The 46,422-nt window shown below is 40.2% G+C and carries 39 protein-coding genes, 1 tRNA gene and 2 pseudogenes; 24 read left to right on the forward strand and 18 right to left on the reverse strand.

The genetic code is table 11. The features are described 5' to 3' along the window. Nucleotides 1-21 precede the first annotated feature (21 nt). The 4 genes from QVP90_RS07550 to thiD all read right to left on the reverse strand — a co-directional run bounded on the left by QVP90_RS07550 (nt 22) and on the right by thiD (nt 4,557). Nucleotides 22-1,494 (reverse strand): hypothetical protein, encoded by a 1,473-nt coding sequence (locus QVP90_RS07550; protein WP_288204054.1) that lies wholly within the window; start codon nt 1,492-1,494, stop codon nt 22-24. 509 nt (nt 1,495-2,003) lie between these two features. Then, complete coding sequence (locus tag QVP90_RS07555) at nt 2,004-2,462, reverse strand: cold-shock protein (RefSeq protein WP_005931956.1); 459 nt, start codon at nt 2,460-2,462, stop codon at nt 2,004-2,006. A gap of 271 nt (nt 2,463-2,733) precedes the next feature. After that, on the reverse strand, nt 2,734-3,621 hold the full coding sequence (fabD, locus tag QVP90_RS07560) for an ACP S-malonyltransferase (protein ID WP_005931953.1): 888 nt from the start codon (nt 3,619-3,621) through the stop codon (nt 2,734-2,736). A gap of 102 nt (nt 3,622-3,723) precedes the next feature. Next, nucleotides 3,724-4,557 carry a bifunctional hydroxymethylpyrimidine kinase/phosphomethylpyrimidine kinase gene (gene thiD, locus QVP90_RS07565; protein WP_005931950.1) on the reverse strand — a complete coding sequence of 278 codons (834 nt, stop codon included), beginning with the start codon at nt 4,555-4,557 and terminating at the stop codon, nt 3,724-3,726. Nucleotides 4,558-5,130: 573 nt separating this feature from the next. On the opposite strand from thiD, the gene QVP90_RS07570 reads away from it, so the two are divergent. The 3 genes and pseudogenes from QVP90_RS07570 to QVP90_RS07575 all read left to right on the forward strand — a co-directional run bounded on the left by QVP90_RS07570 (nt 5,131) and on the right by QVP90_RS07575 (nt 7,101). Continuing rightward, entirely contained in the window at nt 5,131-5,970 is an 840-nt protein-coding gene (locus tag QVP90_RS07570) for an RteC domain-containing protein (RefSeq protein ID WP_005931947.1), read from the forward strand. 166 nt (nt 5,971-6,136) lie between these two features. After that, nucleotides 6,137-6,302: pseudogene (locus QVP90_RS19865) on the forward strand (GNAT family N-acetyltransferase); the annotation flags it as partial. A 199-nt stretch (nt 6,303-6,501) separates the two neighbouring features. Continuing rightward, nucleotides 6,502-7,101, forward strand: a complete 600-nt coding sequence (locus QVP90_RS07575; RefSeq protein ID WP_021936076.1) for a DUF1062 domain-containing protein — start codon at nt 6,502-6,504, stop codon at nt 7,099-7,101. A 100-nt stretch (nt 7,102-7,201) separates the two neighbouring features. Here the strand turns inward: QVP90_RS07575 and QVP90_RS07580 are convergent, their stop codons facing one another. After that, nucleotides 7,202-8,074 carry an arginase family protein gene (locus QVP90_RS07580; protein WP_264381146.1) on the reverse strand — a complete coding sequence of 291 codons (873 nt, stop codon included), beginning with the start codon at nt 8,072-8,074 and terminating at the stop codon, nt 7,202-7,204. A 259-nt stretch (nt 8,075-8,333) separates the two neighbouring features. Between QVP90_RS07580 and QVP90_RS07585 the strand changes: the two are divergent. Further along, a pseudogene (locus QVP90_RS07585) lies at nt 8,334-8,678 on the forward strand (winged helix-turn-helix transcriptional regulator); the annotation flags it as partial. A gap of 1,817 nt (nt 8,679-10,495) precedes the next feature. Here QVP90_RS07585 and QVP90_RS07590 read toward each other — a convergent pair. Together QVP90_RS07590 and QVP90_RS07595 are read right to left on the reverse strand one after the other, a co-directional pair. After that, entirely contained in the window at nt 10,496-11,536 is a 1,041-nt protein-coding gene (locus QVP90_RS07590) for an acyltransferase family protein (RefSeq protein WP_021936080.1), read from the reverse strand. A 78-nt stretch (nt 11,537-11,614) separates the two neighbouring features. Next, on the reverse strand, nt 11,615-12,178 hold the full coding sequence (locus tag QVP90_RS07595) for a Crp/Fnr family transcriptional regulator (RefSeq protein WP_005931934.1): 564 nt from the start codon (nt 12,176-12,178) through the stop codon (nt 11,615-11,617). 503 nt (nt 12,179-12,681) lie between these two features. On the opposite strand from QVP90_RS07595, the gene QVP90_RS07600 reads away from it, so the two are divergent. The 9 genes from QVP90_RS07600 (at nt 12,682) to QVP90_RS07640 (ending at nt 22,949) form a co-directional block, all read left to right on the forward strand. After that, nucleotides 12,682-12,927: a hypothetical protein gene (locus QVP90_RS07600; protein ID WP_005931932.1), complete on the forward strand. Its 246-nt coding sequence runs from the start codon at nt 12,682-12,684 to the stop codon at nt 12,925-12,927. A gap of 453 nt (nt 12,928-13,380) precedes the next feature. Further along, entirely contained in the window at nt 13,381-14,112 is a 732-nt protein-coding gene (locus QVP90_RS07605; protein ID WP_005931931.1) for an NUDIX hydrolase, read from the forward strand. Nucleotides 14,113-14,176: 64 nt separating this feature from the next. After that, nucleotides 14,177-15,667: a xylulokinase gene (locus tag QVP90_RS07610; protein ID WP_021936081.1), complete on the forward strand. Its 1,491-nt coding sequence runs from the start codon at nt 14,177-14,179 to the stop codon at nt 15,665-15,667. A gap of 79 nt (nt 15,668-15,746) precedes the next feature. Continuing rightward, the gene (gene xylA, locus QVP90_RS07615; RefSeq protein WP_005931926.1) at nt 15,747-17,063 is read left to right on the forward strand and encodes a xylose isomerase; all 1,317 of its coding nucleotides are present in this window, start codon (nt 15,747-15,749) and stop codon (nt 17,061-17,063) included. Between the two features lie 227 nt (nt 17,064-17,290). Then, complete coding sequence (gene xylE / locus QVP90_RS07620; protein WP_021936082.1) at nt 17,291-18,745, forward strand: D-xylose transporter XylE; 1,455 nt, start codon at nt 17,291-17,293, stop codon at nt 18,743-18,745. A 218-nt stretch (nt 18,746-18,963) separates the two neighbouring features. Then, nucleotides 18,964-20,496: a carbon-nitrogen hydrolase family protein gene (locus tag QVP90_RS07625; RefSeq protein ID WP_005931921.1), complete on the forward strand. Its 1,533-nt coding sequence runs from the start codon at nt 18,964-18,966 to the stop codon at nt 20,494-20,496. Between the two features lie 110 nt (nt 20,497-20,606). Beyond that, nucleotides 20,607-21,239: a peroxiredoxin gene (locus QVP90_RS07630; protein ID WP_005931918.1), complete on the forward strand. Its 633-nt coding sequence runs from the start codon at nt 20,607-20,609 to the stop codon at nt 21,237-21,239. A gap of 215 nt (nt 21,240-21,454) precedes the next feature. Then, on the forward strand, nt 21,455-21,700 hold the full coding sequence (locus QVP90_RS07635) for an RNA recognition motif domain-containing protein (RefSeq protein ID WP_005931915.1): 246 nt from the start codon (nt 21,455-21,457) through the stop codon (nt 21,698-21,700). 166 nt (nt 21,701-21,866) lie between these two features. Then, the gene (locus QVP90_RS07640; RefSeq protein ID WP_021936083.1) at nt 21,867-22,949 is read left to right on the forward strand and encodes a linear amide C-N hydrolase; all 1,083 of its coding nucleotides are present in this window, start codon (nt 21,867-21,869) and stop codon (nt 22,947-22,949) included. Nucleotides 22,950-23,038: 89 nt separating this feature from the next. Here the strand turns inward: QVP90_RS07640 and QVP90_RS07645 are convergent, their stop codons facing one another. After that, entirely contained in the window at nt 23,039-24,088 is a 1,050-nt protein-coding gene (locus QVP90_RS07645) for a DUF2776 domain-containing protein (RefSeq protein WP_021936084.1), read from the reverse strand. 224 nt (nt 24,089-24,312) lie between these two features. Here QVP90_RS07645 and ileS point away from each other — a divergent pair, with 224 nt between their 5' ends. From ileS to QVP90_RS07670, 5 genes are all read left to right on the forward strand, one after another. After that, the gene (gene ileS, locus QVP90_RS07650) at nt 24,313-27,738 is read left to right on the forward strand and encodes an isoleucine--tRNA ligase (protein WP_021936085.1); all 3,426 of its coding nucleotides are present in this window, start codon (nt 24,313-24,315) and stop codon (nt 27,736-27,738) included. 33 nt (nt 27,739-27,771) lie between these two features. Then, entirely contained in the window at nt 27,772-28,152 is a 381-nt protein-coding gene (locus QVP90_RS07655; RefSeq protein WP_005931903.1) for a TraR/DksA family transcriptional regulator, read from the forward strand. A 113-nt stretch (nt 28,153-28,265) separates the two neighbouring features. Next, on the forward strand, nt 28,266-28,910 hold the full coding sequence (locus QVP90_RS07660; protein WP_021936086.1) for a lipoprotein signal peptidase: 645 nt from the start codon (nt 28,266-28,268) through the stop codon (nt 28,908-28,910). After that, nucleotides 28,907-29,974 (forward strand): DUF4296 domain-containing protein, encoded by a 1,068-nt coding sequence (locus QVP90_RS07665; protein ID WP_021936087.1) that lies wholly within the window; start codon nt 28,907-28,909, stop codon nt 29,972-29,974. Before QVP90_RS07660 ends, QVP90_RS07665 begins: the two co-directional genes overlap by 4 nt. Continuing rightward, nucleotides 29,971-30,222, forward strand: a complete 252-nt coding sequence (locus QVP90_RS07670) for a hypothetical protein (RefSeq protein ID WP_021936088.1) — start codon at nt 29,971-29,973, stop codon at nt 30,220-30,222. Before QVP90_RS07665 ends, QVP90_RS07670 begins: the two co-directional genes overlap by 4 nt. On the opposite strand, the gene QVP90_RS07675 is transcribed toward QVP90_RS07670, so the two are convergent. Then, on the reverse strand, nt 30,167-30,937 hold the full coding sequence (locus QVP90_RS07675) for a TrmH family RNA methyltransferase (RefSeq protein WP_021936089.1): 771 nt from the start codon (nt 30,935-30,937) through the stop codon (nt 30,167-30,169). The two genes, QVP90_RS07670 and QVP90_RS07675, sit on opposite strands and share 56 nt — an antisense overlap. Before the next feature lie 186 nt (nt 30,938-31,123). On the opposite strand from QVP90_RS07675, the gene QVP90_RS07680 reads away from it, so the two are divergent. The 3 genes from QVP90_RS07680 to tamL all read left to right on the forward strand — a co-directional run bounded on the left by QVP90_RS07680 (nt 31,124) and on the right by tamL (nt 35,259). Beyond that, nucleotides 31,124-31,486, forward strand: a complete 363-nt coding sequence (locus QVP90_RS07680; RefSeq protein WP_005931886.1) for a BlaI/MecI/CopY family transcriptional regulator — start codon at nt 31,124-31,126, stop codon at nt 31,484-31,486. 14 nt (nt 31,487-31,500) lie between these two features. Further along, the gene (locus tag QVP90_RS07685) at nt 31,501-32,793 is read left to right on the forward strand and encodes a M56 family metallopeptidase (protein ID WP_021936090.1); all 1,293 of its coding nucleotides are present in this window, start codon (nt 31,501-31,503) and stop codon (nt 32,791-32,793) included. Between the two features lie 153 nt (nt 32,794-32,946). Continuing rightward, on the forward strand, nt 32,947-35,259 hold the full coding sequence (gene tamL, locus QVP90_RS07690) for a translocation and assembly module lipoprotein TamL (RefSeq protein WP_021936091.1): 2,313 nt from the start codon (nt 32,947-32,949) through the stop codon (nt 35,257-35,259). Here the strand turns inward: tamL and QVP90_RS07695 are convergent. The 7 genes from QVP90_RS07695 to QVP90_RS07725 all read right to left on the reverse strand — a co-directional run bounded on the left by QVP90_RS07695 (nt 35,213) and on the right by QVP90_RS07725 (nt 42,076). Beyond that, nucleotides 35,213-35,662: a hypothetical protein gene (locus QVP90_RS07695; protein WP_007480989.1), complete on the reverse strand. Its 450-nt coding sequence runs from the start codon at nt 35,660-35,662 to the stop codon at nt 35,213-35,215. The genes tamL and QVP90_RS07695 overlap by 47 nt on opposite strands. A gap of 79 nt (nt 35,663-35,741) precedes the next feature. Then, nucleotides 35,742-36,296 carry a DUF3332 domain-containing protein gene (locus tag QVP90_RS07700; protein WP_005931878.1) on the reverse strand — a complete coding sequence of 185 codons (555 nt, stop codon included), beginning with the start codon at nt 36,294-36,296 and terminating at the stop codon, nt 35,742-35,744. Between the two features lie 194 nt (nt 36,297-36,490). Beyond that, a complete protein-coding gene (locus QVP90_RS07705) occupies nt 36,491-36,928 on the reverse strand; it encodes a DoxX family protein (RefSeq protein WP_007480991.1) in 438 nt (145 codons plus the stop codon). A 108-nt stretch (nt 36,929-37,036) separates the two neighbouring features. Continuing rightward, on the reverse strand, nt 37,037-38,341 hold the full coding sequence (locus QVP90_RS07710) for an NAD(P)/FAD-dependent oxidoreductase (protein ID WP_021936092.1): 1,305 nt from the start codon (nt 38,339-38,341) through the stop codon (nt 37,037-37,039). A gap of 432 nt (nt 38,342-38,773) precedes the next feature. Then, entirely contained in the window at nt 38,774-39,898 is a 1,125-nt protein-coding gene (locus QVP90_RS07715) for an AAA family ATPase (protein ID WP_007480995.1), read from the reverse strand. A gap of 5 nt (nt 39,899-39,903) precedes the next feature. Beyond that, nucleotides 39,904-40,608: an RNA ligase family protein gene (locus QVP90_RS07720; protein ID WP_021936093.1), complete on the reverse strand. Its 705-nt coding sequence runs from the start codon at nt 40,606-40,608 to the stop codon at nt 39,904-39,906. 70 nt (nt 40,609-40,678) lie between these two features. After that, the gene (locus tag QVP90_RS07725) at nt 40,679-42,076 is read right to left on the reverse strand and encodes an RtcB family protein (protein ID WP_005931867.1); all 1,398 of its coding nucleotides are present in this window, start codon (nt 42,074-42,076) and stop codon (nt 40,679-40,681) included. A gap of 488 nt (nt 42,077-42,564) precedes the next feature. Between QVP90_RS07725 and QVP90_RS07730 the strand changes: the two genes are divergently transcribed. Continuing rightward, nucleotides 42,565-42,637: transfer RNA gene (locus QVP90_RS07730), tRNA-Lys, on the forward strand. 230 nt (nt 42,638-42,867) lie between these two features. Next, nucleotides 42,868-43,455 (forward strand): lipocalin family protein, encoded by a 588-nt coding sequence (locus tag QVP90_RS07735; RefSeq protein WP_005931861.1) that lies wholly within the window; start codon nt 42,868-42,870, stop codon nt 43,453-43,455. A 150-nt stretch (nt 43,456-43,605) separates the two neighbouring features. Here the strand turns inward: QVP90_RS07735 and QVP90_RS07740 are convergent, their stop codons facing one another. Both QVP90_RS07740 and QVP90_RS07745 read right to left on the reverse strand, forming a co-directional pair. Next, nucleotides 43,606-45,099 carry a glycoside hydrolase family 88 protein gene (locus tag QVP90_RS07740; protein ID WP_021936094.1) on the reverse strand — a complete coding sequence of 498 codons (1,494 nt, stop codon included), beginning with the start codon at nt 45,097-45,099 and terminating at the stop codon, nt 43,606-43,608. A 173-nt stretch (nt 45,100-45,272) separates the two neighbouring features. Beyond that, on the reverse strand, nt 45,273-45,851 hold the full coding sequence (locus tag QVP90_RS07745) for a Crp/Fnr family transcriptional regulator (protein ID WP_007481003.1): 579 nt from the start codon (nt 45,849-45,851) through the stop codon (nt 45,273-45,275). Between the two features lie 124 nt (nt 45,852-45,975). Between QVP90_RS07745 and QVP90_RS07750 the strand changes: the two genes are divergently transcribed. Next, nucleotides 45,976-46,296: a DMT family transporter gene (locus tag QVP90_RS07750; RefSeq protein ID WP_007481005.1), complete on the forward strand. Its 321-nt coding sequence runs from the start codon at nt 45,976-45,978 to the stop codon at nt 46,294-46,296. The last annotated feature ends 126 nt before the right edge of the window (nt 46,297-46,422 follow it).

Below are 46,422 nucleotides of genomic sequence, written 5' to 3' on the forward strand. Positions count from 1 at the left end.
TTAAATCAAAGTGTTGCGGAATTAAGGATCACCAAAAATGCGTGAGATATAATTAATAAAAGTAGATTTTCCTGTACCTGCTGCACCATAAACCAAAGCAACTCTCGAATTGGAGAATAATTCTTTCAGTGCTTTTCGTTTTTCATCTGAATCTACGGCGACTCCTGGCTTGGAAAGCCAAGAATTGACCGTATGAGTATAACTAAATATCCCTTTACTACTCAACTCTTTTAATCGTTGGAGTATCTTCATCACATTATCTTCGTATTTCTGGATGTAATAATAACCATTCCAACATTCCAATTGGAGATTGTTGTTCTCAAGTTTGTGTTTATAATAAAGATTGGCATTATAAGCATCAACCAATGGTTGCATATCCCCGTAAGCAATCAATTCTTCTTGTGAAGTGTAAAGTATTCCATTATGCTCAGTATTGACTGTGATGTGGCGTGCCAACAATTCATGTTTATGTCCTTCAATAGGAATGGATGCCAAGATATCATCTATCGACGGATTATGTCTAACTAACGAAAATTTATAAGGCATACGGTCAAATGGCACACATTTGATGTTTAAATATAATTCTGACAACAAATCACATGCATCACTGTGATATTGCTTTTTGATAATTTTATTATTCAGCCGATACAGCAGATAAAGTAAAACATTGCCACCAGCCTTTTCAATTCGGCTACGACATTCAGTCAACATAGCTGAGAGATTGTGAACAGCCGCACCGTCTTTGACATATTCTATAAATTGTGTAAACTCATCAAATGGGAGTGTTAAAAGTTTCGGAAGCGATGTGCCCGATTGTTTAATAAATGCCATAAGATTCGTGTACTCTTTATTTTTATTAGGAGGAAGAGAAATATTAAGAATTTTAGCAAAATTTTTCAGTTCGCATGCACGTATAGCTACCTCCCAGTCAATTATGATTGAAATAGGCATTTTAACCCCAAACACACTAATTCCTGTGGAAACAAGACGAAGATCAACTGCATAGGTAGACGTGATTTCATATTTAGTAAAAGCAATAAGACGCTCAAATTTACTGGCATGTTCGTTAGCCCGGCTGAATGAAACTTCATAATATATGGAATCATTTACAAATATAGGCTTGGTTTTGTAGATATAGAATTTACCGGTATGTGTTACTGCATTCTTTAAGTCTTGATTTTCGATCCGATATGCAATTGCTTCATGATATATTTTGAATGCAGGATCAAGATTAAGGGGAAATAAATAGAGATTATGCAACAACTCCATACCAAACCGGCCTTTCATATATTGCTTAATCCTTAACAAATACTCATAATATTTTAACATCAACCGTTCGGAACTCTCTGGGTCGAAAGTATAATGAGAGGCCGATATTTGTAACAAGTCATGAAATTTGGCTATAAAATTAAGATTACCACACTTCATTACATAACTATTAGCTTTACGCAATGTCTCGTATTCTGTTGCAGCCGGTACTCCTCCGGCTGCCAAATAAATCTTGGCGGAGACATGCTCTACAAAGTTTCTAAGATGTCCTAAAATACTTTGTGAAAGCAATCCGCGATGGTCTGCCTTAAGTTGGTCAATACATGAACATATATATATATCGCAATTGATGATATACTGGTCAAAATTCATAATTGTAAATATGGAATGAAGATATGATATTATGCAAATATAGTAAAAATCTCACATTCTATATCAATATCATCTCTATCTTTAGCTATATTATTTACCTAATTATGAAATTTCACAACAAACATACAAAGTAAACAGAATAAGTTGTTTTAATTTACACGATCTCATTTTCATACCATTAATCAATATGTGGCTTAAATAAAGCTCATACTGAGAAAAAACTATTAATATTAAGAATCTTCAATAGGATATTTAAGGTTTTATATAATAAGAATTAAAAAATGCACTACGCTACACGAGTAGAAAAGAATCCTTTTTCTGTACACATAATTATAATTCAAAGATATTCCATTTTCCTATAATTAAATTTCCGGTGTCTCTTCAAGGCGAACGTTTACTGCATTCATACCTTTCATGCCACGTTCCAGATCAAACGTTACAATATCATTTTCGGAAATATCTCCCGTTACATTATTTATATGGAAAAAATACTTTTCAGTACCCGAAAGGTCTTTAATAAAACCAAATCCTTTGGAAGTATTGAAGAACTCAATCCGGCCTCTCATTATAGTCGGAGCTTCCTTCTCTTTCTTAGGAGTCGCTATCATGATATCTTCCTGCTTGATTTCTTCTCTCTTTACGCTTTCTTCCGGTGGAGTGGAGGTAATCATACCATTCTCATCGACATAAGCAATCATGTCATCCAAACTGTTCACTTTCGGAGCTAATTTCTTTTCTTCTTTTCTTTTTTGTTTTTCAGCACGACGGGCGAGCTTCTTTTTTTCATTTTCACGTTTGTCTGTTGTTACGGATTTTGCCATATAAACTTTTATTTTTACTAATTATTTATTTCAGAGTGAAGGAGATAACTAAGGAAGAAACTTGTTCTTAATAATTGATCTATAAAGAAGGAGAAACTATGCGATAACAGTATCGTAACTCACACTCTAAAGCAAAGATACGAAAAAAAGTGAGAATCGGAACGGTATATGGAAAGAATGTTTTAGAACAATGGCAAAAAAGAACAGACCGTCCCAATTTATCCAATTGAGACGGCCTGTCTTATTTCCATTTATTTAATAAGAAAAATGCTTATGCTATTCCATGAGCAGAAACGGTAGAATCTATTTTCTTAATCAATCCTTGAAGTACAGCACCCGGTCCGCATTCTGTAAAATCCGTAGCACCATCGGCAACCATGTTCTTTACTGTTTGAGTCCAACGTACGGAAGCAGTCAACTGAGCCACCAGGTTCTTTTTGATTTCAGCAGGATCGGTATGAGGCAAAGCATCCACATTCTGATATACCGGACATTTGGGAGTATGAAATTCCGTGGCATTGATAGCAGCTTCCAGTTCTACCTTTGCAGGATCCATCAACGGAGAATGGAATGCACCACCTACCTTCAACGGAAGAGCACGCTTGGCACCGGCAGCTTTCATCAATTCGCAAGCCTTTTCGATACCGGGCACTGAACCGGAAATAACAATCTGTCCGGGACAGTTGTAATTGGCAGGAACACAAACTTCACCTCCGGCAGAAACAGACGCACAAATTTCTTCCACCTTTTCATCGGGCAATGCAATGATGGCAGCCATTGTAGAAGGAGTCACCTCACAAGCCTTCTGCATAGCCATAGCACGTGCATAAACCAACTTCAAACCATCTTCGAATGAAAGAGCACCGGCAGCTACCAATGCAGAGAATTCACCGAGCGAATGACCGGCGGTCATTTCCGGCTTGAAATCGTCACCCATACAAAGAGCGGAAATTACCGAGTGTAAAAACACGGCAGGCTGAGTTACCTTTGTCTGACGAAGATCTTCATCAGTACCGTTGAACATAATATCTGTAATGCGATATCCGAGAATATCGTTTGCTTTTTCAAACAATTCTTTTGCTAATGCAGAGTTGTCATACAGGTCTTTACCCATGCCCACAAACTGAGCACCTTGACCGGGAAATACAAATGCTTTCATATTTTCGTTCTAAAATTTAAATTTGCGGGGCAAAGTTACATATTTTTATAATACAGTAGCACAAAATCAGCAATTTTGTGCAATGGCAATCTCTTTTTCCCACTATCTATCTACCTTATCATCAATAATCTGTGCCTTCACCGGATTCCAAAAGTGGCATAATGCCCCATTTCCATGGCCGGCAACTACCTCTTTACCAGCACTGATAGCTCCACCAATATACGTTTTCGCTTTACCTACCGCTTTATCCATTATATATCCCAGAGCCAGATAAGTGGCGATAGAAGAGGAGAGGGTACACCCCGTACCATGTAGGTTATGGCTCTTTATTTTGCGTCCTTTATAAATAAAAATATTGCCATCCACGCATAAAATATCCTGCATTTCTTCTCCCTGCAAATGCCCTCCTTTTATCAATACGGCAGTTTGGTAAAGAGTGGAAAGCTCCTGTGCTGTCCGTTGCATTTCCTCCGGGGCAGTTATCGTCTTGCCGGTCAGCACCTCCACTTCGTCCAGATTGGGTGTGATAAGGCTGACTAACGGAAAAAGCTCCCTTTTTACAATTTCGATGGCATCGTCATTCATTAATTTTCGGCCACTGGTAGATACCATTACCGGATCGTATACAATGTATTTCGGGTGATACTTTTGCAAACAGCCGGCGATAGCTCTAACTGTTTCGGCATCACCGACCATACCTATTTTAACGACTTCCGGATGCAAATCTTCCATTACGGCTTCGATTTGTCCGCGAATAATTTCGATGGGAACAGCATGCACGGCATGTACACCCATCGTATTTTGTACGGTCACCGCCGTTATCACAGATGCCGCATACCCCCCCAAAGCAGATATGGTTTTAATATCTGCCTGTATGCCGGCTCCACCCGAACAATCGGAACCTGCAATGGAAAGAATAACCGGATAATGCTTCATATTCTTCTTTATTATAATTTCAGAAAACAAAATTAGCATAAAAATCCCGCTTGATTCTTAGAGTCCGTCTAAATTTTCCTCTTAAAAGTTTTTATCAGCTTATTTTGAGCGAAATTTAAACAGACTCTAAATACGAACTGTATTTATGCTATTTTCAGAAGAAATAAAAAGACGCCTGTATTGTAACACAAAACTTTAAATTAGGGGCTATTTTTGATAATTTACTAATAAGGGACAGGCCCTTGCGGCCAAACAGAATAAAAAGAATCTCCTTAAAAGAAAAAGCAGCAAATTATTTGGAAGGGCGGACTGGATATCCTATCTTCGCCAACGAATTCTAAAAGCAATAATTTTGGGTACTATTCTTAAATTTGTTATCGCTTAATATTAGCCTTATAAACCGCAGGCTAATTTCTTTCGTCTGAGTAGGCCTACTCAGGCAGGTTTTTCATTATACCACTTTATTATTCACAGCAATGTCTTTTTCAGAGACAATTGTAACTTGTTTTTCAGCTTTTTCAAGGCAGAATATCTATACTGTCTCTCTGAAAGTTATGAAAGCATCGGATACAGATGAAAAATTTCGTAAAGAACATTAAGCAAAAGATAGAAGCAGAAATTGACAGGATTGAGCAACAACGCACTGACCGTCTTGACAAGATAAAGCAGATAGTCAGCTGCATACAAGCCGCTCTCTCGTCACTGCATGCAGCTATTACCAAATATCGATTTGAAAACCTACAAGAAGAGATTCATTTCTTCAAAGTCTGGAAACCGGAAATTTCCAGTCTGCTGATTTATTATGTACGTTTGTACCGGATAGAAAACAACCGTACCGGAAAATCACCGTCAGCCCAATGCAAATATTTAAAAAACGAATACGATCATTTGAAGAAAGGCCATCCTGACGAAGTTTTTTACAACTATTATCAATCCGGAAAGACAGAATCGGATCACTTGTTTTTCACAAGAGAGTATTATGATATTCTTTCGGATGTTCATTGCCTATCGGCAGACAGGGATCTGTCCTTTTCTACCCTGCATGATTCGAGTGTTGCCGAGATTCTCGCAAACAACCAATTAATGCATTATCTGGCAGGCGAAATAGAATTGTTATCAGATGAACTGCATCTCAAACTTATTTCAATTGTCGAGAATAATTTACTACAATGGACCGATAGCAAGGTTGCGCTGGTTGAATTCATCTATGCACTATATGCCGGTAAATGTTTCAATAAAGGCGACATTAGCCTGAAAGATATCGCTTTTTGTTGCGAAACGCTTTTCAACATCGAAATAGGCGATTACTACCGGATATTTCTGGAAATCAGAAACAGAAAGAAGAACAGGACACAGTTTTTGGATAAACTAAAAGAAAAAATAACTCAAATGATGGATGAACTTGATGGATAAACTATATTCACACTGAACTACTAAAAAACCGATACTTTTCGGAGAAGATGCCCGGAAATTTGAAGAACGAATGAAGCAAGTCCGTAAAGAGACTCCGGAACAAAGGGAAAAACGATTGAAACGGTACAAAGCCGTTATGAACGTATTTAAAGAATAATAATTCAATATGATTCTAACGGAAGAAGCTTTTCAAAAGACCTAATGTACGTCGTTTGAAAATAAAAGAAATTATAAAATCGTTCGACTGTGGCAATGCAGATTTGAACGATTTTATTTTAAATGAGTCAATGTTCTATCGCAAAGCATTACTTGCAGTAAGTTATGTAGTCGAAAAATACCTTTTTTCGCCCCGCCAATACCTCTTATAATAAGAGAAAACGGCGGGACGATTTCTTATGATAAACTTGACAAGCTAAAGTAAAAATAGGAAAAAGTTGATAGCATCTTGTGACATCTTGTGAATTGTACAACCAGCTAATACACAACTTTGCGAAAAAATCAAGAATCCGCAAAGAAAAAATCAGCTTTGGTATGAATACAATGTTCACATGGGAAATAAAGGTAAAAAACAGTCCTTTATTAATAAAGAGATGCAGTCATTGCAACAATGAACGTTTTTATTGTAGCGACAAGTTTAGAATGAATGCTCAAAAAAGAAATATCGATGTATGGCTAATATATAGATGTACAAAGTGTGATAACACCTGTAACCTTACTATATTGTCGCGAAGTAAACCGGACTTGATCGACAAAGCGCTATTCCACGGTTTTTCAATGAATGACAGGAATACAGCCTGGAGATACGCTTTTTCTACGGAACTTGAAAGAAAAAACAATATAAAATTAGATTACAGTAGTGTCGGGTATGAAGTGATCAGCAATATCTCCGAAAAGGATATTGCCAACACGATGGAAGAAACACTAAAAATACAAATTAAGTGCGATTTCGAATTCAACTTGAGATTGTCTTCATTCCTTCGAGACTATTTTTCTCTGTCAGCCAATCAGTTAAAACGTATCTTTGAGCAAGAGATTATTTCCGTTTCAGACAATAAATTACCGCAAAGACAAAAGATAAAAAACGGAGTTATCATCCTGATACAAAAATCTTTTTTCTTAGAGAACAAGTAACGTCCCTCTAACTTTTTCGTATGCATGAAGATTGCTTGAAAACATATCTTCATGCATACGGTAAAAATCATCACAACCCGATTACATTTAAAATCACATACTACTTTAACAGAGGTAGTTGGTGAAGCATATTTTTGATTTTAATGGCAATACGCGGCATCGGTTCCGCCACTGTAAGACCAACTAAATCGTACTTGGAAGCAATATCATTTATTACACGAACCACTTCGTCTATCCTCATGCCATCGGGTTCGACGCCTACGCCGGCAATGATTTCAGCAGGATCCAATACATCCAGATCAAAATGGATAACCACTTTCGAAGCTCCGGTCTCTTTCAGCCATTCCAGAATGGCCGAACTGTCGCCGGCTACTTTTTCGGGAGACAATCCCTTAATACCTAACTTTTCCTGTCGCTCCTTCATGCCCGTATCCCACGAACGCAGCCCGACAATCAGCACTTTCGAAGCATCGAATTTACCGGGCAACAATCCCATTATCTCTTCATCGCCCATTCCCAGACAAGCAGTAAGCGCCATCGCATGATACCCCTCATACTCATCATAAGGCAGATTCACATCAGGATGTGCATCGATCCAGACAACAGCCACCTCACCAGGATATTTTTCGGCCAGATAAGTGAACGGAACTACACTCACAGAACAGTCACCTCCCAGCGTTACTATCCTGTCCGGTGCTTTTTCACGCAGCTTTTCGAGGGCCGCCTTCGTTTGTTTCAAGATGACCCGCCGCGAACTGATCCCTTTTTCCGTCTCCCTGTCATTGATATCCAATGATACCGGAACTTCAATTACCTCCTGGGAACTTTCCGGAGCTAACATATTCAACAATTGTGCTCCCAGATAATATCCTCTCGAAGCATCTTCAGCAGGGATGTCCGGCATCCAATGAGCAACAATGCCACCTTGCCACTGAGGATAAATCAAGCGGACTGCAGATGTTTTCTTTTCCATATTCTGATTATTAATTGATACTTTATTCTGTGCATGTACAGAGATTATTCCCATAAACAACACCGTCGATAACAAAACATTTCTCATTTCTTCCGATTTTTAGTGCAAAAATAGGGTGATCCCGACAAAGATACAAGTACGGCTAAATTATTCATATACTGATAAATTCACCCATATACCGGAGAGAAGCGTCAACAGCAGAGATTATTTTTTGTCAATACCGCAATTAATGTTATTTTTGTCTCCAAAACAAATGCTTATGTACAAAAAGAAAATACCCTTTGATATAGACTGTGGAATAAAAATTACGATGGAGGTAATGGGTGGAAAATGGAAAAGTTGCATTATCCAAGAGTTAAGCTTAGGTGCAAAACGCCCCAGCGAACTTCACCGATTGTTTGAAGAAGCCAGCCCGAGAGTTATCAATCAACAACTCAAAGAATTGGAAATGCACGGCATAGTGAAGAAAAAGATATTCTCGGAACTTCCCCCTCATTCCGAATATTCCATAACCGAAACCGGCAAAAGTTTACTCCCGATTATCGAACAGCTTGAAGAATGGGGAGATCACTTCCGACCGACCATGAAAAAACTTCTCGATATTGGAGGACGAGATACAAAGTTAGCACAGGCGGAGGAATGTCTAAATCCATCCCATCTCTTTTATTACCCAAAATTCCACTATAAGAAGTGGAAACCACGCTGAACAGATCAACCATACCGGAATTCCTTTGTGCCATATGCTCTGACGATAGTGTCGCATAAGGGCGGAGCAACGTCCACTCCGATAGCGCAGTATACAGAAAAGAACAGGCGGAATAATTCCAAATGCCATTACTCCGACAATGTGCCGTCCATCCGTATGTGACAATACAGAAATTGAAGAAAGATAAAGGCTCAATGGCAGGACAAAGCAAAAACTCCAATATGAAAAGAACACAATCATTCCACTTATTCTAAAACTTTTTTCACCCCATTTCTCACCGCAATAATACATGTAATCGAAGAAATAAAAACGATATTTCTTCGGATGCAATTTCTTCTGCTGACGTTCGAAGTAGTTAAGAGTTTTTTTCTTAGATGGCATAATCTTTCATATTCAATTTATTAAATCCATGTTTTCTATTTACATAAAAATATCTGTAAAGATAATGATTGTTTTTGTCACTCAATCATATCTACATACTTTTGAATACACTGATGGGTATGAAAACTGTGCGCAATGAAAAATACAACTATTGAAGTTGCTAAATTGACAAGTTCAGGCAAAACGCAGTTTCTATTCGAATGAAGTCCATTTGTCTGGAATAACCGATTTACAAACACACAAATCATTGTATATCAACAATATAAATGTTTTGTTTTACAAAAAAAGATAGTCTAATACCTACGTACAAGAAATTAATATTAATACTATGTTAAATCGTATTCTTTGCAGCTAAGAAATGCATTTCTTAACTGCAAAAGATTAATGTTTTGCAAAGAAGGAAACAGTATATAAAAAAAGCGATTAACAATGTTAATTACCACCTCTCTCTTTTATCATCTATTTTTGGGTTTAAAGCACAAAAAAATAACATGCTTAATGTATTCTAATGATTAAAGTATAATTAAAACTTTCCGTGAAATACGGAAAAGTTTGAAGTATAATTAATTTTTTTAGATTATGAGTTTCCCCCAAAAATCTTAATAAAAAGAAAAGGATATACCGATAAAAACAAAACCTTTTATACGAAAATCCATAGCCAAAATACTAACCGGACAACGTAGAGTAGGGAAGAACTTTCTACTTTACCAAATCTGATCTGCACAAAAGCTACAAGAAATACGAATAAACCGACATAATGCTTTCATATCACGATTTCTAATAACACATACTTTAATCAAAAGGCAGCAAATAGAGAAAAAAGTGTATAAACAAATAAATAAAATACGCTTTTTTCTGCATATCTCCATATAAAAAGGATAGATATGCATTTTATTCCAAGATGTTAACTCACTTTTTCTTAGGAGATAATTCCGGTTCCTCTACGAGCAACGACTCAAAACTCTACGAGAAAAATTTATTTCCTTTTAAAAGTAGTCCTTTTAGACTAACTGATGAAAAAATAAAATCATTTCATAATAGAATAAGGCTTGATATATACAGATTTTCAAGACAAATTGCACATAAAACACACAAAATAACAAACTGGACAACAGCTAATCGGCTACAGAAATGACTCTCTGAAATTTTCTATATGAAAATAGAGAAGATTTTCGGTCTTTTGTATCCATCAACCTTAAAAAAATGATTTTACCGAAGTAGAAATACCATTCTGACAATGTGATATATAAATTAGCTTCTCTGCGCTACCCATGTATTACGATTACCACATGCAATTTCATCCCCACTCGGTTAAATCAATTAAGTTTCATGAGTTATTTGTTTAACAATGTTTTAACGAGTTTATTCATCGGTTTCTCAAAATAATAGTAAGAAAGCAGACTAAGGAGAATAGTGACACTGAAGAGAATCGGAATAGAAATGTACCAATCTATATGGGAAGCACTTCCTTTTTGCCATTCTGCATAAGACAACAATACAAAAAGGTGAATCAGATAGAAGCTGTAACTAATTTCTCCACCAATAATCAAGAAACGATTAGACAACAGCCGTGAAACAAAACCTTTTTGCAAAGAGAAGCTCAATAAAAGCAATGCCACAGGAAACCAATAGTAACAGGTATATCGATACACTTTAGGAACGTCAGCAGCATATAAATAAAAAAATAAAAATATCACTATGGACGATATTTCGAGTAAGGTCCCGGTCCTATAAGTCATCTTTTTATCTATAAGATACGTGTAAAACCTGAACAGAAGCATGCCCACTATAAAATCTGGAATCCTCGCTATCGGATTCACATACCAATATCCTTTGATATTTTCCTCCGACGTGAAATACATCCCACAAACAGTCAATACAAGAAGCAGTATGAAAAGCATCAATAGCTTTTGATTCTTTTTAAAACAGACAGCTAAAAAAGGGAAACAAAAATAAAACAATTGCTCACAACATAAGCTCCATGACGGACTATTGAATGAAAAGAAATAATCGGCATGGGGAATATAAGCTTGAGTGAGCGTAAGGGATGCTAAGAAATGTTTACACCAATCCCAGCCACCATCATATATAACATATCCGCCCAATGCAATGCTAAGAAATAAAGTGAACCAATGTAACGGATAAATACGTGCTATACGTGCTACCCAAAAAGAACGTTTTGTCGTGATATGTTCTGCCAAACGATTTTGGTAATTATAAGAAATAATAAAGCCACTCAATACAAAAAAGAAACTTACTCCAACAAAGCCTTCTTTAAAAAAATGAGTATTAAAAAGATCTTCTATGATGTAACAATGGGCTCCAAATACCATTAAGGCAAATATAAAGCGCAAAGAAGTCAGTGCATTAATCATACAATATAGCTAATTAATAAATGTAGATACAAAGGTACACGTTTCGCCCGACTAAAATATTCACATAGATTAAAAAAACTACTTTACTGCCCGTAACCGACTTAAATGTTGTGGAGTAATTCCTAAATAAGAAGATATATAGTTCTGATTTGCCCGATGGATAACATCCGGCAACTCTTTTAATAGTTGGGCATAACGCTCTTTGGCCGAAAGAAATAATTGATCGTTATGGTGTTGATCCATATACAACAAACATTCTTGATGAATGACTCTACCCCAATTTGCGATTTCTATGTTTGTTTCATACAGATTATTCAAGTCATTTATAGCTATTGCATACAAAGTACAGTTCTCTAATAACTCCACATATTCATACCCCGGTTCATTATGATATAAATCTTTCATGGCAAAAGTTATGTCTCCCTCACGAGAAAACCAAATCGTCATTTCTTTTCCATCATGGAGACAGTAGGATCGTGTAAATCCTTTTTCAATAAAATACACATGCCTGTCAATAACTCCCTCTTTTATAAGAAGATGTTTCTTGGGGAGTTCTAACTTTTTCATTTTACTGAATAGTATATTTAAAGAATTATCGGACACAGGATAATATCTGCGAATACCATCTATTATATTCTGCATATTTTTATTACAATAGAGTTTACTCAAACTGTTTTTTGTAAACTCGTGATTTTATTCTGCAAAGATATACGCATATATGATATATAACAAATCTAATTTGTATTAACTCTATTGTATTTCAAGACAATATATAGGCCGCAATCGCTGCGAATATCTTAAATACATAAGAAATATTGTATCATCATGTCATTCCGCAATTTTATAAAACAGACAAAATGCAACAATATCTACATCTCTTTTTTACAATATATTTTATTTTGACTATCTTTGTATCGATACTCGGAGAGTATCATTAATTATTCAGTTTAGTGTCTACTTGAAAGCTGCAATTTTTAAATGGATACCACTAAACTGAATGGCCATTCGTATGTCCTCGAACTACGATATGCGCACTCGTTCAGTATTAGGGTATCCAGGTTGTTTGCAGCACCTCAAGTAGTCTATATTGGATTGGGTGCGCTTTTTTGTGTCCCCGATCATAATCATTTAAATATAATGAATATATGAGACACCATTTTTATTCTTCCGATGAACTTCGTACAATAGGCATAATAGCTATCTTATTATACATTGTATTATTATTTATCATCGCTGCCATGTGGATGCATATCGAAAGGCAAGATGAGACCATTCGAAATCTCCGCATGAAGATATCAAAAATGGAATGTCGTCAAATGACAGAGAAAGCCGTCATCCATTCAATGTGTCTGCATGAACTATTTGATAAAATAGATAATCCCAGACCATAAAGAAATTATCATTTCAATTCTGATTTTTTCCGAAATCATATCGGTTTCGGAAAAGTCTCTGTTTACCCGTCTTCACTTTAAAACAATAAGAAACAACAGCCATTTTGGTTCTTTTGTTTTTTTAACAATCTTCACACAACGCTTCTCCAGTACCGCTATAAATACAAAATGATATATCATATAAAGTACAATAAGTACTTCCCTCCAAATACAGAAATAAATCGACGAAACCAATTGATAATAAAGCCTCCCGTAGTTTTCGTACTTTATACAATTAGTACCCCTTACAAAAGCGTGAAATACATATTGTAAACCATACGATAAGACGAATTGTAGTTACTGTAAAATAGAAGATATGTATATCTATGAAAAACAATGCTTTAGAACATATTATTTTTTATTTGCAGATACAAAAAACGCTTCTATATTTGCACCGTTCAAAATTAAAGTATTATGCAGAACATACAGAAGCAACCCCCATTAGCAAACAATCACATATCAGTAGACTGTGTAGTGATCGGTTTTGACGGAGAACAGCTAAAAGTACTGTTAGTAAAACGAATAGGAGAGGAAGACGGCGAAGTATATCATGACATGAAACTTCCCGGAAGTCTGATCTACATGGATGAAGATCTGGATGAAGCCGCCCAACGTGTGTTGTGCGAGTTGACAGGGCTTAAGAACGTAAATCTGATGCAATTCAAAGCTTTCGGCTCCAAAAACAGAACCAGTAACCCGAAAGATGTACATTGGCTGGAAAGAGCCATGCAGTCGAGAGTGGAGCGTATTGTTACCATCGCTTACCTGTCGATGGTGAAAATAGACCGGGCACTGGATAAAAGCCTTGACGAACATCAAGCATGTTGGGTTGCTTTAAAAGATATAAAGGTTCTTGCTTTCGATCATAACCTGATTATCAAAGAGGCCCTGACTTACATCCGGCAGTTTGTGGAATTTAATCCCTCCATGCTCTTCGACCTGTTGCCACGCAAATTTACAGCATCCCAACTGCGTATATTATTTGAACTGGTATACGACAAACCGGTAGACGTACGCAACTTCCACAAAAAAATAGCAATGATGGAATACGTCGTCCCCTTGGAAGAAAAACAACAGGGAGTAGCTCACCGGGCAGCACGCTATTACAAATTCGATAAGAAAATATATAATAAAACAAGAAGATGAAAAGGATTGTATAAATCATATACCTCTTTTCATGTTCATAAATTATAATTCATAAATCAACATCATGTATCTATTAGGTTATGACATAGGTAGCTCGTCTGTAAAAGCGAGTCTGGTAAATGCAGAAACGGGCAAATGCGTATCGTCGGCATTCTTCCCGAAAACCGAAGCAAATATTATTGCTGTTCATCCGGGCTGGGCCGAACAAGAACCGGAAAATTGGTGGGAGAACCTCAAGTTATCCACCCAAGCTATTATGACGGAATCGGGAGTGGATGCTGCCGAGATCAAAGCAATCGGTATCTCTTATCAGATGCACGGATTGGTATGCGTAAACAAGAATCAAAAAGTGCTTCGTCCGGCTATTATCTGGTGTGACTCACGTGCCGTTCCCTACGGACAAAAAGCATTCGAAACCATAGGAGAGGAGCAATGTCTTTCGCACCTGTTGAACTCTCCGGGCAATTTCACTGCCTCCAAATTAGCATGGATCAAAGAAAACGAACCGGCCATCTACGAACAGATATACAAGATTATGCTTCCGGGCGATTACATCGCCATGAAACTGAGCGGAGACATCTGCACGACCGTAGAAGGGCTTTCGGAAGGCATATTCTGGGATTTCAAAAACAACCGGATTGCTGATTTTCTAATGAAATATTATGGTTTCGATGAATCACTGATTGCCGACATCAAACCGACTTTCGCAGAGCAAGGACGCGTAAATGCCGCTGCGGCAAAAGAATTAGGATTGAAGGAAGGTACACCTATCACTTACCGCGCAGGTGACCAACCCAACAATGCACTCTCACTGAATGTGTTCAATCCGGGAGAAATCGCATCGACCGCCGGAACTTCGGGAGTAGTATATGGTGTAAACGGTGAAGTGAACTATGACCCGCAATCACGCGTCAATACCTTTGCTCATGTCAACCATAGCACCGAACAAACCCGCCTGGGAGTACTGCTCTGCATCAACGGAACCGGCATTCTGAATTCATGGGTAAAACGCAATGTCGCCCCCGAAGGTATCTCTTACAATGACATGAACGTGCTCGCAGCAACAGCGCCCGTCGGAAGTGCCGGACTTAGCATTCTGCCCTTTGGTAACGGCGCGGAACGTATGTTGTGCAATAAAGAAATCGGTTGTAGCATCCGCGGATTGGATTTTAATACCCACGGCAAACACCATATCATTCGTGCGGCACAAGAAGGAATCGTATTCTCCTTTAAATACGGCATCGACATCATGGAAAAAATGGGAATCCCCGTACAAAAGATTCATGCCGGACAAGCAAACATGTTTTTAAGCCCTATCTTCCGCACCACACTGGCAGGAGTGACAGGAGCTACTATCGAGTTGTACGACACAGACGGTTCTGTCGGTGCTGCCAAAGGAGCAGGTATCGGAGCAGGTATCTACAAAGACAACAATGAAGCATTTGCCACTTTGGAGAAACTGGAAGTCATCGAACCGGATACCGCCAGACAACAGGAATATGCCGACGCCTATGAACGTTGGAAATTCTGCCTTGAACAATCAATGAACAAATAATCTAAAGAAACAAAGTATAAACCCCGTGTGTGAGTTACTTGTCAGAGCAAGCTCACCACATAAATCAATTATTTAAATTATGGCAACAAAAGAGTATTTTCCCGGAATAGGAAAGATTAAATTTGAAGGTAAAGATAGTAAGAACCCGATGGCATTCCGTTACTACGATGCTGAGAAGGTGATCAATGGTAAAAAGATGAAAGACTGGCTGAAGTTCGCTATGGCATGGTGGCACACTCTCTGTGCAGAAGGCGGCGACCAGTTTGGAGGCGGTACTAAACAATTCCCTTGGAATGGCGACAACAACCCCGTGCAGGCTGCAAAAAACAAAATGGATGCCGGTTTCGAATTCATGCAGAAAATGGGTATCGAATATTACTGCTTCCACGATGTAGACTTGGTGACAGAAGCCGATACGATTGAAGAATACGAAGCCAATCTGAAAGAAATCGTTGCTTACGCTAAACAAAAACAGGCAGAAACAGGAATCAAACTGTTGTGGGGTACAGCCAACGTATTCGGTCATGCACGTTATATGAACGGTGCTGCAACCAATCCTGATTTCGATGTAGTGGCACGCGCTGCTGTTCAAATAAAAAATGCAATCGACGCAACCATCGAATTAGGTGGTTCTAACTACGTGTTCTGGGGAGGACGCGAAGGATATATGTCATTGCTGAATACAGATCAGAAACGCGAAAAAGAACACTTGGCACAAATGCTGACTATCGCCCGCGATTATGCTCGTGCCCGTGGCTTCAAAGGTACATTCCTTATCGAACCGAAACCGATGGAACCGACCAAACACCAGTATGATGCAGATACAGAAACCGTTATCGGCTTCCTGAAAGCTCACGGACTGGACAAAGATTTCAAAGTGAACATCGAAGTAAACCACGCCACATTGGCAGGCCATACTTTCGAACATGAATTAGCTGTAGCTGTAGACAACGGCATGCTGGGCTCTATCGACGCCAATCGTGGTGACTATCAGAATGGCTGGGATACAGACCAGTTCCCCATCGACAATTATGAACTAACACAGGCTATGATGCAGATTATCCGCAACGACGGATTGGGTAACGGCGGTACAAACTTCGATGCCAAAACCCGCCGCAACTCTACCGATCTGGAAGACATCTTCATTGCCCACATCGCTGGTATGGATGCAATGGCCCGTGCTCTTGAAAGTGCAGCCAATCTGCTGAACGAATCTCCATACAAAAAGATGCTGGCCGACCGCTACGCTTCATTCGATGGCGGTAAAGGTAAGGATTTCGAAGAAGGCAAATTGTCTTTAGAAGACTTGGTTGCTTATGCAAAAGCAAACGGCGAACCGAAACAGACCAGTGGCAAACAAGAATTGTATGAAGCAATCGTAAATATGTATTGTTAGTGATTTTAGTAGTAAGTGATTTTAGTAGTTAAGTGATTTTAGTAGTTAAGTAGTCAAGTAGTAAGTAGTTAAGTAGGATAGATTTGTAACTGTAAAATTTTCGTTTTATTCTTTTGATTACTTTGATCATTTATCTACTTACTACTTAACTACTTGACTACTTACTACTTATCTACTTACTACTTGACTACTTACTACTTGACTACTAAAATTATAATCTTATTATCATGACAAATACAGACAACGGTAGTAAACTCTACCTATATTCCATAACATCAGTAGCCATTCTGGGTGGATTGCTGTTCGGTTACGACACCGCAGTAATCTCCGGTGCAGAGAAAGGGCTCGAAGCCTTCTTCCTCACGGCAACCGATTTCCAGTATGACAAGGTTATGCACGGCATCACTTCTTCAAGTGCTCTGATAGGCTGCGTTCTTGGTGGCGCGCTTTCCGGCATCTTTGCTTCCCGTTTGGGACGTCGCAATTCATTGCGACTGGCTGCCGTACTTTTCTTTCTTTCCGCATTAGGTTCTTATTATCCGGAATTCCTGTTTTTCGAATATGGAAAAGCCGATATGAATCTGCTCATTGCATTCAATCTGTATCGTGTGCTCGGGGGTATCGGAGTAGGGCTTGCTTCGGCTGTTTGTCCGATGTATATTGCAGAGATTGCACCCTCCAACATTCGCGGAACGTTGGTTTCGTGCAACCAGTTTGCCATTATCTTCGGTATGTTGGTGGTATATTTTGTGAACTACATGATTTTGGGCGGTCATCAGAATCCGATTATCGACAAAGATGCCGTCACGGGTGTTCTCTCCGTCAATGGCGCATCAGATATGTGGTCGGTATATGAAGGTTGGCGCTATATGTTCGGTTCCGAAGCTTTCCCGGCTGCCATGTTCGGTTTACTGCTGTTCTTTGTTCCTAAGACTCCCCGCTATCTGGTGATGATCGATCAGGATCAAAAAGCCTACTCTATATTAGAGAAAGTAAACGGTGCAGCAAAAGCAAAAGAGATTCTGGCAGAAATCAAAGCTACTTCCCAGGAAAAAACAGAGAAACTGTTTACTTACGGTGTGGCGGTTATTGTAATCGGTATCTTACTCTCTGTGTTCCAGCAGGCTATTGGTATCAATGCCGTACTTTATTATGCTCCGCGTATCTTTGAAAATGCCGGTGCTGAGGGTGGTGGTATGATGCAGACAGTGATCATGGGTATAGTAAATATCGTCTTTACATTGGTTGCCATCTTTACAGTTGACAAATTCGGACGTAAACCGTTATTAATCGTCGGTTCTATCGGTATGGCTTTCGGTGCCTTTGCAGTAGCTTTGTGCGACAGCATGGCCATTAAAGGCATCTTCCCCGTATTGTCGGTAATTGTTTATGCTGCATTCTTTATGATGTCATGGGGACCAATCTGCTGGGTACTTATTGCAGAAATATTCCCTAATACGATTCGCGGCAAAGCGGTTGCCATTGCCGTAGCATTCCAGTGGATATTCAATTACATTATATCTTCTACTTTCCCTGCGCTCTACGATTTCAGTCCGATGTTCGCATACAGCCTTTACGGAGTTATCTGTGTAATTGCTGCCATCTTTGTATGGCGTTGGGTACCGGAAACGAAAGGTAAAACACTGGAAGACATGAGTAAACTCTGGAAAAAAAGGAAATAAAGATCCTTTACGCCGTCATAGGCCGGCTAAAATAGGAATATATAAATGAAACGGTCGCTTATCTCTGTTCAAAGTATTTTTTGACAGTGATAGGCGACTGCTTCGTTTATAAACAATATGCAAACACAACATAAAAAATTAAAAGCCCTATCCTTTTAAAACAACTTATATAGATAAACTTTACCTTTGCAACATCTTTTTTAAATAATCTTATTATTATGGAGTCTCTTAAAATTAATAAAGTACAAATTCGAAATCTGCAAATAGAAGATTATACCCAACTCTCCCAGTCATTCAAACGTGTATATTCTGACGGAAGTGATGTATTCTGGACACATAAACAAATTGAAAAACTTATCAAAATTTTCCCGGAAGGCCAGATTGTGACAGTGGTTGACGAAAAAATAGTGGGCTGTGCACTTTCGATCATCCTTGACTATGATAAAGTGAAAAACGACCATACCTATGCACAAGTGACCGGAAAGGAAACTTTCGACACGCACAATCCCGACGGTAATATCCTTTATGGCATTGAAGTGTTTATCCACCCCGATTACCGGGGACTGCGACTGGCACGCCGTATGTACGAATACCGCAAGGAACTATGCGAAACACTGAATCTGAAGGCCATCATGTTCGGCGGACGTATTCCGAACTATCACAAATATGCCGACAAAATACGGCCGAAAGAATACATTGATAAGGTGCGGCAAAAAGAAATATACGATCCTGTACTTACATTTCAGTTATCCAATGACTTCCACGTACGAAAAGTCATGAAAAATTACCTGCCAAACGATGAGGAATCCAAACACTTTGCCTGCCTTCTACAATGGGATAATATCTATTATCAAGCTCCTACACAAGAGTATATATCACCTAAAACAACCGTTCGCGTCGGGCTTGTACAATGGCAGATGCGTAGTTACAACAGTTTGGACGACCTATTCGAGCAAGTGGAATTTTTTGTAGATTCCGTATCCGACTACAAAAGTGACTTTGTATTGTTTCCGGAGTATTTTAATGCACCGTTAATGGCAAGATTTAATGACAAAGGAGAATCACAAGCCATCCGTGGATTGGCTGAATATACTCAGGAAATACGAGAACGGTTTATCAAACTGGCAATCAGTTACAACATTAACATCATCACCGGTAGTATGCCGATAATCAAAGAAGACGGCTTACTCTATAATGTAGGATATCTCTGCCGCCGCGATGGTAGCTACGAGATGTATGAAAAGTTGCATGTAACTCCCGATGAAATGAAAAGTTGGGGATTGAGTGGTGGCAAAATATTGCAGACATTCGATACGGATTGCGCTAAAATAGGCGTATTAATCTGTTATGATGTTGAATTTCCGGAGTTATCCCGCTTGATGGCAGATCAAGGAATGCAAATATTATTCGTCCCTTTCCTTACCGATACACAGAATGCCTATTCACGCGTCCGGGTTTGTGCACAGGCCCGTGCCATAGAAAACGAATGCTTCGTGGTTATTGCCGGTAGTGTGGGCAATCTGCCGAGGGTCCACAACATGGATATCCAATATGCACAATCAGGAGTCTTCACTCCTTGCGACTTTGCTTTCCCGACAGATGGCAAAAGGGCCGAAGCAACTCCCAACACCGAAATGATTCTTGTATCGGATGTAGATCTCGACTTACTGAATGAATTGCATACATACGGCAGTGTACGCAATTTGAAAGATCGGAGAAGTGATTTGTACGAAGTGCGGTTCAAGAAATAACAGCTATTACGAAAATATTATGCATCGTTAATCTTTGACCGATGAACAAAGATTGACGATGCTTTGTTTTTCAATACAAATCATTAAATAACATCTAAAAATAGATCATTATGAGATCATTAATTGGAAAACAAGCGCCGAAATTTAATGCCACGGCTGTAATCAATGGGCATGAAATCGTTCAGAATTTCTCATTGGACCGGTATAAAGGAAAAAAATATGTAGTATTTTTCTTTTATCCGATGGACTTTACTTTCGTATGTCCTACAGAATTGCATGCCTTTCAAGAGAAACTTGCTGAATTTGAAAAACGTAATGTAGCTTTGGTCGGTTGCTCGGTAGACTCTGAATATTCGCACTTCTCATGGTTGCAAATGCCCAAAAATGAAGGTGGCATTCAAGGTGTGAAATATCCTATCGTATCTGATTTCTCCAAATCGATTTCCGAAAGCTACGGAGTATTGGCAGGAAGCTATGCTCCCGATGAAAACGGTAATTGGATATGCGACGGAGCTCCGGTTGCCTTCCGTGGATTATTTCTCATCGACAAAGAAGGTGTCATACGTCATTGCGTCATCAACGACCTCCCGTTAGGACGTAATGTGGATGAAGTTTTACGTATGGTAGACGCTTTACAGCACTTCGAAGAATATGGTGAAGTTTGCCCGGCCAACTGGTCAAAAGGTAAAGATGCCATGAAAGCCACCGAAGACGGAGTAGCCGATTATTTAAGCAAGCATTGACCAATAAAAAAGAAATTGTAAGAAAAAGGGCGTTTATTGAAAAATAAATGCTCTTTTATAGTTGAGAATCCAAATATTATAACGTTATTTGTAACCGAAAACAAAGGATTGTTTTATTTTACTCTTTCTTTCTACCTAATCAGTCGAATTTCAGATCTAATTTCAAACTTCTCTTGTTTCTAATTTTATTTATCAATTTTTATTTTTTGTATTTTATGAACATGTACATTGGAAACCTTAGCTATCGTGTTAAGGAAGCTGATCTGAGACAAGTAATGGAAGAGTATGGAACAGTAGATTCAGTAAAACTGATTATCGACCGCGACACTCGTAAATCTAAAGGATTCGCATTTGTTGAAATGCCGAACGATGCTGAAGCTAAGAACGTTATTTCAGAACTGAATGGTGCCGAATATGAAGGCCGCGCAATGGTAGTAAAAGAAGCTTTGCCTCGCAACTAATCCATTTATATAAAATTAATTGCCGAGGGGATGTATTTGTGAAAATACATCCCCTCGCTGTTTTTTAGAATCTGCTTTAATTTTCCCTTTCCAGTCTTCCACTAAAAGTTATAAATCCAACCGAACATATATTTTTCCCATTTGTTTATTAAAAAAAAAGGTAAACATGAAAACAAAGCTATCAGTTGTATTAGTGGCCATTGCCGGCCAATTCATTTATTCTCTTCCAACAAAGGCCTGTACAGGCATAACTCTAAAAAGTAAAGGGGAAACCACCATTGTAGCCCGTACCATCGAATGGGGCGGAAGTAATCTGAACAGCCAGTACGTCATCGTACCCCGAGGACATACCGAGCAGTCATATACTCCCGACGGAATGAATGGTATGACTTTCACATCCCGCTATGGATACGTAGGATTTGCTGTCGAACAAAAAGATTTTGTTGCCGAAGGACTAAATGAAGTGGGGCTTTCTGCCGGATTATTTTATTTTCCCAATTATGGCAAATATCAGGATTACGATTTTACAGAAAAAGAGAAAAGCATATCCGACCTGCAACTCGTTTCCTGGATATTGGGAAAATGCAAGACGGTGGATGAAGTAAAAGAAGCCGTTAAAAAGGTTCGCATTATCAACATCGACCCACGTGCATCAACCGTTCATTGGCGATTTACCGATACTTCAGGCCATCAATTAGTACTTGAAATCATTAACGGAGTTCCCGAGTTTTACGAGAACAAGTTAGGTGTACTTACAAACTCTCCCGGTTTCGAATGGCAACTTACCAATCTTAATAATTATGTCAACCTGTTCCCGGGTACAGCTCCCGCACAACATTTAGGAAACATTGAATTATCCTCTTTTGGTGCAGGAAGCGGCTTTTTAGGTATTCCCGGTGATGTTACTCCTCCGTCACGTTTTGTGCGTGCCGCTTTCTATCAAACTTCGGCTCCACAACAAGACACTCCTCTGAAAACAGTTCTCCAGTGTTTTCAAATTCTGAATAATTTCGACATTCCCGTAGGAATAGAGTTTAAACCGGGAGAAGTTCCCTGTGACATACCCAGCGCAACGCAATGGACTTCAGCCACAAATATGACAAACCGGATAATCTATTTTCGCACAATGTATAATAGCGCAATCCGTAGTATCGATCTCAATACAATCGATTTTACCAAAGTCCATTATCAGGCAAAGCCAATGGACATCGCAAAACAACAACCTGTAGAAACAATAAAAATAAAATAAATATTTCAGTTGTTTGTAACGGCACGGATGATCGCAAATACAATTCAGTTGTTTGCGATCATCCGTACCTTTCTTTTTGTACTACAACATTATTTAGACGATGTTCCGCTCTCCAGGATACTGACTATTGAAAACAGAGTGAAACAGATGGCTCCCAAACCGGTTAACACACGCGCAGGTATAAAATAGTCTTCATGAATTGTACCGAGTTCAAATGCAAAAGCGGCTAAGAACAAACAGGTTAATGCAGTCAGTATGGGAATGATAGGAATACGATTGGATAACTTGAATTCATGTCTCCATATTTTTGCCAGCAGAATGACCTTACTTGAAATACTATAACAGACTAAGCCTAAGCCGACCATAATGAAACCGATAACTCCATTCGTTGAACTGGAATCCGCAAAAACAACGAATACTCCCCAAACAAGGGAAACCGTCCCCATCAATAATACCAGTTTAGGCCATCTGTTACGTTCCGTTGCCGAATATACATTTCGTACTTGGCGGGCAATGGTGGCAACCAACGCAATAAGACTGGTACAAATGCACGCCAGCCCTATCATTACATGCCCGGCAACAAAATAAGCAACATGTATTTCACTTTGTCCCAATAAAACAAATGCCCATATCCAGGCAGCAGCAGACGCGATAACCGCTATGCCTTTCAATACCCGCTCTTGTCCGGCAGTAAATGCATTTTGCGGAACATCATGTCCGGTATCTTTCGCGTTGGCAGGAATTAAAGAAAAGCGGGTAGAAGAAGTAGCGGCAGTTGCCACACAAACAGTGATTAATCCCACTCCGGCCACCACATGTCCGGCAACGAAAGAGGAGGGGCTATTTGCTGAAGAAAAAATAACTATACCGGAAATAATGGTAACCACAGCAGCCAGATAACCGATAATTGGCAAAGCATATTTGGAGTTTCGTCCATACGTATGAATAATCTGGCGTATGATAGTGGCCGCCGTTGCAAAAAGTGCAATACAAATCATACCTAATGAGAATACAACAGGGCCTGCCACCAAGCGGTTAGGGTCGTCTCCCAATACATAAATAAATGTTCCGTATCCGAAACAGAACAGAGCCATTATCAACGGAATGGCTCTGAATAATACACTTATACCGTAATTCATATCCTTAATATAGTTTTTAAATTTCCCTGTAAAACAAGGTTTAACGTTATTTGTTTTTGAATTATTCTTCCTTTTTGGGTCTTTTCACAAGAGACACCTTTCTACCGATTGAAATTAAAAAGCCTTTTCTTGTATGAAAACGAATGTTTTTGTACATTTGCACCCTTAAAATAAGGAGGGTACCTCCAGTCTTAATTGTAAATAGTAAAAATCGAGATATAGTCATGAGCAAGAAGTTCGCCGAGTATTCACAGTTCGACCTTTCACAGGTAAACAAGGACGTATTGAAAAAATGGGACGAAAACCAGGTTTTCGCCAAGAGTATGACAGAACGTGAAGGCTGCCCTTCGTTTGTTTTCTACGAAGGTCCTCCATCAGCTAATGGTATGCCGGGCATTCACCACGTGATGGCTCGCTCTATAAAAGATATTTTCTGCCGCTACAAAACGATGAAAGGCTATCAGGTAAAGCGTAAAGCCGGATGGGATACACACGGACTGCCTGTAGAGTTAGGTGTGGAAAAAGCAATGGGTATCACCAAAGAGGATATCGGCAAAAAGATTTCTGTAGCGGAATACAATGCTGCCTGCCGCAAGGACGTGATGAAATTCACGAAAGAGTGGGAGGACCTTACTCACCAAATGGGATATTGGGTGGATATGAAACACCCGTATATCACATACGATAATCGCTACATCGAAACATTGTGGTGGCTACTGAAACAAATGCATAAGAAAGGATTCCTATATAAAGGATATACTATCCAACCTTATTCTCCGGCTGCCGGAACAGGCTTGAGTTCGCACGAGCTGAACCAACCTGGTTGCTATCGCGATGTAAAAGATACGACCGTCGTGGCACAATTCAAAATGAAAAACCCGAAGCCGGAAATGACCGAATGGGGAACTCCATACTTCCTCGCGTGGACTACCACTCCATGGACTTTACCATCAAACACAGCATTGTGTGTAGGTCCGAAAATCGATTATGTAGCCGTACAATCTTACAACGCCTATACAGGGCAACCCATCACGGTAGTATTGGCAAAGGCGTTACTGAATACCCATTTCAATCCCAAAGCTGCTGATCTGAAACTGGAAGATTATAAGCAGGGAGACAAACTGGTTCCATTCAAAGTGATTGCCGAATACAAAGGACCCGACCTCGTAGGAATGGAATATGAACAACTTATCCCATGGGTGAATCCGGGTGAAGGTGCATTCCGTGTCATCTCGGGTGATTACGTAACGACTGAAGACGGTACAGGTATCGTACATATCGCCCCGACATTCGGTGCAGACGATGCTCAAGTAGCCAAAGCTGCCGGAGTTCCTCCCTTGCAGTTGATCAATAAGAAAGGTGAACTCCGTCCGATGGTGGACCTTACCGGTAAATTCTATACTTTAGACGAACTGGATGAAACATTTGTAAAAGAGCGTGTTAACGTAGAATTATACAAAGAATATGCAGGACGCTTCGTGAAGAACGCATACGATCCGAATCTGACTGATCAGGACGAAACTCTGGATATAAGTATCTGCATGATGATGAAAGCCAATAATCTGGCATTTAAGATTGAGAAGCATGTACACAATTATCCGCATTGCTGGCGTACAGACAAACCGGTACTTTACTATCCGTTGGATAGCTGGTTTATTCGTTCTACCGCTTGCAAAGAGCGTATGATAGAACTGAACAAAACGATCAACTGGAAACCCGAATCAACCGGTATCGGACGTTTTGGCAAATGGCTGGAGAATCTGAATGACTGGAATTTGAGTCGTTCCCGTTATTGGGGGACTCCACTTCCGATCTGGCGTACAGAAGACAACAGTGATGAAATATGTATCGAATCTGTTGAAGAATTATATAATGAAATAGAAAAGTCGGTAGCTGCCGGATTCATGAAATCGAACCCTTATAAAGACAAAGGATTCATACCTGGGCTTTATACAGATGAAAATTACGATAAGATCGACCTGCACCGTCCTTATGTAGACGACATCATCCTCGTGTCAAAAGACGGAAAGCCGATGAAACGCGAGACGGACCTTATCGATGTATGGTTTGATTCCGGTGCAATGCCGTATGCACAAATTCATTATCCGTTCGAAAACAAAGAATTGCTGGACAGCCATCAGGTATATCCTGCCGATTTCATTGCGGAAGGAGTGGATCAGACACGCGGGTGGTTCTTCACTCTGCACGCCATTGCGACAATGGTATTCGACAGTGTATCTTATAAGGCTGTTATTTCCAACGGTCTGGTATTGGATAAGAACGGTAATAAAATGTCCAAACGTTTGGGCAATGCCGTCGATCCGTTCTCTACGATCGAGAAATACGGTTCCGACCCATTGCGTTGGTATATGATTACGAATTCTTCTCCATGGGATAATCTGAAGTTCGATATGGATGGCATTGAAGAGGTGCGCCGTAAGTTCTTCGGTACATTGTATAACACGTATTCATTCTTTGCATTGTATGCCAATGTAGACGGATTCGAATATAAAGAAGCAGACGTTCCGATGGAGTCACGTCCGGAAATCGACCGTTGGATTCTTTCGGTATTGAATACGCTGATCAAAGAAGTGGATACTTGCTACAACGAATATGAGCCAACAAAAGCAGGACGCCTGATTTCCGACTTTGTAAACGACAATTTGTCTAACTGGTATGTCCGCCTGAACCGCAAACGTTTCTGGGGCGGCGAGTTTACGCAAGATAAGCTGTCGGCTTATCAGACATTATATACCTGTCTGGAAACCGTCGCCAAACTGATGGCGCCTATCGCACCGTTCTATGCCGACCGTTTGTATGGCGATCTGATCTCTGCAACCGGGCGCGACACGGTTGTTTCCATTCATCTTGCCAAATTCCCCGAATACAAAGAGGAAATGATAGACAAGGCGTTGGAAGCCCGTATGCAAATGGCACAAGACGTAACTTCCATGGTATTGGCACTACGTCGGAAAGTGAATATCAAAGTACGCCAACCGTTACAATGTATCATGATTCCGGTAGTAGATGAAGAACAAAAAGCTCACATAGAAGCCGTGAAAGCATTGATCATGAACGAAGTAAACGTAAAAGATGTCAAATTCGTAGACGGTGCTGCCGGTGTACTGATAAAGAAAGTGAAATGTGACTTCAAAAAACTCGGCCCTAAGTTTGGAAAACAGATGAAAGCCGTAGCAGCAGCCGTAGCGGAAATGTCACAGGAAGCCATCGCCGAACTGGAAAAGAACGGCAAATATACGCTGAATCTGGATGGAGCGGAAGCCATCATCGAAGCGTCGGATGTAGAAATCTTCAGTGAAGACATTCCGGGATGGTTGGTTGCCAATGAAGGAAAACTGACTGTTGCCTTGGAAGTTACCGTAACCGAAGAACTTCGTCGTGAGGGCATTGCCCGTGAATTGGTGAACCGTATACAGAATATTCGTAAGTCAAACGGTTTTGAGATAACCGATAAGATAAGAATAACAATATCTAAAAATCTGCAAACGGATGATGCAGTAAACGAATATAAAGACTATATTTGTAACCAAGTTTTGGGAACATCCCTTGATTTGGCAGACGAAGTAAAAGAGGGTACGGAGTTGAATTTCGACGACTTCTCTTTGCTTGTCAATGTAGTGAAAGAATAACTCTAATACTAATAACTTTAAAAAAACAAGATTATGGCAGAAAAGACAAGATATTCAGATGCGGAACTTGAAGAATTCCGTGCCATTATTATGGAGAAACTGGAGTTGGCGCAACGTGACTATGACCAGTTGAAAATGAGTCTTATGGGCCTTGATGGAAACGATACAGACGATACATCGCCCACATATAAAGTATTGGAAGAAGGAGCCAATACATTATCAAAAGAAGAAACAACTCGTTTGGCACAACGTCAGTTGAAGTTTATCCAAGGTTTACAGGCAGCACTTGTCCGTATTGAAAACAAAACCTATGGCATTTGCCGTGAAACGGGTAAACTAATTCCGGCAGAACGTCTCCGCGCTGTGCCTCATGCTACACTGAGCATTGAAGCTAAAAACAGTGGAAAGAAATAATTAGCAACGAGTCAGGAGCTACAAGCTACAAGTCGCCGTATATAATAAAACGATAGGGTACTTGTAGCTTGTGACTTATAACCCGTTACTTATATAACTTGTACTCAACAAAAATGAAAAAACTACTTACGAAAGGACAGATAGCCCTGCTCGTCATCTTTTCAGTGCTGATTATAGATCAGATTATCAAAATCTGGATTAAAACCCACATGTATTGGCACGAAAGCATCCGCATCACCGATTGGTTTTATATCTATTTCACTGAAAACAATGGCATGGCATTCGGTATGGAAATCTTCGGGAAACTATTCCTCACCACCTTCCGTATTGTTGCAGTCGCTTTAATTGGCTGGTATCTTTATAAAATAGTAAAAAGGGGATTCAAAACCGGTTATATCATTTGTGTTTCATTAATTCTGACCGGAGCATTAGGGAACATTATCGACAGTGTATTCTATGGGGTAATCTTTAATGAAAGCACCCATTCGCAAATTGCCGGCTTTATGCCCGAAGGAGGAGGATATTCCACTTGGTTTTATGGTAAAGTGGTAGACATGTTCTATTTCCCGATAATCGACACCACCTGGCCCACTTGGATGCCGTTTGTAGGTGGGGAGCACTTCATATTCTTCAGCCCTATATTCAACTTTGCCGATGCCGCCATCAGTTGTGGTATCATTGCGCTGCTTCTTTTTTATAGCAAATATCTGAACGAGTCTTACCACTCACACGGAAAAAAAGACGAAGACAGAAAATGAAAAAAGACTTCCGGTTTCAATGGTGTATCCTATGCTTGCTGATAATATTTGCAACAGGTTGTAAGGTGAAAAGACCCAGTGAGGTTCTTCCGGAATCAACAATGGAAAATCTGTTGTATGATTATCACATTGCCAAAGCAATGGGAGACAACTTGCCATATAATGAAAATTACAAGAAAGTGCTGTATACGGATGCCGTATTCAATAAATACGGTACGACTAAAGCAGTTTTCGATTCATCAATGGTATGGTATACACGTAATATGGAAGTTTTAGCTAAAGTATATGAGAAAGTAAGCAAAAGACTGAAAACACAGCAAAACGCAATAAACCAGTTGATTGCCATACGTGATAAAAAACCGATGACATCTGCTCCCGGAGACAGTATCGACGTATGGGCATGGCAGCGTATGAAACGACTGACGGGGATGCCTACAGACGACAAACTGACCTTTGTATTGCCTTCGGACAGTAATTTCAAAGAACGTGACACATTGATATGGAAAGTGCGTTATCAGTTCCTTGAAAATGGACCGGACACGACTTTAGCCGCTTTGATGGCCATGCAAATCCTATTTGAAAACGACAGTATTATCAGTGGAACTCAAAAAGTAGTAAATTCCGGTATACAAAGTATCTGTTTACAATCGGATACCTTAGGAGCTATCAAAGAGGTGAAGGGGTTCATATATTACCCAAGAGAAAAAACACCTCAGACTTTAGTACTCGATCAAATAACATTGATGCGCTATCACTCTAACGATACCCTGAAAGCATTGAATGATTCATTGCAAAACAGCGATACTCCTAAACTGGATACCACCAAAGAGGAAAAAGAAAAAGCTCCCGAAGAGAACACAGATGCAGTAAAGACAAATTTGCAACATCCACAGAGACTTAGTCCGGAGGAAATGAATCGCCGTCGTAGTAATCAGCAACGGGAGGAGGTAAAACCGGAGCAGCTTAAAGTAGAAAAGAAGCATATACAGACAGAAAAGTTAGAATTAAAGCAGGATCGGCAAATGAACCAACGCCGCCGCTTGCAGAAGCAAGTACAACAATGAAACGTTTCGCTTCCCATTATTTATATGTACCGGATACCGGATTTCTGAAACAACACGTAATAGAGGTGGAAGAAGAATATGTCGTAAATTTCTTCCCCCTCACAGAAGAAATAGAATCAGTAGAGTGGATGCCCGGTGTTATAGAATTAGTTCCGGAAAAAGGAAAACTTCGTGCCTATCTTCTATACCCTTTCAATTTCCAAACGATGCAGCCTGTCGCCGGAACTCAGCGCAAACGATTGCCGTAGCAATCGCTACATTAAGTGACTCGGAGGTTTCACGCTCTTGCGGATAGTTAGGAATGTACAATTTCCGGTTAATCAATGTTTCTATTTCTTTGCTGATTCCATTTCCCTCGTTTCCCATTACAATCAGTCCATTACGGGATAATTGCTGTTCATACATGTTTTCTCCATCCAGAAAAGTACCATAAACAGGAAGATCAGCAAGTGAACGAATCAGATCGGGCAGGGGAGTATAAGACACTTTAACACGGGCTATCCCGCCCATAGTAGCCTGTACGGTCTTAGGATTGTATACATCCACCGTATTGGGCGAACAGAATATATGCTCTATCCCAAACCAATCGGCCAAACGGATAATTGTTCCTAAGTTACCCGGATCTTGAACATCGTCCAAAGCAAGACAAAGGGAATTTTGAAAAACAGTTCTATCTATAGAGTATTCGGGCTGTCCAAATATGGCAAGTACTTGCTGCGGCGTTTTCAAAAGGCTGGCACGCGATAAATCGTCCTGGCTGACCTCTACCACCTCGTTTGCCACAACCGACGGATGCTCTCGCAGCCAGGAAGAGGTAGCTGCCAAAAAACGACAAGAGAAGCAACCTAACAAATCACCGACCAGCTTAGGACCCTCGGCTAAGAAAACTTTCTCTTCCTTGCGAATCTTTTTCTGTTCCAATGAACGGATATACTTGATCTTATTTTTGCTTAATGATAACATATGCATTCCTTATTTACGGCAAAGCTATAAAGATATTCGCAATATTCCTCTTACTCTTACTTCTTTTTCTATAACTATTTTCTTATGATTAACAATATTTATAACGATAAATATATACTATCTATTTAAACTTCGTAGATTTGTTTAAAAATAGTAGATTGATTATCAACAATAAATACAAAAATAATGGAAAGACTTACACAACAGGAAGAAGAAGTAATGCTTTACTTTTGGAAGTTAGGCCCCAGTTTCATCAGAGATGTATTAAATCAGATGCCCACACCTAAACCACCATATACCAGTGTGGCTTCGGTAGTACGTAATCTGGAGAAGAAAGAATATCTGTCTCCTTTCAAACTCGGTAATTCGATCCAGTATCACCCCGTTATTAAAGAAAGTGATTACAAAAGATACTTCCTGAGCGGAGTGGTCAGCAATTACTTCACAGGTTCATACAAGGAAATGGTTTCATTCTTCGTACGGGACCGTAAAATCAGTAAAAAAGAACTGGAAGATCTTATTGACATAATCGAAGATGAAGAATCCTAAATAAAGCCAGCAATATGACACTTTTCATTTTATACTTTATCAAAGTAAATGTGGCATTAGCCGTATTATACCTCTTTTATAAACTGCTGTTTAGTAAAGATACATTTTTTGGTTTACGCAGGCTGATGCTGATATTGATTTACATCACCGCATTCACTTATCCATTGCTCAATTTTTCCAACTGGATAATAACGGATAGTGGCAGTGTCACGGGACAAGTCGTAAGTACTTTATATAAAAAGGTATTGCCGGAAATAACGGTCTTCAGCAATGTAGTAACCGAACCTACCGTCTATTCGTGGACTATGATGCTTCTTGCGGGTATTTACCTAACGGGAGTAATATTCTTATTGACACGCACATTGATGGAAATCTGGAAAACCAGCATCACACTTCATCGCAGTAAGAAAACGGAAATAGACGGTATTCGCGTATGTCTGGCGGATGCAAAACAAGAACCTTATTCTTTCTTCAAATGGATTTACATCCATCCGGACAGGCACAATGTGAAAGAGATAAAAGAAATATTGGTACATGAACAGACACATGTGCGTGAACTCCACTCGGCAGATATCTTATTGGCACAGATTGCCATTATCATTTGCTGGATCAATCCGTTCACCTGGCTTATCCGAAGCGAAATGCGCATCAATCACGAATATCTGGCAGACAGAAAGGTGATAGCAAACGGATATGACAAGAAGACTTATCAATATCATCTTTTGGGACTGGAACATACTCAACTGGCTGCAGCAAATTTATATAATAACTTTAGTGTATTACCCTTAAAGAACCGAATTAAAATGTTAAACAGAAAAAGAACCCGTAACATCATGAAAAGCAAGTACCTGATGTTTATCCCCGTAGCCGCTTTATTAGTTTTATTCAGTAACTGTACGAATACTGCCGAGGAAGCAACGAAGGAAGAAGAAAAAGTGGATGTGAAATTTGTACCGACAGAAGTGAAATCGGATACAATCGACACTCAAGATGAAGTTTTGGATATGGTAGAAGTAATGCCGGAGTTTCCAGGAGGAGTTAAGGCATTGATGAGCTATCTGGCAAAAAACATCGAATACCCGAAAGAAGCAGAAAATGCAGGTATGCAAGGACGTGTTGTCGTACAATTCGTTGTTAATACAGACGGCAGCATCGAAGATGCCAAAGTAGTCCGTGCAGTCGATCCTTTATTGGACCAGGAAGCCATACGTGTAATCAACACAATGCCGAAATGGAAACCGGGAATGCAGGACGGCAAGACAGTACGTGTGAAGTATACCGTACCCATCATGTTCCGCCTGAAATAAGCGGCAGACAGAGATAAAACATTGAAATTACCAATAGTTCGCCCTTGTGAGGTTGTAAACAACTCCGCAAGGGCGAATTAGCATTTATTATTTCCCCATACAGAAAAATTCGTTTATATTTGTAGACTATTTGAGGCAACTATATAAAACCCTATGAGGAGAGGATATCTTTACACGTTACTGTCTTTTGCTATCTTGGTGCTGCTGGCTTCGTGTTCCGCTACAAAATTTGTACCGGAAGGTTCCTATCTGCTGGACGAAGTAAAGATATCCACTGATAACAAAGAAGTAAAACCCTCCGGCCTGCGAATGTACGTAAGGCAGAATCCCAATGCCAAATGGTTCAGCCTGATCAAAATGCAGTTGTATGTATATGATCTTTCCGGTCGCGATTCAAGTAAATGGTACAATAAATTTCTCCGGAAAATAGGCGATGCTCCTGTTATTTATAATGAAAATGAAGCAAGGCGTTCAGAAGAAGAGATAACCCAAGCTGTCCAGAATTTAGGCTATATGGGAGCTTCCGTAAAGCGAGTGACCAAAACAAAGAAAAAGAAACTAAAGCTTTACTATGAAGTGACCACCGGAAAACCGTATACTGTCCGTTCACTCAACTACGACATTCAAGATGCAAAGGTCGGCGAATACATGCGGAAAGACTCTGCCAATACTTTACTGAAGGAAGGCATGTTGTTTGATGTGAATATATTGGATGCGGAAAGACAACGGATTACAGACAACCTGCTGAGAAACGGATATTACAAGTTCAACAAGGATTACATTTCATATACGGCGGATACGGTACGTAATACTTATCTTGTAGACCTTACCTTGCATTTGCAACCCTACACGACACATGCGGATGACACTCCGAAACCACACAATCAATATCACATCAATAAAATAAACTTCATTACGGATTATGATGTACTTCAATCTTCCGCATTGAGTAGTATCGAGATCAATGACTCGATACATTATAATAATTACCCGATCTATTATAAAGACAAACTTTACTTACGCCCTAAAATACTGGCTGACAATCTGCAATTCTTTTCCGGGGATTTATTTAACGAACGTAACGTGCAACGTACGTATTCTAATTTCGGCCGCCTGCCGGCACTCAAGTATACCAATATCCGTTTTTTTGAAACAATGGCGGGAGACAGCACAATGCTGAATTGCTATGTGATGCTTACCAAGAGCAAACACAAGTCGATATCCTTTGAGCTGGAAGGCACCAACTCGGCGGGTGACTTGGGAGCAGCCGCTTCGGTATCTTTCCAACACCGGAATCTGTTTCATGGCTCGGAAACATTCATGATGAAATTCCGTGGTGCATACGAAGCCATCACCGGTCTGCAAGGAGATTATCGTAACAATAATTATACGGAATACGGAGTAGAGACCAGTATTAATTTCCCCAGTTTCTTATTTCCTTTTCTGAATTCTGACTTCAAGCGTAAGATAAAGGCAACGACTGAATTCGGTTTACAATACAGTTATCAGTTGCGTCCGGAATTCTCACGCACCGTTGCATCTGCTTCCTGGAGCTATAAATGGACACAGCGCCAACGGGCACAGCACCGCATCGACCTGATAGACATCGGATATCTTTACCTGCCTTGGATCTCGAATAAATTCCGTGAAGACTATATCAACAAAGGACAAAATCATATTTTTGAGTACAATTATAAGAATCGTCTCATCGCCCGTATGGGATATAGTTATAATTTCAATAGCGCGGGAAATTCATTGGTCAACAATACTATCAGCTCCAATTCATATTCTATCCGTGCCAATATAGAATCGGCAGGAAATATTTTATACGCTTTTTCGAAAGCAACCGGTATACGGAAGAATGATGATAATGAATATGCCATTTTGGGCATTCCATATGCACAATATCTGAAGGGAGATTTTGATTTTGCGAAGAATATCCGGATAGACCATCGTAATTCATTGGCATTTCATGCAGGATTCGGTATAGCTGTTCCGTATGGCAATGCAAAAACGATTCCTTTTGAGAAGCAATATTTCTCGGGAGGTGCCAACAGCGTTCGCGGATGGTCTGTACGCGATTTAGGGCCCGGTTCATTCCCCGGAGATGGAAACTTCCTGAATCAATCGGGAGATATCAAGCTGGATGCCAGTATTGAATACCGGAGTAAACTGTTCTGGAAGTTTCAAGGAGCAGTCTTTGTAGATGCCGGTAATATCTGGACCATTCGCGACTATGCCAACCAGCCCGGAGGTGTCTTTAAGTTTAATGAGTTCTACAAGCAGATTGCCGTAGCCTACGGAATAGGCCTGCGTCTGGATCTTGATTTCTTTGTATTACGTTTCGACGGAGGTATGAAAGCAATCAATCCGGCGTATGAAACCCAAAAGGACCATTGGCCCATCATTCATCCCAAATTCAGTCGGGACTTTGCATTCCATTTCGCAGTGGGTTATCCATTTTAACCAGCCACCGTTCACTTTCCTTTATCAAATGGAGAGTATCCTGCTTTTCCGGTACAATAACAGATGCACCGTTAAAGAAATTGATGCTCAAGCTGTTTTTTACGGAGCAGACAACAGTGGCATCCCCTTTTTCTTCATTCACCTGTGTATCGACAACACTAACTGCAACCGGCCCTCTCGCCTTTACTTTATCAACGTGTTGTTGTGTGGTATTGGTGGCAATAAAACTGATATACGGAAAGGAAGCGGCAGTCGCCATATCTTTAGCAGCCATATAATCGAGATCATAGACGGCTTCGCAGAATGAAACAGCGTTTACGGTAGCTTCATGGGGTGGAGGGGTATCTTGACAAGCAGTCAAACTTATAAGAACAGAAAGGTAAAAGAGACGTATTTTTTTCATAATCCATAATAAATAAAAAAGATGAAACATACTTGTATAAAAGGATGTTTCATCTTTGGATGTTTCTTTATGACATAGATTAACGAGCAGCAAACAGCAGGCCGTTCATTGTCATCTGACGTGCAGCAAGGGTACCTTGAGCATCCAGAGTAACAGTCATCGTTTCACCGTTAGGCAAATACATCTGAGCCGTACCATCGTTGTTCATCTTCAGGATTTCAGTACTTTCACCGTCAGCCACTACATTCCAAGTATTCGCTTCCTTGTTGTAGATCAAGTCCATAGTAGCCTTTTCACCTTCTTTTGTGATTGAATAACCGTTCTCAAGAGTTTCTACCAGATAATTACCGTTTTCTCCTTTTACTTTCTTAACATCTCCCACATTGGCCATCGGATTAGAACCGCTCCAGAATTCAATAGAGTTAATCACTAACGCATCTGCCAGATAAGCGACACCATACACCGGTATGATATTCATTGCCAGGAATACAAGTTCATTAACGAACTTATTTCCAACTGACTGGTTCCAAGAAGAAACGCGGTTGAACAAACCAAATGAACCTACACATGAACTAAACAAAATGGTACCGCTAAGAGCAAAAGCAGCAACCAGTGTAAATCTGTTTTTCTTCATAATTTTGTTTTTTTAGTTGGTATTTTGTAAAACGTGTAAGATTTATGTAAGCCATAAACCTCCCTTTATAGAATGCAAATATATACTTTTTAATTAATAGAAGCAAAAGACTGTTGTTTTTCTATTTTAGAGACTATTTAAATTTTCCTATAGAAAGCATTTATGAGTTTATTTGGAGCAAAATTAAAGCAGGCTTAGCTTTTCCTTCGTTTGCCCAGTTCTTTTCCTAATAAATAATCAACGGAGAACTTACCGGGACCGGAAATATACATCAGTATAAATACCACCAGATAGATAAGTGCCAACTCTTTTGTGGCAAAAGCATCGTTACCGTGAATAACAAAGAAAGCCATCCCCATTGTAAAAATCATCGGCAGCATCGCCAAACGATAGAGCAACCCCACGATAAAGGCCATAGAACATACCAGTTCTCCAAAAATGGCCAGCCCCAGAGACAAAGGACTTCCTACTCCCAACGGATCGGGAAAAGCAGCGGATAATTCCTGAAAATTACTCCATTTCTGTATACCATGATTCATTAAAAGCAGACCGAAAAAGACACGTAATATCAATAAAAACAGGGAAGCTCCCGTGCTATTGGGATTGGAAGGAAATAAGAATTTATAAATCATAAAGTTTCATTTATTAGTTTGTAATTTATATATATAAACAACGGCCGGTCTCACATTGTTTCAAATTCAGTGGAATAATATGACACAAAAATAAAGATACAAAGTATTTTATTCGTTTTCATCCTCTTTTTCTTTCTTTACCGGCTTTATTATCAGTCTTAAAGACGGATCGTAAGTGAAATAGCTCCACATCCAATCGGTAAAGATGAAAAGTTTATTCTTAACCCCGACAATACTCATCAGATGGATAAAAAGCCAGACCGCCCAAGCAAGGAATCCCCCGAAACGGATATTCTTTAACTCGACAATAGCATTGTTGCGGCCTACGGTAGCCATCGATCCTTTATTATGATAGACAAACGGTTTTAGAGGAAGCCCTTTTTCTATATTATTCAGATTGCGTACTAACAACCTTGCCTGCTGAATGGCCGGCTGTACCACTTGGGGATGCCCACGCGGATAATCCTCGGAAATCATCAAGGCCGTATCGCCAATAGCAAATATATGATCGCTTCCGGATACCTTGTTGAAAGTATCTACCTTCAAACGATTTCCCGGTCCGTAAGCATCTGCGGGCAGTCCTTCCAGACTATTGGCTTTTACACCTGCCACCCAGTAGATATTTGCCGAAGGCAATACCGTACCGTCTCCCAATGTCAGCAAATCATTTTCGTAATCCACTACTTTGGAATTGACTTTTACCTCGACACCTTTCTTTTGCAAATAATCCCGTACCTCTTCAGAAGACTTCTCCGAAAAGGCAGAAAGCAGGCGAGAACCGGCATCGATAAGTACAATCCGCATCTTCTTCATATCCAAATCGGGATAATCCTGCGGAAGAATGAACTTTCTCATTTCCGCCAATGCCCCCGAAAGTTCGATACCGGTAGCACCACCACCCACGATAATGAATGTCATCAGCTTCTCCCGTTCTTTCGGGTCGGTGGTATTCTGTGCTTTTTCAAAACTCTCCAACACTTGATTACGATTGTACAACGCTTCGGCCGTTGTTTTAAGCGACATAGTTTTCTCAGCCATCTTGTTGTTACCGAAATAATTTGTATAACACCCGGTAGCAATCACCAGATAATCATAATCGATTGCACCGATGGAAGTCTCCAAGAGCTTCTGTTCCGGAATAACCCGACGGGCTTCACAAATACGGATGTGAAAATATTTACGCTTTTTAAAGATTTTGCGAAATGGAAAAGAAATGGCACTCGGCTCAATACCGGCTGTGGCAACCTGATAAAGAAGAGGCTGAAAGAGATGATAATTGTTTTTGTCCAGCAATACAACTTGAAATTGGTCATTCTTCAACTTACGTGCCAGCTTCAAACCTCCAAAACCACCGCCTACAATGACTACTCTCTTCTTTTTCCCTCTGTCGGGAATATCTATTTTATTCATCATGACATTATTATATTAATCTGATAGTATATTAACATCAGAATGAAAAGAAATGTTTTTATAAGTAACATTTTCGGAGCATATTTTTGTCAAGAGCAGTTTTATGCATTATTAACCGTAAAGAAGCTGTTTCGGCAGATTTCTTCGGCAGCAAGATAACAAAGTATGTAAACGGAAATATCAAATAATGAAACGGAACATAAGATACCGGGATAAATACATTACATAGCCGGGGAAAGTTCGCTATGAACCGTTGTTAAGCGACATAAGCACCGTGCTCAGAAGGCCTTATGAATGCTCCTAAATAAGAAAAGGAGAAAGTTGTCCGCTTCCTCCTTTTAGTGCAATTTAATCTGAATCTACTTTATGATTACAGTGGCAAAAGTACGTTTTTTCCACTTGATATCCAAACAGACGGGCATGATTATTTATCCTTTATTCCGTCTGTTCGTCCTCTACCACATATTCTATCTCGTGTGCCTCTGTCAGTAAAGGAATTTCAAGTTTGCCAAGCATCATATCCAAGGCAGCTTCCGGTAACGGATATTCTCTCTCCCGGTTCTGTTTTCTCCAGACCGAATAAGGCTTCTCGATATATACCACCTTAATCCGAGCACCATATTCTGCAAAGAGATTAATGAGCTGGAAACGCATCATGACGGTGATATTCGTTGCATTCCAAATAAATCCCTGACCTTTTCGCAGATAGGCGCGAGCCTGTTTCTTCGCTTCCTGCACCACCCATCCGTTGGCCGATTTATCCGTAGGACTCAGCTTATTCTTCCGTCGGATGTCATCCAGACTGATAACAGGTAAATTCGTTCCAGACGTTTCGATATAATGGTCTTTTCCCATTCCGGGCAGGCCGGACAACAGGATAACGTCGCATTTAAACTTCTCATATGGGATGTAGTCGATATAGCTTTCTGCCGTATGGAAATAACGGAAACGGGCATGGTCGGTAGTAAACTCCCTGCTTTTCTTCCAACATCCCTGCTCACGGCAAAAGAGTTCAAAAAGATCCAATGACTCCAACAATTCCTCCCTATCTTGACAGATACGACCTCTTATATCCGCTTCGGCAAGCATCCGAAGCTGCGAAGTATCCAGCCTGAAAGCAACTTCGGCAATCTTGCGCACAGGATCGGTCTTTTCCATCAACCAAAGAGGAAGCCCGTGAAACCTGACAAGCGAAGCTATTTTTTCACGAATCGCAAAAGGTGTCGGGAGATCCCTATACAACAAAGTACGGACCGTATATTCCCCCTTACGTGCATGTCCTCTTGCAGTAATACGGCCATCGCTTTCGACCACTGTAGCCGACCGCTTTTCCACATCATGCAACAAAGCAGCCGTCCACAATATCTCTTTGTCCTGCCCGCCAAGGTCGGAATAGGCCGGCAACTGCTGTAATTCTTCTATCACTTTCCAAGTATGAACGGCCACGTTTCCTTCGGCGTGATATAACTTATCCTGCGGCACCTCATTCATATTCCGTGCCCAATCAAATTGCTGTTCGATCGAATCACGGCTTTTATTATCTGTAAATTTCCAGATCATTTTCCTTATTCTTTATTATCATTAAATTCCCAGAAAAGCTGGGCACGCTTCCAGTGGCGTGTCCAATGCTCATCTGTCTTCACATGTCCCTTACGGACATACTTAAATACATTATGGGCAAATTCACCCACCGGATATTCACCTATATTTCGGGTGACTATCCCTTCGCGGGTGCAATCTTCCCCTGTAAGAGGATCTTTTGTTCCAAAGACTCCCGGTTGCCGGGCAAGTGCAAGCACTTGTTGCCGGAGCTGCTCTTGAGAAAGTTCTTCGACTGTCTGAAACTGCAATTCGGGTACAGTCGGAAGATCGAATGCCGCTGCATAGAATTTCACCTCTTCCCACGACAGCCATTTGTCAAGACAACGCACGGCAAAAACATAGAAATAAGATTCCAACCGCTTATATTCGATGGAATGCACGGCATAAAGGTTCTCACCGAACAGTTCCAGATTTCCCAGATCATATTTCATCAGTTCCCAACGTTCACGAAGCTGCCGTGTCCACGGTGAAGTGGTAGGAGCGGCATGTGAGCGGGCAAATACCCCGGCACTGTTCAGACAATTATTCTCACCATCGAGCTTTTCGGTGTGTACCAGGGTTCCAATCTTCCGGATATCTTCCCAATAATTAGAGTTGATGCGGTCGTCACTGGTAGTTCCCGGTGAAAATGGGAAATGATAAGTGCGGCCATATTTTTCTGATAACATTATACTTTTCAATTAATTAAACATTCTTTTTGATCCTTCAAAAGCCAATCGGGCTGAATTCAAAATAAACTTATTCCTTATTCATCCTTACGATACGAGGAAGGAAGCGCCCTTGTATCTCTACCAGATCACTTTGAGCCCGCATTACCCTCTCGATATCTTTATACGCTAAAGGCATCTCTTCCACGCTGCCACCGATAAGAGTGACACCTGCTTGTGTCAGGTATTTTTTTAAAGCAGATTGCGTGAAAGTGTTTTGAGCCTGCTGCCGGGACATGGCCCGCCCTGCACCATGCGAAGCGGAACAAAGAGATTCGGAGACTCCTTTGCCACAAACCAGATAGCCGGGCGTAGCCATACTACCGGGAATCAGTCCCGGTTGGCCTTTACCTGCAGGTGTTGCCCCCTTTCGATGAACAATTGCAAATTGTCCGGGAGTAATTTCTTCTCTCCAAGCGAAATTATGATGGTTACTCACATTCGAAAGCGGAGTCAGCCCCAATGCCTTTGCAAGATTGATGTGAATCCTTTCATGGCAAGCCTGTGCATAATCTCCTGCAAGGTTCATACTCATCCAATACGCTTGTCCCTCTTCCGAACGGAGATCAAGCCAAGCAAAATGCTGTGCTTCGCGAGGAAGTTTACAGGATTCGCGGGCCAGAAAACTATAATGCTGTGCAATCGCGGCTCCCAAACCACGTGAACCGGAATGAGATAATAAAGCGACATAATTTCCGGCAGGCAACTGCAATGCGTTCTTTTCCTGCAACTCCAGTTCACCGAAGTTAACAAAATGATTTCCCTGCCCCGATGTTCCCAGTTGGCGCACAGCTTTACCATGCAACTTTTGCAGTAGAGGGGTCAGACGAAACTCTTCCCGATCCAATACTTCGTGTTCCTGTATGAATTCCAACCCTCCATCCATACCGAAATGTGTGTATTCTTTCAACGCTATCTTAGCCTGATGTGCATACCGCCTGAGAAAATCCGGTTTCGCATCGAAAACCGTCAGACTCATCCGGCAGCCAATATCCATTCCGACAGCATAAGGTATAACTGCATTATCCACAGCCAACACACCGCCGATAGGCAATCCATAACCGGCATGTGCATCGGGCATCAACGCACCCGTCAATGTTACCGGCAAACGCATTGCCAATTCCATCTGTTGCTTGGCAGTGGTTTCTATAAATTTATTGCCGTAAATCTTATAGCCCAACGGCAGCTCTTTCAATTCATAAACTTGAAAATTTCTTTCTGTAATGGTAGGAGAGAGGCGTTCTGCCAATTTTCCCCACACATCACTATTCTTATAGTTCTCAGGATTATCAAGTACATCCGCCAACTGCGCCAGAATCTCTTCTTTACTTTCGTGCTTGCAATATTTGCTTACAACAGTAACAGCCAAACTACGCGCCACATTATCGGTATATCCTAATTTACTCAAATCTTTTAAACGTATTCCCATGTTCTTTTTTCCATAGTACACCCGACCTGTACAAGAGACCAAATTCAATCTCCCGCAATAAACAGGCGGCTACATACTCGTTGTCAATGCATAAAAGAGCAGAAGTAATCAACCTTCTTGTCAGATACGACAATCCTCTTTCACTGCACTGAAGTGATTAAAATAAAATAATTAATGATGATAGGACTAATCAATCTTACCCCCGACAGCAGTATCACGAGAGGGGATAGGATCATTCAAGATAATAAAATTGCTAAGGCTCTTCCTCCCGATGAGCCATCTTAGTCCCGATTTTGATGTGTTATTTCTCCAACATAATGAATACCCTTTCCAATTGTTTTTAAAGGGTGAATACTAAATTTATCGCTGCAAATGTAATTCCTTTTTTAGTTCCGACAAAGCATAAAGAACATTATTTTAAAAATTACGTCTACAGTATTTGCTATTTTAAAATAAAACCTTACCTTTGCACCCGAAATAAAAAGCAGGCACTCTTAGCTCAGTTGGTAGAGCAACTGACTCTTAATCAGTGGGTCCAGGGTTCGAATCCCTGAGGGTGTACAAAAGGAATGACTTCGGTTATTCCTTTTTTTATGCTTTAAAACCATCATCGATTTGAATCAAAACTTCCCTATCCAATATGTAAATTAAGAAGTATACCGAAATGCAAAGAAATTACCGTTTTAAGTATAAATTAACCGATCCGTATAAGAAAAATAGTTTTAAGAAGTAAAATTAAAAATATAAATATTACTTTCGTTCATTCAATAAATCTTTAAAACCAACTAAACATGAAAAAATTAATTTACCTGTCTGCTTCCGCAGCACTTTTACTATCAATTATCACTTCGTGCAAGCAAGTTCCAACCACTCAAACCATCAACGGAATCGTATATGATGCAAGTATGAATAATATAACAGTCATTTCCAATCAAGGAGATACGATAAATATCAGCACAATGGACACCAATCCCCAAAAAGTTCCCGGAGTTCTGCTAAATGATTCAGTAAAAGTAACTTGCAGTACTGAAAACATAGACGGGGTTCAGGTTTTGAAGGCTGCGGAACTGACAGTTACTGCCCATTCGCCTTATTATTATATTCAGGGAACCTGGCTCGAACCCAATCCGATAAATGCCCAAGAGATGCAAGGATTCACTCTTAATCCAAACGGGACAGCCCAATCGGTAAATATGGCAACCTTACTTATAAAAAATTGGAACTTGGATAATAAAACGTTGACTTTACAATACGAAAGTATCGGTAACAAACAAACAATAATGGGAACAGATACTCTGAGCATCACTAAGATCGATGCTGATTCACTCATTTTATCCAAGAATACAAATGTAATATGGCGATTGGCAAGGAAAAAATAATTCTCATTAGTATATATCTTCCTTAAACGATCTGATAAAAAACAGATTAAGATACGATACAGTATCCTACATTCCGCAATATGTTACAAACTCTCCGGCTTCCAAGAGAGAAGCCGGAGGCAATATGCAATAATCCCCCCCCCTGATTTTTTACCTGACAATCACAATTTTCTTACTCTTGATTGCAAAAGCCGTTTCAACCGTACAGATATAGCAAATTGATTCTTTAAAAAGAGAGATAATAAATTCATTCTTTCCCGTCTTTGTCTTTTGTACCGATAGAGCCTTCACCAAATTACCACTTATATCATACAGCCGTACTGTTACCGGGACCGGAGTATCCAATAAGACCCCAATCTTGAGTTTATCTCCCGAAAGAGTCCAGGAAAAGTCCAGATTATCAGATTTCTCAGGCAATATATCCATCCCCGTTATTGGCTCCCTTAAGTCCACATCTCCCAATTGATAAACCTCTGCGGCAGCCAGCAGATAACAACCGATGCCAAAATCCTCAAAATCGGCCGCACGGTCAAACAACACCGGTTGCCCGTCTTCCGGTTTCGCTCCCGCACCCTGCACATAACCTAAAAAGCCATCGTCATGAACGGCTACTTTACACATCGCATTCCAACCACGAATCACACACGGCAGATATCTCTCCCGGTCCAATATTCCGGCATGGATACCATAAGCCATGCCCGCCACAAACAAGGCAGTACCCGAAGTTTCCGGTCCGGGGGACCGCGTATCGCCCGTATTCAAGGGAGCAACCAGACTAACTCCCCAAAAACCATCCTCACGCTGACAAGCCAGCAGAGCATCGGACATCAGAACGAAATCATCCATATATTGCTGACGGTGTACTACCGTATCGGGAGAATAATACAGCACACGCGCAAGAGCCATATATACCCAACCATTTCCTCGCGACCAATAGCACGGCTTATCTGCCTCTTTTAAATCCATGTACGGAGGGTCATAGTTATAATCGCGATACCAAAGCCCGTCTTCAGTATTAAAAAGCGGAAGTCCGCCATTCTTTTTACTGCCGCCATGCTGGTTACGGGTAAACATATACATTTCGTACATGCGCCGGAAATACCGTTCATCTTTTTCAATTGTCCCCAGTTGGGCAAAAATAGGCATAGCCATCTGTACGGCATCCACCCAATACCAGTCATCAACCACATTCGTGGCAAGCATATCATCGATAAGTTTTTTAATATGGGTTTTTCTCACAGTCTGCGCCGGATTGAGCATATACATATCCAGATACGCCTGTCCGCAACATTGGAAATCAGCATGCCGTTCTTGCTTCTTTTCCGATGCTTTCCATCCGTGATGGTTCCCCCAATCTTCAGTATATTTGAGCCAACGCTCATCCTGATGTTGGCGATAGAGAGACATCAACCCCTCATAATAGACACCACGAGTCCATATCTTACTGGTACGTTCTTTGTTGCCCACATAGGATTTGGCACCTACATCGGGATATGTACGCATAAAGTAATCATTCACCAACGTCGCATAACGTAAAGTTTCGGATTGCGTAAGAACAAGAGAATCCCTTGTTTGCCATGCACAGATCACACAAGGGCTGAAAATAAACAACAGAGATGAAAATAACAGATGCAAGGTTTTCATATTTGTATCAGATTCCGTTTTCTATTTGTCTGGAACGATGCAAAAATAAGCTCTTGGCCGCCCTGCGTTACTATTACTTTTGGCGGAAGTACTCCTATTATTGATAAAAACTGATATAATACCGAATACATTTCCTACTTCCTCGATAATCCTTACAGTTGATAAGCCTCTTTTTATACCATTCTGTTTTTCGTATTGGCACGTATCCTGCTCAAGTGCTCCGATGAAATACCAAGATAAGATGCGATATGACGCAACTGCACACGCTGTAAAATCTCCGGTTTTTCTTTCAGAAGTTGCAAATAGCGTTCGGTTGCAGACATAGAAAGGTTAGAAATCAGGCGATGTTCGGTTCCTACAAATTCTTTTTCAATCAACTGTCGCGCCCAATTACATACTTCGATATCCTGCCGGTACAATTGCTGTAATTGCCCAAGATCCATTTTATACAAAACGGCATCCTCTAAAAGTTCTATCGTCTCATAGCCTTTCTCTCCATTCACATATCCTTGCGCAGAAATTATAATGTCATTTTCCATCCCAAACCAAATGCTGACATCTTTACCGTCCACTTCAATATAAGCCCTGGCAATTCCTTGCTTTATCAGATATACATCGCGCTCTATTTTATCCCTATTGATCAGAACATATCCCTTGGGATAAGAAATCTCATTCCAGATCAACTTCAACTTAGTCATGACACCTTGCAAGGGAGCATGTTCTAAAGAACGAAAAAGCGGTGTAGTGCCCATAACTTGTCTTTATTTCTCCGACAAATATAACCGATTTTATTCACTAAAACACTTAATTGATAATTATCAACTGCTTTTTCTGACGAAGCATCTACCTTTACCAAAAATTTTAAATAAACGGATTATGGCATGGTTGTTATTAATTGGGGCTGGAATATTGGAGATAGGATGGCCTCTGGGATTTAAACTGGCAAGTACTTATGAGAAATATTTCTATCTGTTCATCACTGTTTCCATCATTTCTATGGGAACAAGCGGATTTCTTCTCTACCTCGCACAAAAAACAATTCCAATCGGTACGGCATACGTCATCTGGACGGGTATTGGAGCAGTAGGAACCGTTCTTATCGGTATCTTTTTCTTTCATGATTCGGCTAACATATTCAGATTGCTGTTCGTTCTGTTGATTCTGATAGGAGTGGTAGGCTTGAAAGTGGTACACTAAACGAATCTATTTACGATTAGACGATTTACAATTTACGATTGGAATTGCCTTTTACCAAATTTCAAGGGCCCCCATTTTGTCCCTTATGTTCTGGGTCAACGTAAAAATCTGAGGGGTAAATTTAAA

The organism is Bacteroides sp. CAG:189 (assembly GCF_000432295.1).
Lineage (GTDB): Bacteria > Bacteroidota > Bacteroidia > Bacteroidales > Bacteroidaceae > Bacteroides > Bacteroides salyersiae.

Coding starts and splice junctions, on each gene's coding strand:
- QVP90_RS07710 (WP_021936092.1), bottom strand. CDS start 38,341: ATGATGAATAAAATAGATATTCCCGACAGAGGGAAAAAGAAGAGAGTA.
- ileS (WP_021936085.1), top strand. CDS start 24,313: ATGAGCAAGAAGTTCGCCGAGTATTCACAGTTCGACCTTTCACAGGTA.
- QVP90_RS07705 (WP_007480991.1), bottom strand. CDS start 36,928: ATGATTTATAAATTCTTATTTCCTTCCAATCCCAATAGCACGGGAGCT.
- QVP90_RS07590 (WP_021936080.1), bottom strand. CDS start 11,536: ATGATTAATGCACTGACTTCTTTGCGCTTTATATTTGCCTTAATGGTA.
- QVP90_RS07725 (WP_005931867.1), bottom strand. CDS start 42,076: ATGGGAATACGTTTAAAAGATTTGAGTAAATTAGGATATACCGATAAT.
- xylE (WP_021936082.1), top strand. CDS start 17,291: ATGACAAATACAGACAACGGTAGTAAACTCTACCTATATTCCATAACA.
- QVP90_RS07750 (WP_007481005.1), top strand. CDS start 45,976: ATGGCATGGTTGTTATTAATTGGGGCTGGAATATTGGAGATAGGATGG.
- QVP90_RS07655 (WP_005931903.1), top strand. CDS start 27,772: ATGGCAGAAAAGACAAGATATTCAGATGCGGAACTTGAAGAATTCCGT.
- QVP90_RS07700 (WP_005931878.1), bottom strand. CDS start 36,296: ATGAAGAAAAACAGATTTACACTGGTTGCTGCTTTTGCTCTTAGCGGT.
- QVP90_RS07600 (WP_005931932.1), top strand. CDS start 12,682: ATGAGACACCATTTTTATTCTTCCGATGAACTTCGTACAATAGGCATA.
- QVP90_RS07555 (WP_005931956.1), bottom strand. CDS start 2,462: ATGGCAAAATCCGTAACAACAGACAAACGTGAAAATGAAAAAAAGAAG.
- QVP90_RS07695 (WP_007480989.1), bottom strand. CDS start 35,662: ATGAAAAAAATACGTCTCTTTTACCTTTCTGTTCTTATAAGTTTGACT.
- QVP90_RS07660 (WP_021936086.1), top strand. CDS start 28,266: ATGAAAAAACTACTTACGAAAGGACAGATAGCCCTGCTCGTCATCTTT.
- QVP90_RS07625 (WP_005931921.1), top strand. CDS start 18,964: ATGGAGTCTCTTAAAATTAATAAAGTACAAATTCGAAATCTGCAAATA.
- xylA (WP_005931926.1), top strand. CDS start 15,747: ATGGCAACAAAAGAGTATTTTCCCGGAATAGGAAAGATTAAATTTGAA.
- QVP90_RS07720 (WP_021936093.1), bottom strand. CDS start 40,608: ATGTTATCAGAAAAATATGGCCGCACTTATCATTTCCCATTTTCACCG.
- thiD (WP_005931950.1), bottom strand. CDS start 4,557: ATGAAGCATTATCCGGTTATTCTTTCCATTGCAGGTTCCGATTGTTCG.
- QVP90_RS07670 (WP_021936088.1), top strand. CDS start 29,971: ATGAAACGTTTCGCTTCCCATTATTTATATGTACCGGATACCGGATTT.
- QVP90_RS07570 (WP_005931947.1), top strand. CDS start 5,131: ATGAAAAATTTCGTAAAGAACATTAAGCAAAAGATAGAAGCAGAAATT.
- QVP90_RS07645 (WP_021936084.1), bottom strand. CDS start 24,088: ATGAATTACGGTATAAGTGTATTATTCAGAGCCATTCCGTTGATAATG.
- QVP90_RS07575 (WP_021936076.1), top strand. CDS start 6,502: ATGAATACAATGTTCACATGGGAAATAAAGGTAAAAAACAGTCCTTTA.
- fabD (WP_005931953.1), bottom strand. CDS start 3,621: ATGAAAGCATTTGTATTTCCCGGTCAAGGTGCTCAGTTTGTGGGCATG.
- QVP90_RS07665 (WP_021936087.1), top strand. CDS start 28,907: ATGAAAAAAGACTTCCGGTTTCAATGGTGTATCCTATGCTTGCTGATA.
- QVP90_RS07640 (WP_021936083.1), top strand. CDS start 21,867: ATGAAAACAAAGCTATCAGTTGTATTAGTGGCCATTGCCGGCCAATTC.
- tamL (WP_021936091.1), top strand. CDS start 32,947: ATGAGGAGAGGATATCTTTACACGTTACTGTCTTTTGCTATCTTGGTG.
- QVP90_RS07610 (WP_021936081.1), top strand. CDS start 14,177: ATGTATCTATTAGGTTATGACATAGGTAGCTCGTCTGTAAAAGCGAGT.
- QVP90_RS07595 (WP_005931934.1), bottom strand. CDS start 12,178: ATGCAGAATATAATAGATGGTATTCGCAGATATTATCCTGTGTCCGAT.
- QVP90_RS07735 (WP_005931861.1), top strand. CDS start 42,868: ATGAAAAAATTAATTTACCTGTCTGCTTCCGCAGCACTTTTACTATCA.
- QVP90_RS07580 (WP_264381146.1), bottom strand. CDS start 8,074: ATGGAAAAGAAAACATCTGCAGTCCGCTTGATTTATCCTCAGTGGCAA.
- QVP90_RS07740 (WP_021936094.1), bottom strand. CDS start 45,099: ATGAAAACCTTGCATCTGTTATTTTCATCTCTGTTGTTTATTTTCAGC.
- QVP90_RS07745 (WP_007481003.1), bottom strand. CDS start 45,851: ATGGGCACTACACCGCTTTTTCGTTCTTTAGAACATGCTCCCTTGCAA.
- QVP90_RS07630 (WP_005931918.1), top strand. CDS start 20,607: ATGAGATCATTAATTGGAAAACAAGCGCCGAAATTTAATGCCACGGCT.
- QVP90_RS07675 (WP_021936089.1), bottom strand. CDS start 30,937: ATGTTATCATTAAGCAAAAATAAGATCAAGTATATCCGTTCATTGGAA.
- QVP90_RS07715 (WP_007480995.1), bottom strand. CDS start 39,898: ATGATCTGGAAATTTACAGATAATAAAAGCCGTGATTCGATCGAACAG.
- QVP90_RS07635 (WP_005931915.1), top strand. CDS start 21,455: ATGAACATGTACATTGGAAACCTTAGCTATCGTGTTAAGGAAGCTGAT.
- QVP90_RS07685 (WP_021936090.1), top strand. CDS start 31,501: ATGACACTTTTCATTTTATACTTTATCAAAGTAAATGTGGCATTAGCC.
- QVP90_RS07680 (WP_005931886.1), top strand. CDS start 31,124: ATGGAAAGACTTACACAACAGGAAGAAGAAGTAATGCTTTACTTTTGG.
- QVP90_RS07605 (WP_005931931.1), top strand. CDS start 13,381: ATGCAGAACATACAGAAGCAACCCCCATTAGCAAACAATCACATATCA.